Below are 57,671 nucleotides of genomic sequence, written 5' to 3'. Positions count from 1 at the left end.
TTATCCACAGCTGTGTGCACACCTCGGTTTGGTACACGCCCGCTGAGTCGCCTAGGTTCGTCGCATCGCCGTGCGCGGACCGGTCCCGACCGCGTGCACGGATGGGTGCCACGTCGGTAGCTGGAGCCCTGGTCAGCGGCTTCGGTGAACGTGTCGGTGCCCGGGAGTAGAACGAGTCAACGGGGTGAAACCCGGTCGTGGGGTAGAGAGGACGGTCGAGTCTGGTGACAACCACCGATGACCGCGGGCATACGGGATTCCCGCCCGAACCCCCCGGCGAAGACTTCGGCCGCCAGCCTCCGCACGACATGGCGGCCGAGCAGTCGGTGCTCGGCGGCATGCTGTTGAGCAAGGACGCCATCGCCGACGTCGTCGAGGTGATTCGTCCCGGCGATTTCTACCGTCCCGCCCACCAGGCTGTCTACGACACGATCCTCGATCTCTACGGGCGCGGGGAGCCCGCCGACCCGGTAACCGTCGCCGCGGGCCTGGACCGGCGTGGCGAGCTCAAGCGCATCGGCGGCGCGCCCTATCTGGTCACCCTCACACAGACTGTGCCCACCGCGGCCAACGCCAGCTACTACGCGGAAATCGTTGCGGAAAAAGCCATTCTGCGCCGCCTCGTCGAGGCAGGCACTCGCATCGTCCAGTACGGCTACGCGGGCGCCGACGGCCATGACATCGCCGAGGTGGTCGACCGCGCGCAAGCCGAGGTCTACGAAGTCACCGAACGCCGCACCAGCGAAGACTTCCTCCCCCTCGAAGAACTGCTTCAGCCCACGATGGACGAGATCGACTCCATCGCCAGCCGCGGCGGCATCTCCCTCGGCGTCCCCACCGGTTTCACCGAACTCGACGAGATCACCAACGGCCTGCACCCGGGCCAGATGATCATCGTCGCGGCCCGGCCTGGGGTTGGCAAATCGACCCTAGGAATGGATTTCATGCGTAGTTGCTCGATCAAGCATGGCTTGGCGAGTGTCATTTTCTCGTTGGAGATGAGTCGTACCGAGATCGTCATGCGGTTGTTGTCGGCGGAGGCGAAGATCAAGCTCGGGGATATGCGCTCCGGGCGGATGAGCGACGACGACTGGACCAAGCTGGCGCGGCGGATGAGTGAGATCAGCGAGGCGCCGTTGTTCGTGGACGATTCGCCGAACCTGACCATGATGGAGATCCGGGCCAAAGCGCGGCGTCTCAAGCAACGCCACGACCTCAAACTCGTTGTGGTGGACTACCTCCAGCTGATGACCTCCGGTAAGAAGGTCGAATCCCGCCAGCAGGAAGTCTCGGATTTCTCCCGCAATTTGAAGCTCCTGGCCAAGGAACTCGAAGTTCCCGTCGTCGCGATCAGCCAGCTCAACCGCGGTCCCGAACAGCGAACCGACAAGCGCCCCATGGTGTCCGATCTCCGCGAGTCCGGGAGTTTGGAACAGGATGCCGATATGGTCATCCTGTTGCATCGGCCCGATGCCTTCGAGCGCGACGACCCGCGCGGCGGTGAGGCCGACCTGATCTTGGGGAAGCACCGTAACGGCCCGACCGCGACGATCACCGTCGCACACCAGCTGCATTTGTCGCGCTTCGTGGATATGGCACGCGGCTGACGGCAGCAGCAAAGCAGCTATTGTAGGGTCCGATCCTCCTTCATATTTCCGCACAACTCATCTCAGCTGCAGGATGTACCGGTTCCGCATCAAGATGCGCGGGATTCCGGACCCTGGTTCCGGTGAGATCGAATGCGTTACCTCCATTGCGCAGTACCGGTCAAATCTGCGTGGCGCGATCACCCATCCATGGCATATCGGCCGAGGACGATTCGACTATGACGACGTATGCGCCTGTCACCATCCAGCAAGCACAGTTCCCGATCGTCGAATCGTTCACCCAGGACACTGTGACCAACCCGCACTGGCAGTTGCTGGGCAGCGCGCGGCTGAGCGGCGGCAGCCTGGAGCTCACGCCCAACGCCAATTCCCAGGCCGGGACGGCGTTTCTCGATCAGCCGTTCTCGTCCACGCTCGGCGTCACCATCGACTTCGACTACTCCTGTGAGGGAGGAGCCACGTTCGGCGACGGCTTCAGCGTCTACGTGATCGACGGCGCGCACACGACGCAGCCCGGCGGTCTCGGCGCTGCGCTCGGCTACTCCTGCACGAAGTCGTCACCGACGCACATCGTCGCCCCGGGAGTCACAGCCGGATTCGTGGGCGTCGGTTTCGACAACTTCGGGAATTTCGGCACACCGCTCGCCGGTACGGAAGGCGGCGCGCAACGACCCAACACCGTCGGGGTACGCGGAGCCGGTAGCCTGCGGGAGGGGTTCCGCTGGCTCACCGGCGTTCAGGTACCGGGCGGATTCCGCGGGTCGTGGGAGCACGGCGCTCACATCCAGATCTCCATCATCGGCGGCCGACTGACCGTTCGCCATGCCGACAAAGCCAACCCCAACGGCACCGTGTTGATCGACAACTTCGAGCTCGCAGGCGCCGCCGGTCAGCCACCCGTGCCGGAGACCTTCAAGCTGGGCTTCGCGGCCGGAACGGGCAGCGCGACCGCGTCTCACCGGATCAAGAACCTCAAGGTGACCCTGCCCGCGGAAATGCCGCTGCAGATGAGCGGCCCACAGACGGCGCAATCGGGCCACCGGATCGCCTACACCATCGGCGTACAGAATCTCGGCCCCAACGACGCCCCCGACGCCATGCTGCAGGGCGCTGTCCCGACGGAGCTGACCGACCTGGAGCTGACCTACCAGGCCGAGAACGGTGCCGTCTGCGGCCCCGGTTCGGTCCGGAACGGCTTGCACGTGCCGATCGACCTGCCCAAGGGTGGCAAGGCGATCATCAACCTGGCAGGCACCATCGACCCGCAGTACGAGGGCAGGCTCACCTGTACCAGCCTGATCACCTCCCCGTCCCGGGCCAATACCGCCAAGCAGCACTCCGGCTCGGTCACCACCGAGGTCGACCGGCCTCCCGTCACCGTCATGCCCGTGATCATGGGGCAGTGGGCCCAGACGTGGCCCGAGGACGCGCAGGGGTGGATCATCAGCTATGAACTCACGCTGGCCGCCCACGAGCAGCGGGTGGTGTGGTGGGAGATCCGCTTCGACGTACCGCCCGGAACCCGCATCAATCCTCAGCAGACTCAGTGGTACAAGGTGATCAAGGACGGAACCGACGGATCCGTCGTCATCGCTGCGCCGGACGACACCCACACGATCGAGCCCGGCACGCCGCTGCCTGTGTCCGTGCAACTGCTCTACCCGTCCCAGTACGAGGCCGGTGACGGCACCCTGCGCAACCTCCACGCCACCGAAGTAACCCGCCCATAGGAGACGCCACACAAGACCGCTGCCTCATATGAGGCAGCGGTCTTGCCATGCGCGGAATGCGTGCTCAGGAGAGTCGCCGTCCGCTGGCTCGATTCCGTCCCCAGTAACGCTCGCGGACCCGACCACGACGTCCTCGGTGACGTATGGCCCGTCGGGGGGCTTGTCCGTCCACTTTTGTCGTGTATGGAATGGGGATCAGGACATGGCTCTTCGCGAGCTCTTCGCGCGGCATCGCATAGCTTCGGCTGCTGCCGCACCGGCAGTGCTGGGGGTGGCGGCGGTGGTCGCCGCCTCGTTGGCACTGACATCTACGCCGGAAACCAGGGATACGCAGCTCACCACGTCCGTGACGGAATGCCACGACATGGTGACCATCTCGGTGGCCGGACGCAACGACACTCCTGTGGCGGGGACCACGAAAATGCTCGTGGACGCCAACGGTGATCCGTTGCCCGCCGCGCTGTCGGGTGACCACAGCAGTGAATGGGTGGATCCGGTCGTCAACGCACCGGCCGACGATGTCGAACCCGGCGCGTACGCCGCGGTGTACATCGCGTATCCGGCGAACATGGCCACCTACGAAGACGCCGTCAACGCCGGTGTCGCGAACACCGAGCAGGTGATGCGGGAGATCTCGCAGGCTTGCCCCGACACCAAGTTCTCGATCGTCGGATACAGCGAGGGCGCCGACGTCGTGCGCCGTGTCGCGATGAAGATCGGCCATCAGGAGGCCGGTCAGGACGGTGCATACGGAATCGTCGATCCGGCCGACGTCGTAGGTGTCGTCATCCTCGCCGATTCGGGCCGCTCGGCCGGAGACGGGCCGTTCCCCGGATCCAAGGACCCGTTCGGCAACCCCGATGGCTTCGACCAGCAGTATCAGAACGGCAGGAAACCGGTACCCGGACAAGGTGCGGTGCAGGGGACCAGCGGTGACTTCGGCGCACTGAACGGCAAGATCGCGTCGTTCTGCTCCGACGGAGACCTCACCTGCGCGGCCCCGGAGAACATCTCACTTCTGCAGTTGGTGGTCAACGTGGGCAGGCAGTTGAACGTCGACGCGCTGGAACGAGACGGGCTCACGCCTGCGACCGGGCAGGACGTCGCTGTGGCGCTCAGCCGGATCGCGCTGGCGGCGTTCGCCGATATCCAGTCGCAGCCGAACTGGATGCAGAGTGACGAGACGTTCTTGGAAGTGCTGCTGCGAGTGTCGGATCCGGCGTACAAGCCGGGTGAGACGAAGACCCCTGCGAAGGCGGACTCGATTTCGACCAGCGAAATGTCACCGCTGGCCTACCTGCCGCAGAAGGTGCTCAATGAGATCATCGGTCTGATCGTCACGAACCAGAACACGATTCCCGTGATTCTGAGCGACCCGTACAACCTCACGCTCGGACCCAACCACAGCGGTCACCACTTCGACTACTGGCACGACGCCGACCCTGCCGCGGGCAAGCCGCTGACGTCCGCGGAGTACGCGGCTGCCTGGCTCACCCACCTGGCGAAGCAGGCGCAGGCCGGTAAGCAGGTCGACCCGACGTCCAAGCCGCAAGAGGCGGATCTCGCGGCCGTGTACAAGGCGGTGGAGACTTCCTCGGCGGTCCCGACGACGGAACCCGTGAAGACCACGTCACCGACGACCACCAGCACCGCTCCCACGACGACCGATGCCGCTGACCGGCCGACGACGACGGTCCCGTCGTCGAGCGCCCCGAGCGCTACCTCGTCACCGCTGGTCACCACGCCGCCGGCTCCGTCTCCGGTCGCGTCGCCGGTGCAGACCACGGCGCCCACCACCACCATCGAACCGCCGACGACGACCACGCAATTCGCGGCACCGACCACCAGTACGACCGCGCGAACAACGAATTGATCGACCCGTCGGCCGCGATCGCGAAACGTGATCGCGGCCGACGGCGTTCGGTCGGACGAGCCGCAGTCGGCGCGTGTTCTGACTGCTCGACAGCGCAGCCGCGCCATCGCTTCGGCGAGTGGTGATCCGACTGGGGCCGTCGCCGTGCTTGCCGAACGGCGGACAGAGTCACACGTCAGGCGATGGCGTCGCGCAGGTGGCGGGCCAGCACTTCGACGCGGCGCTGTTGGAGATCGGCGAATTCTTCTGGGTGGTGGATCTCCACGCTCAGCCGTCCGGCGAAGGTGCTGATCACGCAGGTGCCGCCGCCCGGTTGCTGGGGGCGGCGGCCGGTCAGGTCCGGTTTCGCGAGCATGGTGGAGTGGAAGTCGTCGACGCGCAGCCCGTCGTGCTCGGGTAGCGGCGGGATGGTGCCCCAGTTGGTCGCGATGACGACGCCGGGCAGGGCGGGCCTGGGTGCGGCAGCCATGTCGGGGATGCTCAAGGGCGTGCGTTGCACGATGCCCGCGGCCAATCCGGCGTGCAGAGCTTCGCTGATGCCGCGCGCCGACTCCACCAATGTCACCTCCGATTCCGGTGACAGGTAGTTGGCGAAGCCGAGGACGTTCGTCCCTTCGGTGGCGTCGATTTCGGGGCTCACCCTGCCGCGCAGGTCGACGGAGTACAGGTAGAGCAGCCCCGTCAGCGGTAGTTCGCGAATCTCGGCTTCGGTACGCAACAGCGCCGCCGACACCAGGCCGTGCACCGTGACGTTCTCTCGATGTCCGAGTGCGACCAGCGCCGCGGTCTCTTCCTGGCTGAGTCGGCACCGGGTGGTGCGCAGGACCGGGTAGTCGTCGTCGCGCGGCTGCGGAACCGACGCGGCGGCGGGGGCTTCGCCGGGCGGCACAGAGCCGGGCAACGCCATCTTCTCGATGCCTCGCGCCGCCAGCAGGTGCTCCACCGGGTCGGGAAAGGCGTGCACCGGCAGTTCGGGGCTACCACCGCCGACCGCGTCCCGATACCCGGTCCAGAGCTCGGTGACGATGACGAACGCGTGATAGGCGTCGGCGACGCTGTGATGGATCATGAGCGTGACGCTCGCGGTATCGCCGTCGCGCACCACGCACAGCCCGCAAACGCCTCCGCGCTGGTCGAATTTGGCGCCGGTGAGCGCGAATTCGGGGTCGGCGTCGGCGACGAAGATCTCGGGCGTGGCATCCGTTACGGCGAAGACGTGACCGCCCTGTTCCGAGGACTCGATGCGGGCGCGCAGGATGGGATGCGCCCGGGAGACGGCCTCGAAGGCGGCCGTCAACGCCCGCAGGTCCAACCGGCCGCATACCCGTGCCGAATAACCGATGAAGACCTCGCCCGCGGCGAACATTTCCTCGCTCGGGGCAAGCCGGCGGATGACGTCGACCACGATGATGCATTCCCTTCGCTCCCGGCGAGACTAGCCCGAACATCTTGCCCGCGCGCACTATTCGCCGAAATCGGGCGAACGGGACAGCGACCGGACTTGTCACAAGCGGGAACCGGATCTGTCGGTCCCGTGGATAAGCTCCGAGTGGTCGAAAGGGAGGGGAGTATGTCGCGATCCGAGCGGCTTCGATCCGGCACCGAGCCGGTCGTCGGCCCGCGCCGAACGGCGGTCGCGCGATGACGCGCCGCGGGTGGGCGCTGTTCCTGGCGATGGGCGTTATCTGGGGCGTGCCGTACGCGATGATCCGCATCGCGGTGGAGGACCTCGACCCGATCGTGGTCGCGTTCGGCCGCACGCTGATCGGCGGCCTGCTGCTCGCGCCGGTCGCGCTGTATTCCGGCGTGCTGGTCCCGGTGTTGCGGCGGTGGCGGCCGCTGCTGTTCTACACCTTGGTGGAGATCAGCGGTCCGTGGTTGCTGATCGGGTACGCCGAGACCACGCTGAACAGCTCGACCGTCGGCTTGCTGATCGCCGCGGTGCCGCTGATCGCCGTGGTGATCGTGACCGTGCTCGGCCACGACCGGTTCGACGCACGCCGGATCACCGGCCTGCTCGTCGGGTTCGCGGGTGTCGCCGCGCTCGTCGGCCTGGACGTCGACCTGGGGAATCCGGCGGCGATCGCCGCGATCGGCCTGACCACGATCGGATACGCGGTGGGCCCCATCGTGATCGACCGGGCGCTGGCCGACCTGCCTCCGCTCGGTGTGGTGACCGGCTCGCTGCTGCTGGCCGCGGTGATCTACGCGCCGTTCGCGGGCCTGCGGTGGCCGTCGCACATCACCGCCGATTCGGCCTGGTCGGTACTCGGCCTCGCGGTGATCTGTACGGCCGTGGCGTTCCTGTTCTTCTTCGCGCTGATCGCCGAGGTCGGCCCGGCGCGCGCGACGGTGATCACCTACCTCAATCCCGCGGTGGCGATCCTGCTCGGCGTCACGGCGCTCGACGAGCCGCTGACCGCGGGCATGGCGATCGGCTTTCCCCTGGTCATCCTCGGTTCGGTGCTGGGCACCGCAGGGGGGCGCGGCCGGCGGGCGCTCGAGGAATCGACCGCGGCAGCCGCGCCGGAGGCAGCCGTTCCATTACCCGAGAGGTAATCGCCACGAAGCGCGTGCGCGCTGAGAATCAGTGCGTGCCGCACGATTGCGCGGCGTTGCCTCGAAAGGACCCGGCAGTGTCAGTCACCACGCCGACCACGCGAATGGTGGTCGAAGAGTTGTTGCGGCGAATCGGTTCCGGCGATCCGGAAGCCATCGCCGAGATGTACGCCGAAGAGGTGGATTGGCGGCTGGATTGGCCGGAGGCTGAGCACGGCCGCGCGGCGACGCCCTGGATCCGGCACCGTTCGACCCGGGCCGACGCCGCAGAGCATTTCCGCTCGATCGCCGAACATCATGTGCCGGAGGAGGTGGCCACCACCGTCGACGGCGTGCTCGTCGACGGCGCCGACGCCGTGGTGCTCGGGGAGATCCGGCAGACCGCGCGCCGCACCGGGCGTGCTTACCGCGCGCGGTTCGCGCTGCACCTGACGGTGCGGGATGGCCTGGTCATCCGGCACCACGTCTACGAGGACAGTCTCGCCGTCGCCCAGGCATTCGATCCGGTGGGATGAGTACGTAATACGCTGTTCGGAGTGCTGGACTCGAACGAAGACTTCGCAGACGAACTCGCCGATGTGACCGCCACCCGTACCGCGTACGACGAGGTGGCCGACCTCTATACCGACCTTGTCCGGCATCAACTCGCCGGCCAACCGCTCGACCGGGCGATGCTGGCCGTGTTCGCGGAATCGGTGGCCGACAACGGGTCCGGACCGATCGCCGATCTCGGTTGCGGGCCGGGTCGGATCACCGCACATCTGGCGTCGCTGGGGGCGGAGGTGTTCGGCATCGATCTCTCCCCGCGCATGATCGAGCTGGCCCGCGCGCAATATCCACAGCTGTCGTTCGAGCAAGGTTCCCTCGAGCAGCTACCGATGGGCAATGAAACCCTCGGCGGCATAGTGGCTTGGTATTCGTTGATCCACACCCCGCCGGAACGCGTGCCGCATGTGTTAGGCGAGTTCCATCGGGTACTCGCGATCAAAGGGCACGTGTTGCTGGCTTTCCAGGCGGCCGACTTGCCCGACACGGTGGAAGCGTTCGACCACAAGGTGACTCGCGCCTACCAGTGGGCGCCCAAACGCCTCGCGCGTCTGCTCGGCGCCGCCGGGTTCACCATGATCGCTCGCATGGTGCGCGAGCCGCGTCCCGAGGAGCGGTTCGGGCAGGCCTACCTGCTGGCTTCGAAGGATCGGTGATTCGCCGAACGCGGTTCATTCCGTCCGGGTAGGTTTGTCGTGTCGCGGCGGTTTCATGGCTGCGCGGGCCCGCCGACAACGTGGTCGATCTGAAATCCGAACTCTTCACCATGTCGTCAGGGGGCGACTCATCATGGAATTCATCGCGCCGGTCGATTCCGTCTTCTTGCTCGCCGAATCCCGCGAACAGCCGATGCACGTCGGTTCGCTGCAATTGTTCGAGCCGCCGGAGCAGGCGGGGAAGGACTTCGCCGCGCAAGTCCACGAGGAACTATTGCGCAACACCGACGTGGATCGGGTCTTTCGCAAGCATCCAGCGACGATCTTCGGATCACCGCAGATGGCTTGGACGTATGCCGAGGACGTGGAACTCGCCTATCACGTGCGGCGGCTGGCCGTGCCCGGTCCGGGCCGCATGGACCAACTCGTCGAGCTGGCGTCCGGGTTGCACAGCAGCTTGCTCGACCGGCATCGCCCGCTGTGGGAGTTCCATCTGATCGAGGGCCTCGCCGATGGCAGGTTCGCGCTGTATTCCAAAATGCATCACGCCTTGATCGACGGCATCTCCGCGCAACGCCTTCTGCGGCGCACGCTGACCAGCGATCCGTCCTCCACCGCGACACGGGTGCCGTGGCACCTGCCACGGGAAAAGCGCAGGGCCGGGTCCGGCTCGGGCGGTACGGCGCGGAATCTGATCTCCGCGGCGTCGTCCGGCGCGTCGCTGCTGCGCGCGGCGCGTACGGCCCTGGTGCGCCAGCAGCTGACCTTGCCGTTCGCCGCCCCACGCACCATGTTCAACGTGCCCATCGGCGGCGCGCGCCGCTCGGCCGTCCGATCCTGGCCGTTGGAGCGGCTGGAGCAGGTCAAGAAGGCAACCGGCTCGACGCTCAACGATGTGGTGCTCACCATGTCGGCGGGCGCACTGCGGCGGTACCTGATCGAACGGGACGCGTTGCCCGACAAACCGTTGATCGCGATGGTGCCGATGTCGCTGCGCGCCGAGGATGACGAGACCAACGGCGTGAAGGTGGGGGCGGTGCTGTGCAACCTCGGCACCGATATCGCCGATCCGCTGGAGCGCCTGCAGGTGGTCAGCGCGTCGATGCGGGACGGGAAGGACGTCTACCGCACGTTGTCGTGCAACCAGACGATGGCGCTGTCCGCGCTGATGCTCAGCCCGCTGGCCCTCAACCTCGTGCCCGCGCTGATTCCCTGGACGAATCCCACCTTCAACCTCGTCATCTCGAACGTGCCGGGACCGCGCGAACCCATGTACTGGAACGGTGCGCGCCTCGACGCGAGCTACCCGCTGTCCATCCCGTTCGACGGCCAGGCGGTGAACATCACGCTGACCTCCAACGCGGGCAATCTCGATTTCGGCCTGGTCGGCTGCCGCCGCAGTGTTCCGCAGCTGCCCCGCTTGCTCGATCACCTGGAGCAGTCCCTTGCCGAACTGGAGCGGGCCACCCCCTGACTCAGCATCGCATTCCGCAGAAAACTAGAACGTGTTACTGTCGATGCATGGTGCGAAGGCCAGTCGAGGAAGCCGCGGCCGCTTCATGGCGATATCTGCGGCTCGCGGTGGACTCGACGCGCAGCGGGCGCGCCGCGCCGAGCGTCACTTATGCAACTCGTTCTAGTACATCTGCGCCGCGCCGTTCGCGGCGGAGCAGTTAGGGAGACCAGCACGCCATGCGAACCGAAATCTGCGAACGGCTCGGGATCGAATTCCCCATCTTCGCCTTCACCCACTGCCGCGACGTGGCGGCCGCGGTCAGCAACGCGGGCGGACTCGGCGTGCTCGGCGCCGTCGGCTTTACCGCCGAACAGCTCGAGGTCGAGCTGGCCTGGCTGGACGAGCATGTGCAGGGCGTGTACGGCGTCGACCTGGTGATCCCCTCCAAGTACGAAGGCAAGGGCATCGATGGCCTGACTCCCGAGGAACTGGAAGCCAAACTCGCCGAGATGGTCCCGCAGGATCATCGCGACTTCGCGGAGAAGATCCTCGCCGACCACGGCGTGCCCAAGCTGCCGGACGGCGAGCACCACAACCAACTGCTCGGCTGGACCGCCACCACGGCGGGGCCCCAGGTGGAGGTGATTCTCCGGCATCCGAAGGCCAAGCTGGTCGCCAACGCCCTGGGCACTCCGCCCGAGGACGTCGTCAAGCAGGTGCAGGATTCCGGCAGGCTGATCGGCGCGCTGTGCGGATCGGTCAAGCACGCGCTCAACCACAAGCGCGCGGGCCTGGACTTCGTGGTGTGCCAGGGCACCGAGGGCGGCGGCCACTGCGGCGAGGTGTCCTCGCTGGTGCTGTGGCCGCAGGTCATAGATGCCGTCGGCGATCTGCCGGTGCTCGCCGCGGGTGGTATCGGCAACGGTCGTCAGGTGGCCGCCGCGATGGCGATGGGCGCCGCGGGCGCGTGGACCGGTTCGGTGTGGTTGACCGTCGAGGAGGCCAACGTCCCCCCCGCGCAGATGCAGAGCTACATCGAAGCCACCAGCCACGACACCGTTCGCTCGCGCGCCTGGACGGGTAAGCCCGCCCGCATGCTGCGCAACGATTGGACCGACGCGTGGGAGCAGGCCGACACTCCCGACCCGCTGCCGATGCCGTTGCAGATGATGGTCGCGTTGGACGGCGTGAAGCGAGGCCATCGTTATCCCGAGGCCGCCAAGGACGTCAACTTCAATCCGGTCGGCCAGATCGTCGGCATGATGAACCGGGTGGAGCGCTCCGCCGACGTGGTGAACCGGCTGATCCAAGAGTATGTCGAGGCGTGCGAGCGCCTCAACAAGCTCAACGGCGGAGCCTGAACTCGCGCTTGGCAAGTCGATGATGCCGTGCGGATCGGCCGTGCGGCATCCCACCGGCCGGAACAGGGTCACTGGAAGGCATCTGAGCGTACGCCGCATCGTCGTGCGGCGCGCGCTGTGATTGCTTGCCCCTGAGTCGGATCATCTCGACCGGCGTCGGCCTCGACAGTCCGCCTCCGCTATGCGCGCGCGCCCACCACATCACACGCTGAAGCCCAAAATGTCTGGGACAGGCTGCCGGGGCTAAAGCCGCGCACTCCCGCGTTTCGGCGCGCCCAGTAGAGATGGCGAAAAAAGCGCCCGCATCTGTCCCAGACGCATTGTGCAGTGTACGAAAACTAGGCGGTCGCGGCGTGGGATTCGTCGGCGCGCTCCCCGATCCCTGCCACCGATTCCTCGAACCGCGCGATGACCTTCTCGTGGTACATGCCGAACAGATCCTCGAACAGCGCCAGCTGAGCATCGCTGGGCCCGGCGCCGGAATCCCACACGGCGGCCAGCGCCCGCCAGATCAGAACGTGCAGGTCCGGTGCGCCCGCGAAATACGCATCGACCGCTTCCGGCACCTCGAGCACCATCTCGCCGATCGAGTTCAAGATCGCGCGCTGCATAGGGAGACCGAGCACGGTCAGCAATCTGCGCACCAGCGCGACCTCGAGCGCCAAAAGCTGCCGCAAGTCGGGAACATCTTGCCGAGCAATCGATTCGAGTTCATCGATGGCGGCCTTCAGTTCGGCCGAATCGATCCGTTGTTCGCCACCGGTGTAGGCGAGCAGCGTTTCGAGCACGAGATTGCGCTCGACGTCCACGATGTCGCGGAACATCTCTATCGCGATGTCCGGCATGGGAATCGAGAAACGGAACAGGTGGCGGTACACGTCCATCCCGCCGACCTCCCGGACGTCACGAATCGTGAATCCCTTGCCGCGCCGGGCTTCGACGAAGCCGTACGACTCCAGCCGACCGAGAGTCAGCTGCGCGGTCGCGCGGTTCATGTCGAATTCCTCGGCGACCTGACGCACCGACGGCATGAGATCCCCTGGCTGATATTCCCCCGCGGCAACCCGGCGCGCCAGCTCGTCGGCAACGTCGGCGACCACCGTCTGGGAACCCATCGAAGTCACCTTTCGACTACTTTCGAATACGTCCCAGACAGTCTAAGCCCTACTGTCCGGTACTGCATCTGTGTCACACTTGTGCGCGCGACTGTGAGGTGAGGCATGACCATCCGGCCCATCGGAGAGCGCCCCGAGGAGGGGTCCACGGGCAAGCGATCCCGGCTTTTCGCGTCGCGTTCGCATGGCAAACCTCCTGTTCACAGCGCTGTTCGCGGCGCGAAACTCGCCGCGCTGCCGATGGCGTTGGCCGGGCGACAGGCCGCGGGGGTCGGCAAGAGGGCACTCGGCAGATCGGCCGAAGAAGTCAATCGCGACATCCAGCTCCGCACCGCCCAGCACATTTTCGAGGTGCTCGGCGAGCTGAAAGGGTGTGCCGCGAAGCTGGGGCAGCTACTGGCCATCTACGAGCTGGCCCTGCCGCCGGACGTTGCGGAGCCGTACCGGATCGCGCTCAGCAGGCTGCAGGACGCCGCGCCCGCCATGCTGCCGCACATGGTGCATGCCGCCATGGCCGAAAGCATGGGCGCGGATTGGCGTTCCCGCTTCCGCGAATTCGACGATCGGCGCGCCGCCGCGGCCTCGCTCGGGCAGGTGCACCGCGCGGTCTGGCACGACGGCAGACCGGTCGCGGTCAAGGTGATGTACCCCGGCGGCAGGCAGGCGGTGGCGCGCGATCTGGATCAGCTGCGCCGGATCTCATATCTGGCAGCGGTATTCCTGCCCGGCGCGGACGTGAAGGCGGTGACCGAGGCGATCTGCGCGTCGGTGACCGGCGAGCTCGACTACGCGGCGGAGGCAACCCATCAGCGAGCTTTCGCCGCCGCCTACGCCGACGATCCGGACTTCTTCGTCCCGGATGTCGTCGCACAGCAGGGCGACGTACTGATCAGCGAATGGATCGACGGCACCCCGGTGCCGCGCATCGTCGCTACCGGCACACGGGCAGAGCGCGACCGGGTCGGCATGCTCATGGTCCGTTTCGTGACCTCCGGCTGGGGCCGTCACGGTTTGCTGTACGCCGATCCGCACCCGGGCAACTTCCGGGTGCTGCCCGACGGACGGCTCGGCGTAGTCGATTTCGGCGCGTGCTGCGCTTGGCCGCCCGCGGGCTTCGACGAGCTGACGCTCGAATGCTGCAAGGCGATCTTCCGAGGCGGGCCCGGCGAATTGGCCGCGGCCACGCGCAGGCACGGTTTCGTGGAAACCGGACGGGACCTCGACAGCGAGGCGCTCTACGCCGCGATCACACCCTGCGGTGAACCGCTCCGGCACGCCACCTACCGGCTCACCACGCGCTGGCTGCGCCGACAAGTGTTGCGCACCACGAACCCTCGCCTGACCAATGTGGTCCGTCAGATGACCATGCCCGCCTACTTCACGCCGTTCGCTCGCTCGTTCCTCACCCTGGTGGGAGTGCTCGGTCAACTGGAGACCGAAGGGCCTTTTCGCGACGAGATCGTCCGCTGGCTACCGGAATTGGGCGAGGCGTTCACCCCGGACGAAGCACCGGCGACCCTTCCGGTGACGGTAGACCTGGACACAGCGCGCAAGCGGCGGGCCGAGGCGGGCAACGGCGGCATGCCGGTCAGTTGAGCCCGATCCGCCAGGCCCGCAAGCTCATTCGATATGCTGACCATCGGACTCCTGCGAACCCAGCCGTAGGCAGCTCGCTGTCCCAGACAGAAGTCACGTTCTGGCTCGAACGAATCCGTGAGGCACCCGGAAACAGGCACGTCACCGAGACAACCACTCACGCCAGTGTGGCGCGATCAGCGCGGTGATCTCGTCGTAGCCCCTGGCCCCGGGATGCGCACCGTCGCCCGCGCGTACCTCGGCGGCCCACACCGTGTTGTCGCGCAACGCCTCGTGCACGCGCACAAAGGGCACGTCCGAAACGGCGCATGCCCGCGAGAACCGCTCCTCCAGCGCGGCGGTGCGGGCGTTGTGCTCGTCGTCCGCGATCGGCGGCGGGGCGACCATCAAGATGGGCCAGTGCCGCTCGGCCGCCTGCCCGAGCAGCGCGAGCAGGTTGGCCACCGACTCCTCGGGGCTCACCCGCGGGCCGCCGTTTTCGTACATTGCGTCGTTCACGCCGAACGAGAGCACGACCCTGCCGTCCGTGCCCTCCGGCAGCCGGGACGCGCATTCTGCGCCGAAGCGCTCCAGGATCTCGCTCGAGGTCTGCCCGCGCACCCCCAGGTTGTAGGCGGTCAGCGGCACGCCCTCCGCGTGCGCCGCGGACGCGAGCCGGCCTGCCCAGCCCAGGCAGCGCGGGTCGCCGACACCGGCGACGAACGAATCCCCGACGAAACACACACGCAGATCACGGCTCATCGCACGATCCTCGCAACGCGGAGACCGGCCCGCGCGTACCGGGTGCGGCCAATATGATCACGAGGTTCGACCGGGAGGGAGCAATGGTGACAACCGACTCGGAGCGCGCAGCGCCGGTTCCGCAGTGGTTCGCGGAGTTGTTCGCCCATCGACGTTGGATTCGCCGCAGCCGACCGTTTCCGCACGTGTACGCCCGCGACGTCTTCGTTCCCGAGTTCTATCAGCGGTTGGCCGACGAGCTGGAGCGGGTTCGCCGGGAGAGCCCGCAGCTGTTCGGTTCCGTCGCCGACGGTTACAGCGCCGACGGCATCCGATTGGCCGACCTGCGCGACGGCCCGATGGCGCTGTTCAGCTCGCGTGAATGGCACGACCTGGTCGCCCGGCTCGGCGGAGTCGACGCGACCGGCGACGTCGAGGGGTCGGTGCACCATCACGGGCCGGGCAGCCCGTTCGGCTGGTCGCACAACGACCTCAATCCGGCCTGGTTCCCCGGGCCGCCACCAGGCCGGGACGAAGTGCGCCTGCCCGACGGCACGGTCGACACCAAGACCGGAGCGCGAGCGCCCGGCGTCCGCGCGCGCGAGACCGTGCGGGCCGTCGCGGTGCTGTTCTATCTGGGCAATCCGGGATGGCAGCCGGGCGATGGCGGCGAGACCGCGCTGTACGACCACGTCGCCGAGGCGGCCGCGCTGCCGTCGGTAACCCTCGTGCCACCGCTGGACAATTCGCTCGTGCTGTTCGAAGTCACCCCGCGCAGCTGGCACACCTTCGCGGGTAACAATGTCCGAGATCGCAACAGTGTGGTGATGTGGGTGCATCGCACCAGGGCGGACGCCGAACGGCGCTGGGGAGGAGACAAGATTGTCCACTGGTGAACGCCGCGTCTGCCTGCTGACCGGGGCGAGCGGCACCCTGGGCGACGCCTTCTGCCAGGCCTACTATCGCGACTACGACATCGTCGCCGTGTGCCGCACGCGCACACCCGCGGTGCCGTCACAGCTGGAGTGGTACGTCGATCCGCTCGCGCCGGACGCGCCCGTTCCAGAGAACGATTCGCGCGTCTTCGTGGTCCGGTCGGATCTGACCCAGCCCGGCGAGGTGGAACGGGTGGTTGACCTGGCACTGGCCCGGTTCGGCCGGGTCGACTTGCTGGTGAACAACGCCGCGCACGTCCGGCTGCATCCGCGCGGCATCGTCGACGGCGACGCGGCGCTGGACGACTTCGATCCTCACTTCACCCTGAACGTCGCCGTGCCGCTGCGTTTTTCGACACGGCTGGCGCAGCGGTGCTGGTTGCACGCGGGCCAGGAGAATCGCGCGCGCAACCGCAACATCGTCAACGTATCGAGCATTTCCGGGTCGGAGGTCTATCCGGGGCAGACCTTGTACTCCGCGTCGAAAGCCGCGCTCGATCAGCTCACCCGCAACCTCGCCGCCGAGTTCGCCGAGTTCGGCGTGCGCGTGAACGCGATCGCGCCCACCACTTTTCCCGTGCTGGTCCCCACCGAGCGAGTCGCCCGCGCGATCGTCGAGCTCGACGCGGGCGACCGGTCCGGCGGCGTGTACGGGGTCGGCGTCGACCCGGACCGAGCCGACAGCATCTCCCTGCGGCTCGCCGACGCCGAAACGTAAGCCGTATGCCGTATGCCGTATGCCGTATGCCGTATGCCGTATGCCGATTATTCGCTCGACGCGAGCCCGGTGGCCTGCTCGGACAGCGTCCACAATCGCCGCGCGAGATCGGCGTCGACCGCCTGCTTGTTGCTCGGCGCCTCCAGTTCGAAGCGGTGGAAGTACCGGCCGTTGATCGCCGCGCCGTCGGCGGTGGTGGCCAGGTGCACCAGCGGCTCGGCGCCCTTGTCCGGGCGGATGAAGAACGGGCGCGCCAGGGGAGACCGGATGAACCAGCCGAGGCCGAAGGGGGCGTTGTCGTAGACGTGGGTGGCGACCACACCGGGATGGAAGGCCGCGGTGGTGAGTCCGGTGCCCTCCGTGCGGCGGGCCAATTCCCTGGTGAACAGGATGTTCGCCAGTTTGGATGCGCCGTACGCGCCGAGCTGGCTGAACGAGCCCGTCGCCGCGTTCGCCGTGTCGAGGTTCAGCTCGGCCATCCGGTAGGTCATGCTCGCGGTGTTGACCACCCTGGCCTGCGCCTGGGTCAAGCGCTCCAGCAGCAGGTTGGTCAGCAGGAACGGCGCCAGGTGGTTGACCTGGAAGGTGAGTTCGTTGCCGTCGTCGGTGACGGTGCGCTTGGGCCACGCGCCGCCGGCGTTGTTGGCCAGCACATCGATCCTGGGGTACCGGTCGAGCAGCTGATCGGCCAGCTTGCGCACGTCGTCGAGCCGGGCGAAGTCTGCTACGAACGGCTGCGCGCCCGCCTTCGCCGCCACCTCGGCCGTCCGCTCCGGCGATCGGCCGACGACCGCGACGGTGGCCCCGCGCGCCGCGAGCCGCTGCGCCGCCGCCGCGCCGATGCCCGAGCTGGCGCCGGTCACCACCACTGTCTTTCCGGTCAGGTCCTGCTGTAGCTGGTCCTGCGCTGCCATTCCTGCCTCCCGAGCATCGTTTACCTGACCCGATCGTCTTCGGCTCGCGTGTATTCGGCAAGCACCGACGCGCCCGAGCAGTGCTCGGCGATCTCGTCGCTGGTCGTCAGCCATACCCCTGGGTGATTCGCCACGTAGTCGAGCGCCTGATCGAGGTATTTGATCCGGAACGCCTGCCCGATCACGAACGGGTGCAGGGCCAACGCCATGACCCGGCCGCTGTCGGCCGACTCGGCGTAGAGCTGGTCGAGTTGATCGCGGACGATCCGCACGAAGTCCGGTCCACTGGTGGCCTTGCCCAGGAAAAGCGTGTTGTCGTTGAGTTCCACCGAGTAGGGGACGCTGAGCAGGCCGGGTACCGACAGCGGATAAGGCTGGTCGTCGTTGGTCCAGTCGAGCACGTAGCCGAGGCCGAGTTCGGCCAGCAGCGCCGGGGTCTGGAAGGACTCGGTGAGCGCGGGCCCCATCCAGCCGCGCGGCCTGCTGCTGGTCGCCTGTTCGATGGTCGCGACCACGTCGGTGAGATACGCCCGCTCCTCGTCCACCGGAAGGTCGGCCTGGAAGATCGAGTTGTTCTTCCCGTGCGCGACCCACGCCCAGTTCCGACGCACACCGGCCGCCACGATCTGCGGATTGTGTTCGACGACATCGGAATTGAGCAGCGCGCTGGCACGGACGCCGTGCCGGTCGAGGACTTCGATCACCCGCCAGATGCCGACTCGCGGTCCGTAATCCCGCCAGCCGTAGTTCAGCGGGTCGGGCGCGAGCCCGGCGGTGCCGGGAAAGATGCTCGTCGACGGACGGTCCACCTGATAGTGCTCGACGTTGAGCCCCACATAGAACGCGACACGAGCGTCGCCGGGCCACCGCAGCGGCGGGCGGTCGACGATCGGGCTGTAGTGGAAAAGTTCGTTGTCCATGCCCTCATGCTCGAACTTGACACTGGTGTGAGGATCAACCTGGAAGATAGTGATATAGGGCACATCCGCTGAGCGATACACGCCACCACCGGCGCGTCGTCGTGTCTATCGGCCGGTATCGTGCAGCGAACCTACAAACCGGTACGGCCTGAAGTGCCGGAGAGGCGGAGGAGCACCGGAACGCGGGTCCCGCGCCACCCTAACCGGTACGGCCTGAAACCCGGAGAGGCTGGGAAGCATGCGAGTGGACGGGCGGGAGATCCCGGTCACGGGGAGCTTGCTGCAGCCGCTGATCCGCCGGACGAGCGATATCGTCCGCGTCGTCCTGGCGGCGATCTGGGTGGCGGTCGTGATCGCGGCGTCGCTGATCACCCGCCCGGAGTGGCTGGATTTGGAGCGCTCGGTCTCCAACATCGTCGGCTTCCTCAATCCGGACCAGTCGAACCTGGTGTATCTGGTCTACGGCATGGCGATTCTCGCGTTGCCGTTCGCGATCTTGATCGAGCTGATCATCGGCAGGCAGTGGAAGCTGCTCGCCGGCTATGCCGCGGCCGGGGCCGTCGCCGGACTGCTGCTGTCCATCACGGGCACCGGGCTGTCCGCGCCGAAATGGCATCTGCAGGTGCCGGACCGGCTGGACACCTTCCTGTCCCAGTTCCTGGACGATCCGCGCTGGATCGCGATGATCGCCGCGATGCTCACCGTCGCCAGCCCGTGGCTGCCCATCCGGCCGCGCCGCTGGCTGTGGTTCCTGCTGCTGGCCTTCGCGCCGATCCACCTCGTGGTCAGCACCGTCGTGCCCGCGCGGGCGATGTTCGGCCTGGCGGTCGGCTGGCTGGTCGGCGCGGTGATCGTGCTGGTGGTCGGCACGCCCGCGCTGGAGGTGCCACTCGACGCCGCCGTTCGGGTGCTGGCCGGACGCGGCCACACGGTCACCGCGTTCACCGTGGTGCATCCGGCGGGGCGCGGGCCGTTGCTGCTCGCCGCCGCCACCGAGGGCCCGGAGCGTGAGCTGGTCATCGAGATGTTCGGTAAGAACCAGCGCAGCTTCGGCGCGCTGCGACAGTTGTGGCGCTGGCTGACGTTCCGCTCCAGTGAGACCGCTGCCATTCACGGCTCCATGTACCGGGTGGTCGAGCACCGCGCACTCATGGCGATCGCGGTCGGCGAACTCGGTCTGGGCAGCGGTAGCCCCGTCGCGGTAGCCGCGCTCTCCCGTGGCTGGATGTTGTACGCGCGCACCCGGCCCCGGGGCAAGCCCCTCACCGAACAGCCCGCCGAGGTGCTGCCGGGCGTGTGGCGAGCGCTCGACACCTTGCACCGGAAACAGATCTCGCACGGCGACCTGCGACCGATCGACATCCGCGTCGAGGACGGGGTCACGCTGTTCTGCGGCTTCGGCAACGCCGAGTACGGAGCCTCGGACCCGCAGCTGCAATCCGATATCGCCCAGCTGCTGGTGACGACCACCGCGACGTTCGGCAAGGAGCCCGCGGTGCGCGCGGCTATCGAAACCCTCGGCGCCGCGCGGGTGCTCGCCGCGGCGAGCCGATTGACCAAGTCGGCCATACCGACCGGGATCCGCAAGGCGGTCCCCGGATGGAAGGCCGCGCTGTCGGACGCACGCGACGAGGTACGCAAGCAGACCGGGCAGGATCGGATCGAAGCCGAGCAGATCACCCGGTTCTCCCGGAACCAGATCATCCAGCTGGTGCTGCTGATCGCGCTGGTGTATGTCGCATACCCGTTCATCAGCGCGGTGCCGACCTTCTTCACCCAGTTGCGAACGGCGAACTGGTGGTGGGCGTGGTTCGGGCTCGCGGTCTCGGCGTTGACCTATGTCGGCGCGGCGGCGGCGCTGTGGGCCTGTGCCTCCGGTGCGGTGAGCTTCCGCAATCTGGTGATCATGCAGGTCGCCAACACCTTCGCCGCGACGACCACCCCCGCGCGGGTCGGAGGGCTGGCGCTGAGCGTGCGCTTCCTGCAGAAGGCAGGCGTGGGCGCGGTGCGTGCCACGGCCGCGGTGGCGCTGCAACAGGCCGTACAGGTGATCACCCACGTCAGCCTGCTCCTCGCGTTCAGCATCCTGGCCGGTACCTCGACGGATCTCTCGCACTTCGTCCCCGACGCCACGGTGCTGTATCTGGCGGCCGGTGTCGGCGTCGGCATCGTCGGCACGTTCATGTTCGTGCCGAAACTGCGCCGCTGGCTGAACAACGCGGTGCGGCCGCAACTGCAGGAAGTGCTCGGCGAGCTCGCCGACCTCGCCCGCGACCCCAAACGGTCGGCGGTGATCGTGCTCGGCTGCGCGGCGATCACCCTCGGCATGGCCGGCGCGTTGTGGGCGAGTGTGGAGGCGTTCGGCGGCGGTACCACCTTCATCACCGTCACCATCGTCACCATGATCGGCGGCACCCTGGCCTCGGCTGCGCCGACCCCGGGCGGCGTCGGCGCGGTCGAGGCCGCGCTGATCGGTGGTCTGGCCGCCTTCGGCCTGCCGGCGAACATCGCGGTGCCCTCCGTGCTGCTGTATCGCGTGCTGACCTGCTGGCTTCCGGTGTTCTGCGGCTGGGCCACCATGCGCTGGATGGCGAAGAAGGATCTGATCTGAGCGAGCCGCCCCGCGCGTGGACGGGCTCGCCCGACCACGCCCTTACGGCTTGGTAGCCAGCAGAACACCGGTCGACGGACGCACCGCGACGAAGTCGACGTCCTCGAATCCGTTCGAGCACAGCATGTCTCGATACCGGCGAATGTCGATGCCGTCCACTGGATCACCATGGTCGGTCGTGTTGTCGTGCGTGCGGTGGGCCGCGAACCGTGCCATGACGCGCACCGTGGCGGTGAGCAACGGACCGGTCGGATGCGTGTCGGCGAGCAACAATCGACCGCCCGGCCGCAGCACCCGGAACATCTGCGCGATGGCGTCGCCACGGTGTGCCGCCGGAATGTGATGCATCGCGAAAGTCGAGGTCACCAGGTCCACGGACGAGTCGGGCAGCGGAAGCGCTTGCGCCGTACCGAGCTCGAATCGGCAGTTCTCCAGGTCACGGGTGCGCGCGGTCGCATAGTCGATCATCTGCGGCGACGGGTCGACTCCCGTGACCCGGCCCGCGCGCCGGGCAAGCACGCGAGCGAAGTCACCGGGGCCGCAGCCGACGTCGGCGACCTCGGCGCCGGGAGCCGGACAGGCCAGCTCCGCGAGCCGGGCGTCGAGGCGACCGCCGCGGCCGAGCAGGAAAGCGGCCTTGAGCGCGCGGTAGCGGCGCGGCTGGGTGAGCAGCACGCCGATGTCGTCGTGGGAGTTGGTGGCAGACTGGAGTTCGTTTCCGGACATAAGTTCAGGATCGGTCGATATCGCCGCGCCGACCAGGGCCAATGTCACCGAAAAGGTCCGGAAGCGGACGCATACGAGACATTTGTTCGGGAGGTGCCGTGCCGGGAGAGCAGGACATCGCAGAGGGCGCGGATCGCCGGGTCCGGCGCACTCGGGCGCTGCTGCACAGGGCGCTGGTCGAGCTCATGGTCGAAGGCAATTACGACCGGATCACCGTCCGCGACATCCTGGAACGGGCGGACGTCGGGCGATCGACGTTCTACGCGCATTATCGGGACAAAGACGATCTGCTGCTGCGCAGCAGCACCGACTACCTGCGCGCCGCCATGTCCGCGGCGGAAACGGGCAAGGGATCCACCGAACTGCTCGCGCCGGTACGCACGCTGTTCGGGCTGGCGGTCGACAATCCCGAGATCTACCGCGCACTACTCGGCCGCAAGAGCGGGACCGTGCTGCTGCGCACGACCAGGGTGATGGTCGCGCAGATCCTCGCCGAGCGGCTGGAGCACCGGCTGGACATGCCGGAGGACGAGTTCACGACCACCGTGACCTTCTTGTCCTGGGGTGTCGTCGGCCTGCTCGGGGCGATCGCGGAGGGAACTCCACCGCTCTCGGCAGAGGAGGCGTACCACCGAGTGGTCGGCCTGATCGGTCCCGGATTGACCGATCGCGCGCGCGACTGAATCGGATCCCGCCGCCTTGATCAGCCACGACAAGACGAATCGGCCAGGGCGAGCGGCCCTGGGGACTACGCCGTCGCGGCGAGAACTCTGGTCAGCGGCTGACCAGTTCCAGCGCCTGTGTGGCGCTCATACTGCCCGCCGTGACGAGTTCGAGGTTGCCCAGCGCGGCTTCGTGTGCTTCCGGGGTGGCGGCGGCCACGCAATCGGCCACCGGGTGCACGATGAAGCCGAGGTCGGTGCCGTGCCGGGCGGTCTGCTCGACGGTGAGGTTGGTCGCGACGCCCGTGACGAAGAGGGTCTCGATGCCTTGGTCCGCCAGCCACTCCGGCAGCTTGCTGCCCGCGAGGCCGGACAGTTTCTGGTTGTCGAAGACTTCCGTCGGCTGCGCTGCCATCTCCGGAATGATCGCGGTGCCGGGCGAATCGGGCCGGAACTCGGTCTGCGCCGCGCCGACCGAGCGCATGAATCCGGTATTGCGTACCAGCTCACCCTCGCCGACCGGAATGGTGAACCGGGTGAAGATCACCGGGATTCGCGCCGCGAGCGCGGCGGCGTGGAAGTCCGCCGCCCGCGCCACCACACCGCTCGCCGCCACGGGCGCGGCCAGCATGGGACCGAAAAAGCCCTCGGGCCGAATGACATTCACCTGCCAGTGCAACGCCAGCACGGCGGCGCGGATGCGTCGGATCGCCATGCGACGACCTTACGCATCCACGCCCGCGCGCATCGTCCGATTCACGTGAAACGAACGCACCCGACGTTCAGGACGAATAGTCCTTGCGCAATTGCACTTTCACCACCTTGCCGCTGGCGTTGCGCGGCAGCTCGGACACCAGCACCAGATCCTTGGGATGCTTGTAACGGGCCAGGTTCTCGTTGAGGAACGGTTCCAGCTCGGCGAGGGTCAGCTCGTCGTCCGGATTGTGCAGCGCGACCACCGCGACCGGCACTTCACCCCACTTCTCGTGCGCGCGGCCCAGCACCGCCGCCTCCCGGATCTTCGGGTGCGCGAACAGGACGTTCTCCACCTCAGCGCAGTAGATGTTCTCGCCACCGGAGATGATCATGTCCTTCTTGCGGTCCACTACGTAGACGAATCCCTCTTCGTCCTGACGGACCAGATCGCCGGAGTGGAACCAGCCGCCCGCGAACGCCTCGGCGGTCGCCTCCGGCTTGTTCCAGTAGCCCTGCATGAGAGTCGGCCCGCGGTAGACGATCTCACCCACCTCGCCGGGGGCGACGTCGTTCATCTCGTCGTCGACGATGCGCGCCTGGATGGTCGGGATGGGCTTGCCGACCGAGCCGAGCTTGCGGATCGCGTCCTTGCCCTCCAGCACACAGGTGATCGGCGACATCTCCGTCTGCCCGAACACCGCGACGTTGAACGCGTTCGGGAAGCAGTCGGCCATCGCGCGCAGCACCGTGTCCGAGGCGGGCGCGGCGCCCCAGCTGAGTACCTCCAGCGCGAGCTTGCGGTCCTTCACGGTCGGATGGTCGCAGACCAGCTGCCACTGCGCGGGCACGCAGAAGGCGGTGGTGGCCTGCTCCTGCTCGAGCGCGTCCAAGAACTCACCCGCGTCGAAGGCACCCAGCGGGTGCAGCACCGTCTTCGAACCGAGCAGAAAAGCCGGGGCGAGACTGCCGAGTCCGGCGATGTGGAACAGCGGCGAGGTGCACAACCCGATCGACTCCGGTTGCATCGCCAGCGCCCGGATACAGGTCAGCGCCTGGGCGTTCATATTCGCGTAGGTCAGCACCGCGCCTTTCGGGCTGCCGGTGGTGCCCGAGGTGTACATGATGAGACTGGGCGTGTCCTCGGGAATGTCCAGCGGGAGGTGCGGCTCACCCGGTTCGGCGAGCAGGTCGTCGAAACCGACCACGCCGTCGCCGGAAGCGCCGCCGATCACCACGCAGGTCTCCAGCGCGGGCGCCTGCGCCCGCACCGCGGTGGCCAGCGGCTGCAGCACGGTGTCGGTGACGACCGCCTTGGCTCCGCTGTCGCTGACGATGTAGGCGACCTCCGGCGGCGTGAGCCGGAAGTTCACCGGGACCGCGACCGCGCCCAGCGCGTTGATGCCGAACACTGCCTCGAGGTACTCCGGGTAGTTCAGCGCCAGGATCAGCACCCGGTCGCCGAACCCGACACCCCGGCGCGCCAATCCGTCGGCGAACTTCAGCGACCGCTCGTGCAACTGCCGCCAGGTGGTGTCCACGCCGCGGAACCGCACCGCGACCGCGTCCGGGCGCATCTGCGCGTGCACGGCGACCTGGTTGTTCCAGTGGTTACGCCGCGACCTGATCGGCTCGTCGAGCACTACTGCCCCGGTGGTCATTGCCACGAACTCCTCTCGGACCGCCATCGGCCCGCCGGGATGTCCGACGGCGGCGACGGGCTGAATCGCGTGCAGAATAACAACTAACATAATCGCGCGGCAAGAGATTGCCGTATGAATCCCGGTTAATCAGCCCGTCCCGGTGATCCACTTCGAATTCGAGCTTTCTAGCAGGCCATTTGATCTCGCATGGAGGGGAGGCGCAGCGGAAACCGACCCGGAGAAGATCATCGAACATGCGAACCTCGGCTCACTTATAAGTTGAATACTCGGTGATTCCCGTGTCACCATCGACCGCAACGGGCGAACCGGCACGCCCGCGCGAGATACAGGAGAAGCGCAATGCTGCGGACCAGGTTCACCGAGAAGTTCGGGGTGCGACACCCGATCGTGCAGGGCGGCATGATGTGGGTCGGGCGGGCCGAGCTCGTCGCGGCCGTCGCCAACGCGGGCGGGCTCGGCTTCATCACCGCCCTGACCCAGCCGACCCCGGACGACCTGCGCCGCGAGATCGCGCGCACCAGGGAACTGACCGACAAGCCCTTCGGCGTGAACGTCACCATTTTGCCGTCGATCAACCCGCCGCCGTACGCGGAGTACGTGCGGGCGATCATCGACAGCGGCGTCGGGATCGTCGAGACGGCGGGTAGCAACCCGGAGCCGTTCCTGCCGTACTACAAGGACGCGGGCATCAAGGTGCTGCACAAGTGCACCAGCGTGCGGCACGCGCTGAAGGCGGAGCGGATCGGCGTGGACGGAGTGAGCATCGACGGTTTCGAATGCGCGGGCCATCCCGGTGAGGACGACGTCCCCGGCCTCGTCCTCATCCCGGCCGCCGCCCGCGAGCTGAGCATTCCGATGATCGCCTCCGGCGGGATCGCCGACGCCCGCGGGCTGGTCGCCGCGCTCGCCCTAGGCGCGGACGGCGTCAACATGGGCACCCGATTCCTGTGCACCCAGGAGTCCTCGATCGATCAGAAGGTCAAGGAGAAGATCGTCGCGAATTCCGAGCGCGACACCCAGCTCATCTTCCGCACCATGCGCAACACGGCGCGTGTCGCGGACAACGAGGTCAGCCGCAAGGTCGTCGAGATCGAGAAGGCCGGCGGGACCTTCGACGACGTGCGGGATCTGGTCGCGGGAGCGCGCGGCCGTCGAGTGTTCGACGAGGGCGACTTGGACGCGGGCATCTGGTCGGTCGGCCTGTGCCAGGGCTTGATCCACGACATCCCGACCTGCGCCGAGCTGATCGGCCGGATGGTCACCGAGGCCGAGCAGCTGATCACAGCCCGCCTCGCCGAAACCGTCGTGGTGAGCTGAGACTCATTTCGCCGCGCGGGCGGTGACGGCTGCGTAGTCGTGGCTCGCGACCAGTTCGATGCCGTCGGGCAGCGCGTGTAAGCGGTGGATGGTGGTGAAGGCGGCATCCCGGTCGGCGTCGAACAGCTTGCCCGGCATCGGCGCCTTCTCCCGCAGCAGATCTACCTGCAGCTTGCTCCAGACGGCGTCGCCCGCGAACAGCACGCGGGTGCCGTCGTCCACCGCCAGCAACACGCCGATGCTGCCGGGCGTATGGCCCGCGAGATCGACCAGCAGCACCGAACCGTCGCCGAAGAGGTCTTTGCTGCGCGGGAACGTCAGCACCGGCGGTCCGTCCAGCTCGAAGCGGTCGAAGGCGCGGCCCCGCAGGGGGCCGCGCGCCACACCGGCCGGTGCGTGCGGGCCGCCCATCGCCCAGTCGTACTCGGCCGCGGGTAACCGCACCTCGACCGAGGCGGGCAATTCCAGCAGGCCCGAGACGTGATCCCAGTGCAGGTGAGTCGGCACCACGAAATCTATGTCGGCACCCGCGATGCCGTGCGCGGCGAGCGCGTCGGACAGACCGAGCACCGGCTTGTCCGGCGCCACGAGCAGCGGAATCGGGAACGGCAGTTCGGGCAGCACGCGCTCGTGCACGCCCGCGCACAAGGCGGGATCGACCAGGAAACGCGCCTTCGGATGCTCGACCAGGAACGCCGCCATCGACAGCCGCATCTCCCGCAGGCTGCGCACGCCCTCGGCCACGATGGTGGTTGGCGCGGACATGGTGGCCTGGGTCAGCACGGTGAGCCGGACCGTGGCGCTCGCTGCGGGCAGCGGCCGTACCTCGAGGCCTGCCAGCAGCGCGGTGTCGGGGCGGCGGGGCCGTAGCAACCGGCCCGGCGTGGCCGCCAGCGCGGCGCAGCAGCGCAGCAGGATGGGCAGAGTCGGAGTGCGCTCGGCACGGGTGGCGGCACCGCTGTCCGGTTCGGTCACGATGCCACGGTATGTGATCGCCGCCGGTTCGCGAAAGAGGCGGGCTGGCAGCGCAAACGCGACCTTGCCCCGGACGATTTCTCCGGCATAATCGCGTGGGTACCGTTCTTACGTTGGTAACAGCAGCCGGGAGACGGGGAGGGAGAACGCGATGCGGCCCAGTCTTCCCGACGGGCACAGGCGTGCGCAGGAGAACGACGGTCCGCTCGGCTACCACCGACGCACCGCGCTCACTTCCGCCGCCGTCCTTGCTGTCGCGGATCTACTAGGCGTCGACGCCGCCACGGTGTCGACCAGCTCGCCCTTCACCGATCTCGGCCTCGGTTCCACCCAGCTTGCGAGGCTGACCGCCCATCTCGAAGACGCTATGGGAGTCGAGGTTCCGCTGACCGCGATCTACGACCATCCGGACATCGAACAGCTTGTCGAGTATCTCGCGATGCGATGAGCAGCGCGCCTACTGATTCCGCAGGCTCGCATCCTCCCGTCTCCATCATCGGCATCGGCTGCCGATTGCCCGGAGCGGCGAGCGTAGCCGAGTTCTGGCAGCTGTTGGTAGAGGGCCGCGACGCCACGTCCACCCCGCCCGCAGGACGGCTGGGCTCCCGGCGCGGCGGGTACCTCGACGACGTCGAGTCCTTCGACAACGACTGGTTCGCCATCTCCGAGCGCGAGGCCGCGGTCATGGATCCGCAGCAGCGGCTCGCGCTGGAAGTCGCCGTCGAGGCGCTCGACGACGCCGGGATCGGTTATCGCGCCCGCGGTTCCGGCGCCGCCGTCGTGTTCGGCGCGTCAGGATACGACCACGGCATCGCGGTGCTCGGCCGGGCCGGCCACGACGCCCCCTACGCGGTGACCGGTTCCGCGCTCAGCATCATCGCCAACCGGCTGTCCTACGTGCTCGATCTGCGCGGTCCGAGCCTGGTGCTCGACAGCGCCTGCTCGTCCTCGCTCGCCGCGGTGGACCTCGCGGTGCGTCTGCTCGCCGACGGCACGGTGCCGTTCGCCATCGTGGGCGGGGTCAATCTCGTATTGCTGGAACATACGACGAACTACCTGGCCGAGGGGGGTTTCCTGTCGCCAGGCGGACGCACGACGCCGTTCGACGCCACGGCGGACGGCTACACCCGCGGCGACGGCTGCGCCGTGGTGGTCCTGCAGCGCAGCGCGGACGCGATGCGCGAAGGCAACCGGGTGTACGCAGAGATCATCGGCGCCGCCGTCGGGTCGGACGGGCGCTCGAACGGCCTGTACGCCCCGAACGGCCGCGCCCAGCAGGAGACGGTGCGCGCGGCGTGGTCGAGGGCCGGACGCCCGCCCAGCAGTGCTGGCTACATCGAATGCCACGGCACCGGCACGCCGTTGGGCGACGCGGTGGAAGTCGGCGCGCTCGCGGCCGCGCTCGGCGGTGGCGCGGACGATCCGATCTGGATCGGTTCGGTGAAGTCCAATATCGGACATCTGGAGGCCGCCGCGGGCGTCACCGGGATGGTGAAGACCGCGCTGTCCATCCACCACGGCGTGATCGCGCCGACGATCAACGTCCACGTCGAGCATCCCCTGCTGCATTTGGCCGAACGCGGGCTGCGCGTGCCGACCGAGCCGGTCGACTGGAGCCGCGTGACCGCGCCGCAGCGCGTGGCGGGTGTCAGTTCCTTCGGGTTCGGCGGCACGATCGCACACATCGTCCTGCGGGGCGTTACGCCCGCCGTGCCCGAGCGCGACGAACACTTCCCGCTGCTGCTGCCGCTCACGGGCCGCGACGACGAGGAATTGCGCGAGCGCGCACTGCGGCTGGCCGATGAACTGGACACGGTGCGGCCACCGCTGCGTGCCCCGGCATCCGCCACGGCGCGGCTGCTTCCCGAGTCGGCCCGGGCCGCGGTCCTCGCGCACGATCACGGTGACGTGGTGCACCGGCTGCGCGCCTTCGCCCACGGCGACACCGACGCGGCGCTCGGCCCCGTGGCGAACCGCCGCCGCGGCGGCCTGCTGTTCCTGTTCTCCGGACAGGGCGGTCAACATCCGCAAATGGGCCGCGCGCTGGCGGCTCGGTACCCGGTCTTCGCCGCCGCGCTCGCCGAGACGACCGAAGCGATCGTGGTGGCGGGCGGTCCACGGATCTGGACGCCGCGCCACGGTTTCACCTCCGCGGGGGACGCGCAAGCCACCGATCTGGTGCAACCGGCGTTGTTCGCGTTCCAGGTGGCGCTGGTGAAGCTGTTGGCGGCATGGGGGATTCGTCCCGACGCCGTGGCCGGACACAGTTTGGGGGAGATCGCGGCGGCGGCGGTGAGCGGCGCGCTCTCGCTCACGGACGCGGCCCGCGTGGTGGTGCTGCGCAGCGCGACCCTCGCGCATCTGGACGGACGCGGCGCGATGGCGGTGCTGGAGGCGGACCCGGACGAAGCGGCGAAACTCGTGGAACCGATGCGCGCGGAGGTGGCGATCGCCGCCGTCAACGGCCCACGGTCGGTGGTCGTATCCGGCACCCCCCGGTATGTCGACACGCTGGTGCGCCGGGCCACGCGCCGGAACATGTTCGCGCGCAAGCTCGCCGTCGACTTCGCCGCGCACAGCCCTCAGGTCGCCACCGTGCTCGCGCCCTTCGTCACGGCGTTGACCGAAATCACCCCGCTGGCGCCGCGCGTGCCGGTGTACTCCACCGCCCGGCGCGGCGCGAAGCTCACCACCGCGGCCATGGACCGCGATTATTGGGCCGAGAATGCGGCGGGCACAGTGGAATTGGCGGCCGCCATGGAGCGCGCGGCCGAAGACGGGATCTCGACCGTGGTCGAAATCGGCCCGCACCCCGTGTTGCTCTCGGCGGTGCGGGAGTATCCGGACTTCCGCGACGGCGCGCATTCGGTAGCCCTGCGCGATGACGAGGCGAGCGGCTTTCTCACGGGTTTGGCGTGGTTGTACCTGGAGGGGCGGCCGGTCGACTGGTCGGCGCTGGGCCCGTTCGCCGCGCCCGCACCGCGGCAGTGGCGCAAGCGTGAGTTCCCGCTGCTGGTGGCTGGGCCCGCGAGCGCGCACGTACCGGAATCCGCTTTCGCCGCCGAAGATCTCGCCCATCACGTGATACACGGCGACAGCGCCGTCCCCGCCGTCTTCTGGCTGCGGAGGCTGCTGCACCTGGCTCGGGACACCTCCGCGACGGCCACCTTGGCCGATTTCGCCGTGCACGAGCGGACCGATCCGAGCGCACTGCCCGAGGTGGTCTATCGCGGCCCGGGTGTGGAGCAAAGCGTGCGGGCGGAGGTCACGGGCACCGGGACGCTGGCTTCGGCCCGGCCCGCCGGTGACCCCACACCCGCGGATATCGTCGCATGGATGCGGGTGGTCGACGCAAACCGAGCCGCCCGGCACCAGATGCGGGTCATCACCACCGGCGCCTTCTACCAGGAATTGCGCCGCAGGCGGCTGGAGTACGGTCCCCGGTTCCGTGCGCTGCGCGGCATCGCCGTGGGCACCGGACGGGCACTGGGCCTGTTCGACGCCGCGGAATTGCATCGCACCGCAACGCTGGACGGCTGCCTGCAAGTGCTCGCCGCGGCGGTATTCGACGACTTGCCCACGCCTTCGATTCCGCTGCCGATCGGCATGGACTCGGCCTGGTTGTCGCACGAGCCGAACCGCCACGTGCTCGAGGTGCACGCGCTGATCCGGGAGCGCAGCGACACCGGGCTGGTCGGTGATGTCATCGCGACCGATCAGCACGGCGTGCCCTGTCTCGCCTTCTCCGGTGTGCACATCCGCTACGCCGAACCCGGCGCCGAGGAGGAGCGCGGCGCACTTCGCTCGGCACGTGCCGAGTACGACAACCAGACCGCGCCATTCCGACAGGAGGCTTGGGAGCCGCGGGATCCCGAATCGCTCGGGCTCGGCGACGCGCCCGGGGCCGGAACCCTCGTACGCCGTGCGGTGGTGGTCGGCGCCTCCGACCTCGCGGTGCGGCTCGCCCGCGCACTGGACGCCGAGGTGCCGACCGAACGGATCGCACGGGAACCGGACGACGCGAGCCCCATCGTCACCGCAGTGCTGACCGGTCGCGGCGGCGGCCACGCCGTAGCGGTGGTCTGGCCCGCCGACTCCGGCGCACGCGACGGCGACAGCGCCGCCGCGACCAGTCGGGTCCTGGAACTGCTGCAACTGCTCTCGGCCCATGACGCCACCGCGTCCGTGACGGTCTTCCTGCCCCTGGAGACGGCCCGATCACACTCGCGGCCCGACGAGCCCGGTACGCAGACCTCGGTCGAGGCTGGGGCGATCGCGGGGCTGGTGCGCTCGCTCCAGCTCGAGACGGGCCGTACGGTGCGGCTGGTCTGGACCGATCCCGGCGTCGGGAACTTGCCGCTACTCACCCGGCTGGTGGCGGATACCGACAGGAGGATCCCCGGCGAGCTGCGCCTGTGGTCGGGCGACATAGCCGTCCGGCGCTTCATACCCGCGCGAGCGCGAGCCTTGCCGGTCGCGGGCATCGACGCGGGCGGGACCTACGTCGTCACCGGCGGGCTCGGCGTCCTCGGCTCGGTCGCCGTGCGCTGGTTGCTCGACGCGGGCGCACGAGACGTGGTGGTGCTGACCCGTGCCCCCCGCCCGGTGCCCGCGCTGCTCGACGGCTTGGAGGACCGCATCGTCGTGGTGCGCTGCGACGCCGCCGACCGGGACGATCTGGCCAACGCGCTCAGCGATATCCGAGCGTCCGACTCGGCGATCCGCGGGGTCGTGCACGCGGCGGGCGTGCTCGAGGACGCCGCGTTCGACGCCGTCACCGCGGGTCAGCTGGCCAGGATGTTCCTGCCCAAGCCCACCGCCGCGGGCAACCTGATCGAGCTCACCGCGACCGACGCCACCGACTTCGTCCTGTTGTTCTCCTCCGCCACCGGCGCGCTGGGAGCGCCGGGGCAGGCGGCCTACGCCGCCGCCAACGCGGCGATGGACGCTCTGGCACACCGTCACCCGGGCAGACGGATTCTCAGCATCGGCTGGGGACTGTGGGATTCCGGCCTCGCCGCGGCGGCAGGCGGGGCGAGCCACCTGCGGCGAGCGGGCGTCGGGGCGATCGACCTGCGGCGCGGAAGCGCCGTGCTGGCCCAGGTCTTGCGCTATGACGGACCCTATCTGCTCGCGCTGAATCACACCCCGACCACCGACACCTCACCAGTAGCTCTGCGCTTGACGGATCTGCTCGACTCGAGTCCCGCTTCACCCCGGGACAACGCGTCCGCCCGCACGCCCGCGCCACCGGAGCCCGCCGAACCGCTGACCACGACCATCCGCCGCGTCCTGGCGAGCACGCTCGATCTGCCCGCCGAGCACATCGACCCGGCGGCCGACTTCAACGACCTGGGGCTGACCTCACTGCTCGCGATCGAGATGCGACGGAACCTGGAAACCCGGTTGCGCGTCCGGATCGCCACCGCCGAGTTGTTCAAGCACCCGACCATCACCGCCCTCGGCGCCGCCCTGCTGGAGCGGGTCACCGCGAACACCGGCGACACATCGTGACCGGCGACCGGAGCACCGGGAATGGTCTCGCGACTTCGGTAGCCAGATGGGCGGCCACCAGGCCGGATGAACCCGCCTTCACCGAACTGCGCTTCCAGGCGCGGGAACGCGTGCCGGTCACGCTGACCTATTCCGGACTGCATGCCGCGGCCGGCGCGCTGGCCGCTCGGCTGCGGCAGGAGAGCGCGCCAGGTGATCGCGTGGCCATCCTCTGCGCCCACGGAATCGACTACGCGGTGGCATTTCTCGCCTGTCTGTACAGCAACAGGGTCGCGGTGCCGCTGTTCCCGGCCGCGGGCGCGCGCAACCGAGACCGCCTGCAGGCCGTCCTGGCCGATGCCCGTCCCACGATCGGCCTGCTCTCGGCCCACGACGAGATCACCGCACCGATCCTCGGACCGGCATTGGGTCGCGTGGTCGCTCTGCCGCCGGAACTGTCCGGACCCGAACGGGAACCGACGGAGCAAGTCGCCTCGACCGTGGATCCTGTGCCGATGGCGGCGAGTACCGCTGACGCGATTGCGCGGCACGCGGGGTCGCTGCGAACACGTTCGGCCGCACCGGACACCCGGGCGGTCGGGTGGGTGACGGATCCGGCGGCGGTCGCACCCATCATTGATCCGGTTTGCGACGAGCTGGCGTACCTGCAGTACACCTCCGGATCGACCAAGTCGCCCGCCGGCGTCCAGGTCACACACGAGAACCTCGCCACGGCCTTGACGCAGCTCGGGCACGCCGTGTCGACCGCGGCCGATCGGCCCGTCGTAACCTGGCTGCCGTTCTTTCACGACATGGGTTTGATCCTCGGCCTGGCACTGCCGCTGTCGTTGGGCGTGCACGGCATCACACTGGCGCCCGTGGAGTTCGTCAAGCGCCCCGTCCGCTGGCTGCGCGCGATCGCCGACTACCGCGCCGGCACCACGGGATGCCCCAATTTCGGTCTGCAGCTGGCGATTTCGGGCACCACGCCCGCGGAACGGGCCGGGCTGGATCTGTCCGGCCTGGACCTCCTGCTCAACGGCTCCGAGCCCGTCCGCGCCGACGCGCTCGACGAATTCACCGAGACCTTCGGCCCCTACGGCTTCCGCCATCACGCGCACACCCCGGGCTTCGGCTTGGCCGAGGCCACCCTCACGGTCACGGTCTGCGGCCAGAACGAGGTCCCGGTGTGGCACCGCTTCGACCGTGCCGCACTGGCCGAAGGTCGCGCGGTCGTGCTGGCCGATGCCGCGCCGGGAACCCAGGAGGGTGTGCCGTTGGTCGGATGCGGCGCACCGGTGGGTCAGGAACTGCGGATCGTCGACCCGGTGGCGGGGACAGTGCTGCCCGCGGGCCGGGTCGGTGAGATCTGGGTGTCCGGAAGCAATGTGTGCGCCGGGTATTTCGGCAGGCCGGATGCCACCGACGAAGTCTTCGGCGCCACGCTGCCGGGAAGCGTTGCGCGCTGGCTGCGCACCGGCGATCTGGGGTTCCAGCACGAGGGACAGCTCTACATCGCCGGCCGCCGCAAGGACGTCATCGTGGTCGACGGACGCAATCACTATCCCGCCGACATCGAGGCGACGGTGCAGGCGTGTGCGGCGGAGATCAGGCCGGGTCATGTGACGGCGTTCGGTCACGACGACGGGCTGCGCGAAGACCTGGTCGTGGTCGCCGAACTGGTCACGGCGAGCGGCGGCGAGCCCATCGAACTGTTCACATTGGCCCGGCGCATCCGCACCGCGATCGCGTCCACCCATGAGGTGATGCCCGGTGCGGTACTGCTCGTCGAGCCGGGACGGATTCCCAAGACCAGCAGCGGGAAGCTCCGCCGCGGCGAGTGCAGAGCCCGTTATCTGGCGGGTCACCTGAGTCCGGTGGCGATGATCTGAAGAACGCGCTCTCGCGGGCTTTCGTTCAGTGCTCGGGTCGGCCCATGAGGCGATCGGTCTCGCGACGCTCCCGCTTGGTGGGGCGCCCCGCGCCGCGGTCGCGTCGGGGCATGCTCGCCACTATTTCCCGCGGCGGAGGCGGTGGACTTCGATCGATCAGGCATTGGGCGGCGATGGGTGCGCCGACGCGCTTGGTGACGATCCGCTCCACGACCACAATGCGCTCGATACCGCTGATCCGGATGCGTACCTCGTCACCAGGGCGCACGGGCTGCGCGGGCTTGGCCGTCGCGCCGTTTACCCGGACGTGCCCGCCGCGACAAGCCTCCGCGGCGGCGGATCTGGTTTTGAACAGACGCACCGCCCAGGTCCACGAATCGACGCGGGCCTGGGTCGCGCTGCTCTGGATGCCGGATTCGGCGCGGGCCACTCGTCAGACGATACGGCGTGCGGTGACCACCATGTCAGGGCGCAGCGGCGTGTAGGACACCGGCGTACCCGACTGCACCGCATTCAGCAGTTTGTTGTCGCCGGCGTAGATGCCTGCGTGACCGCCGCCGTTGGTGATGACGATGTCGCCCGGCTGCAGTTCGTGGTAAGCGACCGGAGCGCCCACGTGCGACTGCTCGAAGCTGGTGCGGGGCAGTTCGACGCCCGCCTGGCGGAACGCCCACTGGACGAGGCCGGAGCAGTCGAAGGCGCGGGGCCCAGCTGCGCCCCAGGAGTACTGGGCGCCGACCTTGGTCTTCGCGGCATCGAGGGCGATCTCACCCGCGGTGTTGCTCTGCTGCTGGCCGAACAGGCCCGGGAGCATCGGTGCGAAGTTGGGAGCCTGGGGAGCGACTTCCTGCGGCGTCTGGGGGGCGGCGGGAACAGCCGCGAGTGCCTGCTGGATCTGCTGATTGAGCTGCTGAACCGGCTGTTCCCATTCCTGCGGAACGTCGAAGTTGCCGACACCGGGAACGTTGATGGTTGCGGCCATGGCCGGAATCGCAGGCATGGCGCCGGTCGCGGCCACCGCACCCATGACAATCGCACCCTTGACGGAATTCGGTACCCGAGAATCCCGCTGCAAGCTGTGTTTACCCACCGAGCTACGTCTCCGATCTTGCTGCTCTTCCGCCGACCGGGTTAGCTGACGGGTTCGGACCGGGAGAACGGCCCTACCTGGCGGCCGAAAGTGGCCGCAAGGATTCACCCCAGACGAACCTGTGGGTCCCCGGCACGACAGCCGAGACCGGTTGGCCCCGACAGCCGTTAAGGCGGTAACTAGTGGCGCCGTTTCTCTTACGAAGCGACTGGTTCCACTAAGTCACGAGAAGATTACGGTGCAGACGCGTTGTTGTCCAGCGCACAGAGCTGCATCTTTTCCATAGCTGCCGCGCCCGCGGCGCACGGGACGAAAGCAGTGGTCTGTGGTCCGGTCACGATTCGATCTCACTCGGGCGTCGACAGGTCACCGACGGACAACGCATCCGCTATGCCAGCACCGCGCTCAAGCCTGCGTTCCGTGCACCGCGCGCTCGAGCTCATCGATCCTGCGGCGCGCCTCGGCCAGTTCGACCTCGAGTCCGCCGAGCGCCATGACCAGCGGGCCGACCGCGAGATCGGCGACCAGTTGGGGATCGTCGTAGCCGCGTTCGATCGCGATGAGGATGTTGGACCGGATGCGCTGGGCCACCGTGGCGCCCACGGGGACATTCCAGGATCTCACCACTTCAGCGAGGCCGACGGGAGCCGGTTCGTCGGACATGCCCCTCCGTTCCCGCGCGCCGTGCGCGCGACCATTCTGGCGAACCGCCACCAGCCTAGAGAACCCACGGCGAGAGCAATAGTGCGATACCGGCCGCTAGGGCTCTCTAGGACACACCGTAGATGTGCCCAGACTATCCGGACGAAACGCGCTACGGTGTCGGGGCATGGACCCCGTGCGGAATCCGTATGCCCCTGGAGCGGGACAGCGCCCACCCGAATTGGCCGGGCGCGACAAGCAACTCACGGCTTTCGACATCGTGCTCGAACGCGTCGCGCGCGGTCGCCCGGAACGCAGCGTCGTGCTCACCGGTCTGCGCGGAGTCGGAAAGACTGTGCTGCTCAACCAACTTCGCTCCGCCGCGATATCGCGCGGCTGGGGCACCGGCAAAATCGAAGCGCGGCCGGACCAGGAACTGCGCCGCCCGCTGTCCTCGGCGCTGCACATGGCCGCACGGGCGATCGCCACCTCGCACCGCAATCCGGAGCGGGTGGACGATTTCCTCGGCATTCTCAAGGCTTTCGCGTTGCGGGCAACCGCGGAGAAGGGCATGCGGGAACGCTGGCAACCCGGTATCGACGTGCCCGCGGTGAGCGGCCGGGCCGATTCCGGCGACATCGAGATCGATCTGGTGGAACTGCTGGTCGAGGCGGCGGCGCTGGCCGGTGACATCGGCGTCGGCATCGCGATCTTCATCGATGAGATGCAGGATCTCGGACCCGCCGACATCTCCGCCATCTGCGGCGCCTGCCACGAACTGAGCCAGGACGCCGCCCCGCTGATCGTGGTCGGGGCGGGGCTGCCGCATCTGCCCGCCGTGCTGTCCGCCTCGAAGAGCTACTCGGAGCGGCTGTTCAGCTATCACCGCATCGACCGTTTGGACCGGGAATCCGCCGACCAAGCGCTGATCGCGCCCGCCCAGCGCGAAGACGTGAAGTTCACCGACGCCGCGCTGGACGCGCTGTATCGCAAAGCCGATGGTTACCCATATTTCGTGCAGGCGTACGGCAAAGCCACATGGGATCAAGCGCCGGAGAGCCCGATAACCGCCGAGGACGTCGAGGTGGCCTCGCCTGCCGCCGAGGAGGAGTTGGCGGTCGGGTTCTTCGGTTCCCGCTACGAGCGGGCAACGCCCGCGGAACGCGAATACATGCGCGCCATGGCCGATCTGTCCGGCGACGACGGCCCGGTCGCGACCGCGGCGGTGGCCAACGAACTCGGCCGCAAACCGGCTTCCCTCTCGCCCGCGCGCGACGGCTTGATCAAGAAGGGCCTCATCTACTCCGCCGAGCGCGGAACCATCGGCTTCACCGTGCCGCACTTCGGCCGCTATCTACGCTCGGTGTGAGCCTGCCCGACCCTCGTCCGGGGCTGGTCGCTGTCCATTTGCTCATCTAACAAGATCAATAGATATTCGTAGATTTATGTCGACCAGCAGGCCTACCGATGGGTAACAAACACTCCTACACTCGGATGTGATCCTGATCACGTCCGAGGGAGGACATCATGGCGAAAGCCGCGAAAGTCGACGCCACCGAAGAACAGGCCCGCGCACTGGTCGAGGAGTCCCGGGAAACGAGCTGGGTCAAGCCGTCATTCGCCAAGGAGATGTTCCTGGGACGGTTCCGTCTGGACCTCATCCACCCGTATCCGCAACCCAGCCCCGAGGATGCCGAACGAACCGATGCGTTCCTGGCCCGGCTGCGGACGTTGTGCGAGTCCATGGACGGAGCGGTCATCGAGGCGGAGGGACGGATTCCGGACGAGTACGTCAAAGGCTTGGCCGAACTCGGCTGCTTCGGCCTGAAGATCCCGCAATCGTATGGCGGTCAAGGCCTTTCCCAGTTGGGCTACAACCGAGCTCTGATGCTGGTCGGTTCGACGCACCCGAGCCTCGGCGTCCTGCTCTCGGCGCACCAGTCCATCGGGGTGCCCGAACCGCTCAAGCTGGCCGGCACCCCGGAGCAGAAAGCCGAGTTCCTGCCCCGCTGCGCGGCCGGAGCGGTCAGCGCGTTCCTGCTCACCGAGCCCGATGTCGGCTCCGACCCGGCCAGAATGGCCAGTACCGCGACGCCCACCGAGGACGGCGAGGCCTACGTGCTCAACGGCGTGAAGCTGTGGACCACCAACGGCGTGGTCGCCGAACTGCTGGTGGTGATGGCGCGCGTACCCAAGAGCGAGGGGCACCGCGGCGGCATCTCGGCGTTCGTGGTCGAGGCCGACTCGCCGGGCATCACGGTGGAGCGGCGCAACTCCTTCATGGGCTTGCGCGGCATCGAGAACGGCCTGACCCGGATGCACGACGTCCGGGTGCCCAAGCGCAATCTGATCGGGCGTGAGGGCGACGGTCTCAAGATCGCGCTGACCACACTGAACGCGGGCAGACTCGCCATACCCGCGCTGTGCACCGCCGCCGCCAAGTGGTCGCTGAAGATCGCGCGGGAGTGGAGCACCCAGCGCGTGCAGTGGGGCAGGCCCGTCGGGGAGCACGCCGCCGTCGGCCAGAAGATCGCGTTCATCGCGGCCACCACGTTCGCGCTGGAAGCCGCGCTCGACCTTTCGGCCACCATGGCCGACGAGGGACGCAACGACATCCGGATCGAGGCGGCGCTGGCGAAGTTGTGGGCCAGCGAGATGAGCTGTCAGATCGCCGACGAACTCGTGCAGATTCGCGGCGGCCGCGGTTACGAGACGGCGGCCTCGCTCGCCGCACGGGGAGAGCGGGCCGTCCCCGCCGAGCAGTTGGTGCGCGATCTGCGCATCAACCGCATCTTCGAAGGCTCCAGCGAGATCATGCGGCTGCTGATCGCGCGGGAGATGGCCGACGCCCACATGGCGGCCGCGGGTGCGCTGGTCGACCGCAAGGCCGAGTTCAAAGACAAGGCGAAGGCGGCGGTCGGCGCGACGGGTTTCTACGCCAAGTGGTTTCCGCAGCTGGCGGTCGGGGCGGGTACGGTGCCCGCGGCGTACACCGAGTTCGGTGTGCTGGCACGGCACCTGCGGTTCGTCGAGCGTAGTGCGCGCAAACAGGCGAGGTCGCTGATGTACGCGATGGGCCGCTGGCAGGCCGGCCTGGAGTACCGGCAGAACTTCCTCGGCCGGATCGTCGACATCGGAGCCGAACTGTTCGCCATGTCGGCGGCCTGCGGTCGCGCCCAGGCATTACTCGCGGCGGGCGCGCCGGAGGGCAAGGCGGCCGAGGAACTGGCGGACACCTTCTGCAGGCAGTCGCGACTGCGCGTGCGCAAACTCTTCGACGCGCTGTGGGACAACACCGACGACGACGACCGCACCCTCACCCGCGGCGTGCTCGACGGCCGTTACGACTGGCTGGAGGACGGCGTGCTCGACCCGAGCGAGGGGACCGGGCCGTGGATCGCGGAGTGGCAGATGGGTCCGTCGACCGAGGAGAACCTCTTGCGTCCGTTCCTGCCCTCTACGCGAACCCGCGCACAGGCCTGATCGAGGAGCGAGCCCGTCGTCGCACCCGGATGTTCGGCCCGGGTGCGGGACGGGCTGCTCGCTCACAAAAATATTCGCCATTCTTTAATTTTTCCTAGAGAGGCAAATATTGCCATCGCGGCACCTCATATATCCCGAAGCGGACAGAGCAATATCAGTGAATCTAGTTCTAGAGCTATCTGTGTCTAGATTTTCATACGCACACGGCGGCGAGCGCCCGATGGACTGGCAGCCTCGATTGGACAACGTGTGCATAACGGCAGGTGTGGGGCGCTAACGGCGCGGAAATCCAGTTCGACAACTGGGCAGGAAGTGCTTGACCAGGTACCTCGTCGAGGAGGGTGCCATGTCCACGACCATCGCCCGCCGCGCCGCCGATTACGACGGCCACCGAGTGACGGTGTCGGCCCAGGACGGTGTCCCCCTCGCGGTCCACGTCTTCGGCGCCGAGGCCGCCACCGCGACCGTCGTCTTCGTCCATGGTCACTGCTTGCGCGCGGAATCCTGGTCCTACCTGCGCGACCGGCTGCTCGGACAGTGGGGAGACGACACCAGGATGGTGTTCTACGACCACCGCGGCCACGGCGAATCCGGGGTGGCGCATCCCTCGACCTACACCATCGAGCAGCTGGGCCACGACCTGGACACCGTGTTGCGGACGGTCGCGCCGACCGGGCCGGTGATCCTGGTCGGCCACTCGATGGGCGCGATGGTCTTGCTCGCTTACGCCCGGCTCCACCCGGAGGCGATCGGCACGCGCATAGTCGGCGTGGGCCTGCTCGCGGCCGCGGCCAACGGGATCACCGAGGTGGGGCTGGCGCGCCTGCTGAACCGGCGAGCGGTGAACTCGCTGCTAGCGGCCGTCACCCGCGCACCGAGGGTCCTGCAGGCATCGAAGCTCCTGACCCGCCGCCTGTTCGCGCCGCTCATGCGCGAGGCCGACTTCGGCGCCAGAAAGGTGAACCCCCGGATCGCCGCACTTGCCACCGCGATGATGAACGACACGCCGCTGCTGACCATGGCGGGCTTCCTGCACTCGCTGATCACCTTCGACGAGACGGCTACCCTGCACCGGCTCGGCGCGATCCCCGCGCTGGTGCTGGCGGGCTCGACGGACATCATCTTCCCGTTCGCGCACTCGGTGGCACTGGCTTCCCAGCTGGCCGGTTCCGAGCTGGTGCGCCTGGAAGGCGCCGGGCACAGCGTGATGCTCGAGCGGGCCGAAGAGGTCGCGCTGTCCATCGCGGGACTCGTAGAACGCGCCTTCGCCGCGGCTCGCTCCTGCACCGAGTACGCCGCCACCGGCTGACCTTCGCCAACCCAGCGGCTATCAGCGAGTTCCGACCTTGCACGAGCCAGGAACGAATTCTTTCGGTACTGTGTTGTAGATCACGTTGTGTGGTGGGTCACACGACTCGGTGACGTGCGGTTCAAGGCAGACGGAAACCGCGCATCACAGCCCCGAGTTCGTATGTCCGCCAGTCAATACAGGAGGTATCGATGACACGCAGCGAATTCGCGGAACTACGCTACGCGGTCGGCCAGCTCCGGCAATCCGTCACCGCGCTGCGTACGCAGTACGGTGACGCCAGCACGGTGCGCCGGTTGGAGAACGACCTCGAGCGCCTCGTCATCGACGCCGACGAACTCGAGCAGTCACCGCCCCCGGAGGTGCACCGCCGCCCTCAGGACGTCATCTACGTGCCGGACAGCAAGTCCGACGAGGCCGCCTGGATGGGGGCGCAGGACGAAGGCCTCGGCTTCCACTCCCGGCCGCGGACGAAGTAACCGGGATGGGCGGCGGGGCCGCCCATCCGCGATGTGTTCGGGCCGGTGTCTGCCGTGACGGCGCACCGGCCGCTCCCTGAGGAACCCAGCGGCCGGACCGCCGGTATTCGCAGGCGCGCCGCCTGCGGTGATGCCTGGAAGCAGCCACGGTCTCCACAGGAGTCTGTACGCACCCGGCGACGTCGTCACGGTGGGCCGGACCGGCCGCACCCGATCGGATGTCCGAACTCGACCATCGCACCGTTCGCATCGAGCACGGCTCGAGTTTCATGGCGCCTGTGCCGCCGCCTCCGCTGAGCAGTTTTCTCCTGAGTTCGATCGAATACCGGTAAGCGAATCTCCTGCTATCGGCTATTTCGCACGCCGGCGCAGACCTGAGCCGCGCCACCGGAACCAAATCCGGCTGCGGCCCAGCCGTCAGGAAGCCCACCGGGACGAGCCCGAGTTCCGCTACCCCTTCACGCCGACCCCGAACCGAGCTTGCACCGTCGTCCCTGGTATCGGGCCGCGATCGCGCCCACTTCTCGTTCCTGGCGACTCGGCAAGCAGCTTCCGCGGGGCTGTTGGAATGGCAATCTACGGACCCCGCTTTCGTCCGATCAGACCTACTTCGAACTCGTTCCGCTCGGGCCGAGTTCGAAAAGTCCGGTTAGCTCCCTACCGGGCGCAAGCAATCAGGAGCCACCCCGAATGTGGCGCAAATCATACGGTTGACAGCGGGGCGGGTTTGTGGAGACCCCGCTCGATCAATAGCGGACGTGTCGTATGGTGCTCAGCATCACATTCGATTGCGGAGGTAACGATGACCACCCGCACACAAGATCAGCGAGGCATCCACCAGTGAGTGCCGCACCGACCGCCGCCCCGGAAGCGGGCACCGGCGTATTCAGCAGAACAAGGGCCCGAATCTCGGAACGCACGTTGCGCACCGACCGATGGTGGATCCCCCCACTGGTCACGGTGCTCGGACTAGGTGCGTTCCTTGTCTACGGTTTGATCAGATCGTATGTGCGCACGGCATATTGGGTTCCGGAATACCACTACCTGACGCCCTTCTACTCGCCGTGCCTGAGCACCTCCTGCGTGGAGGGTTCGAGTCATTTCGGGACGCCGTTCGGTGAGCTGCCCGCGATTCTGCCGCTCGGCTTCGTGGTGCTGCCCTTCCTGCTCGGCTTCCGCCTGACCTGCTACTACTACCGCAAGGCCTACTACCGGTCGGTGTGGTTCTCCCCGCCCGCCTGCGCGGTGGCCGAGCCGCACGCGAAGTACACCGGCGAGACCAGGCTGCCGCTGATCGTCCAGAACGCGCACCGCTACTTCTTCTATGTGGCCGTGCTGGTTTCGGTGATCAACACCTACGACGCCATCGCCGCTTTCCACGGCAAGTCCGGCGGTTTCGGTTTCGGTCTCGGCAATATCGTGCTGCTCGGCAACGTCATCCTGTTGTGGGGGTACACGCTGTCGTGCCACTCGTGCAGGCACATCGCGGGTGGACGGCTCAAGCACTTCTCCGCGCACCCGGTGCGCTACTGGTTCTGGACTCAGGTCTCCAAGCTGAACACCCGGCACATGACGCTGGCCTGGACCACCCTCGGCACGCTCGTGCTGACCGACTTCTACGTCATGTTGGTTGCCAGCAAGACGATTTCGGACCTGCGGTTCATCGACTGACCGCCTCACTGAGGAGTTTCTCTGCATGGCAGAAGTGGAACGGCACAAATACGACGTCGTCGTGATCGGAGCGGGCGGCGCCGGATTGCGAGCGGTCATCGAAGCCAGGGAGCACGGGCTGTCCGTCGCGGTGGTGTGCAAGTCACTGTTCGGCAAGGCCCACACCGTGATGGCCGAAGGCGGCTGTGCGGCGGCGATGGGCAACGTCAACGAGAAAGACAATTGGCAGGTCCATTTCCGGGACACGATGCGCGGCGGCAAGTTCCTGAACAACTGGCGCATGGCCGAATTGCATGCCCAGGAAGCGCCCGATCGGGTGTGGGAGCTGGAAACCTATGGGGCCCTGTTCGATCGGACTCCGGACGGTCGCATCAGCCAGCGCAATTTCGGTGGCCACACCTACCCGCGCCTCGCGCACGTCGGCGACCGGACCGGTCTCGAGATCATCCGCACCATGCAGCAGAAGATCGTCTCGCTGCAGCAGGAGGATTTCGCCGAGACGGGTGACTACGAAAAGCGCATCAAGGTGTTCGCCGAATGCACCATCACCGAACTGCTCAAGGACGGCGACCGCATCGCCGGCGCCTTCGGCTATTGGCGGGAATCCGGCCGCTTCATCTTGTTCGAGTCTCCCGCGGTGGTGCTGGCGACCGGCGGCATCGGCAAGTCGTACAAGGTGACCTCGAACTCCTGGGAGTACACCGGCGACGGGCACGCGCTGGCGCTGCGCGCGGGCGCGACCCTGATCAACATGGAGTTCCTCCAGTTCCACCCGACCGGCATGGTCTGGCCGCCCAGCGTGAAGGGAATCCTCGTCACCGAGGGCGTGCGCGGCGACGGCGGGGTGCTGAAGAACACCGAGGGCAAGCGGTTCATGTTCGACTACATTCCGCCGGTCTTCAAGGGCCAGTACGCCGAGACCGAGGAAGAGGCCGACCAGTGGCTGCGCGACAACGACTCCGCGCGCCGCACGCCGGATCTGCTGCCGCGTGACGAGGTCGCGCGCGCCATCAACGAAGAGGTCAAGGCCGGGCGCGGCACCGAGCACGGCGGCGTGTTCCTCGACATCGCCTCCCGCATGCCCGCCGAGGAGATCGTGCGGCGGCTTCCCTCGATGCACCATCAGTTCAAAGAGCTCGCGGACGTGGACATCACCAAAGAGCCGATGGAGGTCGGTCCGACCTGCCACTACGTGATGGGCGGGATCGAAGTCGAGCCGGACACCGGTGCGGCCACGGTGCCAGGACTGTTCGCCGCGGGGGAGTGTTCCGGCGGCATGCACGGCTCCAATCGTCTGGGTGGCAACTCGCTGTCCGACCTGCTGGTGTTCGGCCGCAGGGCCGGACTCGGCGCCGCCGCCTATGTGGAACAGCTCGGCGAGCGGCCGTCGGTCTCGGATGACGACGTCGCCGAAGCCGCGAAGGCCGCCGTAGCGCCGTTCGATCCCCCCGCCGACGGCAACGGTGAGAACCCCTACACATTGCACACCGATTTGCAGCAGACGATGAACGACCTGGTCGGCATCATCCGCAAGGAGCATGAGGTGCGGGAGGCCATCGACAAGCTCGCCGAGCTGCGCGCCCGGTTCCGTCACGTGACCGTGGAGGGCCATCGCCAGTTCAATCCAGGCTGGCACCTGGCGCTCGACCTGCAGAACATGCTGCTGGTCAGCGAATGCGTGGCACACGCGGCGCTGCTGCGGACGGAGAGCCGTGGCGGGCACACCCGGGACGACCACCCGTCGATGGATCCGACCTGGCGCAACCAGTTGCTGGTCTGCGCGGTGGAACCGAACACGGCCGGTGAACCGATCCCCGAGGTCACCGTCACGCGCAAGGAACAGCCCCCGATGCGATCGGACCTGCTCGCCCTTTTCGATCTCGGCGAGCTCGAAAAGTACTACACACCGGATGAACTCGCCGGGCACCCGGCCGCGGCCGGGCATTCGACGGAGCGAGAGGCGTAACAATGGGTTACGACGCCAAATTCCGCGTATGGCGCGGCGATCTCGACGGCGGAGAACTGCACGATTTCACCGTTCTGGTGAACGAGGGCGAGGTGGTGCTCGACATCATCCACCGGCTACAGGCCACGCAAGCGCCCGACCTGGCCGTGCGCTGGAACTGTAAGGCGGGCAAGTGCGGTTCGTGTTCGGCCGAGGTGAACGGCCGGCCGCGTCTGCTGTGCATGACGCGGATGTCCACCTTCACCCAGGACGAAGTGATCACGGTGACGCCGATGCGTACCTTCCCCGTGATCAAGGACCTCGTGACGGATGTGTCGTTCAATTACGAAAAGGCGCGGGAGATACCGGCTTTCACGCCGCCCGCCGATCTGAAACCGGGTGACTACCGGATGAAGCAGATCGATGTGGAGCGTTCCCAGGAATTCCGCAAATGCATCGAATGCTTCCTGTGCCAGGACACCTGTCACGTGGTGCGGGACCACGAGGAGAACAAGCAAGCCTTCGCGGGACCGCGCTATCTGATGCGGATCACCGAATTGGAGATGCATCCGCTGGACGTCGGCGACCGCACCGACCTTGCGCAGGATGAGCACGGTCTCGGCCTGTGCAATATCACCAAGTGCTGTACCGAGGTCTGCCCGGAACACATCAAGATCACCGACAACGCGTTGATCCCGATGAAGGAGCGGGTGGCCGATCGGAAATACGACCCGCTGGTGTGGCTGGGCAACAAGCTGTTCCGCCGCTAGACCGCCGAGGACGACCGGCCGGGAGATTCCCGGCCGGTCGGCGCACCCTTACAGAGTTGCCACTACACCGAGGGCGACGATCCACACCAGCAAGCCGACGAACAGAGCCGACAGCAACGAGTTGGTGAGGACGAAGACTCCGACCGCCGACACCGCGAACAACAGTGCGACGATCAGCCATTCCACCCAATCGCCAGGCCGCAATTTCTTGTACCGGGAATGGGAGCTTTTGAGCCCTCGGTCCACGCATAAAGAAATACCCGTGCTCGGCCTCGGCAAACGCCTTTTCGTTGCCGAAAAAGTGTCGTTTCGTGATCCTCGGACGCCTTCGTGCCCTACTGCGGCCGGTCGAACTCACCGTCGTGCACACCAGCCGTGAACGCGGCCCACTCCCCGGGCGTGAAGATCAGCACCGGCCCGTCGGGGTCCTTCCCGTTGCGTAGACCCACGTGTCCGTCGGCGAGCAGCGCCACCTCCACGCTGTCGTTCCCCTCGCCTTCCCCCGCCCTCCGCCACGTGGCGCCGGTCAGGTCTATGTTCGCGTTCCCCTGAATGCTCACGAATTGCACTCCTTCGCTGTCTGCCGTGGCAGACGTGTACGGACCGAGAACCCAGCACTCCTGCTGGACGCACTCACGCGCGCCCGATAGTACCGCCGCTGACCGGCACTGTCGGGCGAAAATCCGGCCGCATGAATCGGCCGGTACGTCGAGCGGCAACGATGATTCCGTTCGATGATTTCAGCGGCACCGCCGGCTCAGCGGCGGCGCGACGGCGGCCCTGCCCAAGCGCGAATGGCCGCGACCACAACTCGGCCGGAGGGACGAAACCTGTTTCGCGGCGGGATGATCCAGCAGCGGATCGCGCCGACCGACGCGGTCGGCGACGGCAACGCGATCGTCGATCCGGTGCGGGATACCGACACGTTCAGCCGGAACAGCTCCGCGAACAGCCGCGTATCGCTCTCGGGCAAGTCCGGGGCGATCAGGAAAGTCCATCGATTCGAGCGAGGGTGCGCCAGGATCGGGCCCAGCCGGACGCGTGTGCTCTGCATGTGCGCCTTGACCGCCTGTCCGAGGCTGCTCGGCATGGTCAACGCCCATACCGATCCGGCACGCATCACGATCCGCCCTAGTTCGGGCGGGTCGACCACGGCGGGCAGATCACATTCGCGCCGATAGAACTGACATCTGGACCGTGGTGTATCCCTGAGCGAGCTCTGTTCCACTGACAACCCCCTGCAGTTGTGTGGTTCGCCATTTAGGTGCGCGCCATACCGGAGCCCCTACGTTCCGACAGTGGCTCCCGCTCGCGTACCGATGAGAATGCGGCGATGACCGAGTGTGGCGCGACTACCTCTAGTTTCGCGTCGCGCCGACCGGGATCGACTGATAAAGAATGGGCAAAAATGGGAAAAATAGCGGTGGCACGGTGCGCATGTGAATGATGGGGACTCAGTGCCTGCTGTGATCCGTCAGCGCGGTGCGCGGACCGAACTTGGGTTTGTGAAAGTGGCCGCTGATTTCCAGCAGGCGGATCGCCCGATAACGGTGCGGACGAAGTGGTTCCAGATACTCGACCATCGCGTCGTCATCGAGCGGTCGGCCGAGCAGGGTCCAACCGACGGCGGCGGCCAGGTGGTAATCGCCGACCGACAACGCGTCCGCGTCGCCGAAAGCCCGCTGTGCGATCTCCGCGGCAGTCCACACCCCGATACCGGGGACAGTGCGCAGCATGCGGGCCGCCTCCGCGGGATCGACCCGCGCCGCGCGCTCCAACGACTCGGCGATCCGAGCCGCACGCACGATGGTCTGTGCGCGCTGCGGTCCGACATTGGCCCGGTGGTAGACCCAGGAAGGAATCCGCCGCCAAGTATCGGCGTCCGGCGGCAGCCGCATTCCTTCCGGAGCGGGACCCGGCGCGGGTTCGCCGTACTGCCGCACCAGCTTGCGCCACGACGCCCGCGCTGAGATGGTGTGCACCTTTTGTTCCAGCACGGCGGGCACCAAGGCTTCGAACACCAGTCCCGTGCGCAACATGCGCAGGCCGGGGAAGCGGTGACAAGCATCGACGAGCTTCGGATGATCCGGGAGGAACGCCGAGACGTCCTCGTCCAGACAGAGCATGTGCTCGAGACCATCGAGGAATTCCGCCGCGCCCGGCCCCCAGGCGCGGGCCTGCACCGTGCACGGACCGGACTGGGTCAATCGGTAGGTTACCGGCCCGGTCGGCAGGCGGGAGGCGTGCCAGTGCGCGCCGTCGCCGGTCACCCGGTGGCACGGATCGCCGGTGCCGCGGCCGAGTGGAGCGACGGTGGACGCCAGATCGATCGGCCGATCCGTGATCACGGTCCGGCTCGCTCCCGGCTCGACCGTCAGGTTGCGCACCGCATCATTCTGCCCGGTGCGGCGCGCGGTGCCGCGTCCCCCTCCACCCGGGCGACACGGATTATTATCCGAGACACACCATAAGCCTTTTCATACCGCTTGCGCATAATCACAGTTGCCTGAATCGGATGTAACGGTATGGGATTCACCGCGATATTGATCTCGATCGGCAAATAGCTGGCTGTAGCCATGACGGAGGTTCTCTGATGATCACCAATGTGCTCAACTGGTTGCTCAACGCCTGGGGTGGGCTTTTCGCGGGCAGCTCGGGTTACCAGATTCCGCCGGGCACCCTGCCGTTCGGCAGCTGAACCATGCGGCGCGCCCGCTCGAGTTCTCGGCGGGCGCGCGAAATGGTCACTTACCCCAGAGGAACTGCGCGATATGGCGTGCGTTTCGCCCTGCTAGGGCAGCGGCTTGGGTACGACAGGAGAAGCCGTCGGCGAGGAAGATCGCGTCCTCGCCCGCGGCGCGCAGGGCGGGCAGCATGCCGTTCTCCGCTATCGCCATTGAAATGTCGTAATGGCCGGCCTGCATTCCGAAGTTTCCCGCCAGACCGCAGCATCCAGTGATTTCCGTCACTCGAAGGCCCATACCGGCTAAAAGTCGGCGATCGGCATCGAATCCGAAAATCGCGTGCTGGTGACAATGCGGCTGAATCACCACCGACTGTCCGGTTCGCGTCGGCGGCCGCCAAGTCGGCTGTTCGGTGAGGAACTCCGCGAGGGTGCGCACGGCGGCGGCGGTCCGGGCCGATCTCGGGTCTTCCGGCAACAGTTCCGTCAGGTCCGCGCGCAGGACCGCGGTGCAGGACGGTTCCAGTCCCACGACCAGACCACCCGCCTCGACATGCTCCTCCAGCGCGGTCAACGTGGACCGTAACCGGGCACGTGCGCCCTCGAGCTGCCCCGTGCTGATCCAGGTGAGTCCGCAGCAGACACGGCGCTCGGGAATCCGGACGCGGTATCCGAGGGTGGTCAGCAACCGTGCCGCGGCCAGCGCGATCTCCGGATCGAACGCGTCGGTGAAGGAGTCGATCCAGAGCATCACCTCGCCCAAGCCGCTTCCGGCCCGCTCCTGGGGGGCATACGACGACTCGGCCAGCAAGGCGCCCTCGTCGAGATCGCGCCAGATCCGGCGGAACGTGCGCTGGGCCAGGCGTGGCACGTCACGGCGCGGGTCGATGCCCGCCACTCGCAAACCGGCTCGACGCAGCACGGCCCGGGCTGCCAGCGCGTTGACGACGCGCGGCATGCGACTCGCCGCGGACAACCAGCGCGGCAGCCAGCCCAGTGCGTAGTGATCGATGGGGCGCGGCCGACGGCGGTAGCGGCGATGCAGCGTCTCCGACTTGTAGGTGGCCATGTCCACGCCCGCCGGACAGTCCGATCGGCACGCCCGGCACGACAGGCAGAGATCGAGCGACTCGGCGACCGCCTCCGAAGACCAGGGCAGCGCGCCGCGCACCACCTCCTGCAGGACGCGGGCCCGCCCGCGCGTGCTGTCCTTCTCGTCCCGGGTGGCCAGGTAGGACGGGCACATGAAACCGCCGTCGGCGCGGCATTTTCCGACACCGACACAGCGATGGACCGCGACGCCCACATCGCCGTCGTCATCTCCGAACGCGTAACCGCTCGACGGCCGGACGCGCGGAAGTCCGGCCAGCCGCAGGTCGGCATCGTTCGGACGCGGCGCGACCAGCACACCTGGATTCAGGATGTCCTCGGGGTCGAACAGCCCCTTGTAGCCGGAGAAGACGTCGAGCACCGCCGGGGAGTACATCACCGAGAGCAACTCCGAGCGAGCCCGGCCGTCGCCGTGCTCGCCGGAGAGCGAACCGCCGTACCGGACCACCAGCTCCGCCGCGTCGAAGAGGAACGCACGGAATCGATTCGGCGCGTCGGCGATCGGAAGATCGAGGCGGACGTGGATGCAGCCGTCGCCGATGTGCCCGTACAGCAGCCCATCGACGCCGTGGTCGCGGGTCAGCGCGGCGAAATCACGCAGGTAGGCGCCCAGCCGCGCGGGTGGGACGGCCGCGTCTTCCCACCCCGGCCACGCCGGTCGCCCGTCGGGTGTGCGACCCGCGAGCCCCGCGCCGTCGGCTCGGATCCGCCAGAGCGCGGCCGCGGCCCCGGGGTCGGTGACGATCCGGGTGTCCACCGCCCCCGCCGTCCGGCACAGGCGCTGCGCGACGGCCAGCGCGTCGGCCGGTGACCGGCCCACGGTCTCCACGAAGAGCCAACCGCCGCCGCGCGGCAGGTCGGGAACCCGTCCGCCGTGCGCGCGGACCACGTCGACCAGCCGCGCATCGATGCCTTCGACCGCGATCGGCGCGCAGGCCAGCACGGCGGCGACGTCGTCGGCGGCGGTGGCGATGTCCGGGTAGCCGAGCACCGTGAGCACGGTGGCCGTGGGCAGCTCGACCAGCTCGACCGTCGCCTCCAGCAGCAGACCGCAGGTGCCCTCGCTCCCGACGAACGCCTTCGCCGCCGACGCGCCCCGTTCAGGCAGCAGGTGTTCCAAGCCGTATCCGGATGCCTGCCGGTCGAAGCGTCCGAGATCGGTGCGCAGCACGGCGAGATGCGCCCTGCTGAATTCCGCGAGACCCGGCACGGCGGACAGGTCGGCGGCCAGCCTGCGTTCGGCGCCGGTGCCGTCCAGGATGCGCAGCTCGCGCACGGTGTCGGAGGTGCGCCCCCACGCGACGGCGCGCGGGCCACAGGCATTGTTGCCGATCATGCCGCCCAAGGTGCAGCGATCCTGCGTCGAGGGATCCGGTCCGAAGCGCAGGCCGTGCGGCCGGGCCGCACGCTGCAATCGCGAAAGCACCACGCCCGGCTGCACGGTGGCGACATGCTCGACGGGATCGATCGCCACGATCCTGTTCATGTGCTTGCTGAAGTCGAGCACCAACCCGGAGCCGATCGCGTTGCCCGCCACCGAGGTTCCCGCGCCACGCGCGGTCACCGGTAAACCGTGGCCACGGGCGAATTCCAGCGTGAGCGCGATGTCCTCATCGGTCCGAGGGAAGACGATCGCGGCGGGGAGAACCCGGTAGTTCGACGCGTCCGAGGAGTACTCCGCCCGCCGGCGCTCGGACGTGTCGACCTCACCCGCGATCCTGCCGCGTAGTGCCGCCATCCGGTTCTCGGTCACTCCGCCAGCCTAGGTGGTGTCGGTTTTCCAGCGCCGCCCCAGCTCAGCTCGGCGTGGCTGGTCCCGTGGCGTTTCCACCGCCATATGGTCTCGTTCGGCATCCGCACCTCTGGTTCGGGCGGGCCGCTACTCGCGGTTTCATTGCCTCTCTGCCGCGGTGTGGCGTCGTCCGTATCGGGGCGTCGGCACGGCCGTTCGCGCGGCCCTCGCCCATGTGCCGGTCCTTCGAACGATCTCGGTTTCGCCCTCGGCGGAAACGCCCTGCGGGCGGAATCGACTTGAACTAAACCATTGTTGAGGTCTTAGTGTCGGTGGCCAGGTCTTTGATGGGGCGGGGAGCGAGAGGAAGAAGAACGTGAGCATCGAATCCGTGGCGTGGAGCCAGATGTACCGACGGGCGAACGCGCCGCAGGAACAGCGGCCGTTCCGCCTGGCCACCGCCAAGCGCATCATCCGGTTCGCCGCGCGGCACCAACGGAGGATCGGCGCGTTCCTCCTGCTCAGCGTCGTGTCCGCGGTGCTCGCCGTGGCGACGCCGGTGCTGGCGGGCCGGGTGGTCGACGCGATCGTCGGCGGCGACGCGCCACGGGTGGTCGTCCTGCTCGCCGCGATGATCGGCGTGCTCGCGGTGTTCGACGCCGGGCTCGGGCTGGCGATTCGATGGATGTCGGCGCGGATCGGTGAAGGGCTCATTCTCGATCTGCGCACCGCCGTGTTCGACCACGTGCAGAAGATGCCGGTCGCGTTCTTCACCCGGACCAGGACCGGTGCGCTGGTCAGCCGCCTGAACAACGACGTCATCGGCGCCCAGCGCGCGTTCAGCGACACCCTGTCCGGCGTGGTGGCCAACTTGGTGACCCTCGCGCTGACGCTCGCCGTGATGGTCAGCATCTCCTGGCAGATCACCGTGCTCGCGCTGGTGCTGCTCCCGGTGTTCGTGCTCCCCGCGCGCCGGATGGGCAACCGCCTGGCGGACATGCAGCGGGAAGCGGCCCGGTTGAACGCCTCGATGAGCACCCAGATGACCGAGCGTTTCTCCGCGCCGGGTGCGACGCTGGTCAAACTCTTCGGCCGTCCGGAGCAGGAGTCCTCGGAATTCGCACTACGGGCGCGCCGGGTGCGCGACATCGGCGTGCGCACCGCGATGTTGCAGACCGTCTTCGTCACCTCGCTCACGCTGGTTTCCGCGCTGGCGATCGCGTTGGTGTACGGGCTCGGCGGCTGGTACGCGTTGCGCGGACAGTTGGACGCGGGCGCGGTCGTGTCGCTGTCGCTGCTGTTGACCAGGCTCTACTCGCCGCTGACCGCGCTGGCCAGCGCCCGCATGGAGATCATGTCCGCGCTGGTGAGCTTCGAGCGCGTCTTCGAAGTGCTCGACCTGAAACCGCTGATCGAGGACGCGCCGGGCGCGAAATCAGTTCCGGAGGGCCCGGTCGCGGTGGAATTGGACGCGGTGAGCTTCGGCTACCCGTCGGCCGACAAGGTGTCGCTGGCCTCGCTGGAGGACGTGGCGAACCTGGACACTCGCGGCGGGGTGGAGGTGCTGCACCAGGTATCGCTGCGGGCCGAACCCGGTCAGCTGATCGCACTGGTCGGCTCGTCCGGCGCGGGCAAATCCACCATCGCCCAGCTGGTCTCGCGGCTCTACGACGTCGAGGGCGGCGCGGTGCGGTTGAACGGCGCCGACGTGCGCGAGCTGACCAGCCGGTCGATCCGCGAAACGGTCGGGCTCGTCACTCAGGACGGGCACCTGTTCCACGACACCATCCGGGCCAACCTGCTGCTCGCGCGGCCCGAGGCCACCGAGGACGAACTCTGGGACGCGCTGGAACGCGCCCGCCTGCGAGAGCTGGTCGCTTCCTTGCCGGACGGGCTGGAGACCGTGGTCGGCGAGCGCGGCTACCGGCTCTCCGGCGGTGAGCGCCAGCGTCTGACCATCGCGCGCCTTCTGCTCAAGCAGCCGCGCGTGGTGATCCTGGACGAGGCGACCGCGTCGTTGGACTCGACCTCGGAAGCCGCCGTGCAGGAAGCGCTGTCCGAAGCGCTCGAGGGCAGGACCGCGCTGGTGATCGCACACCGGCTGTCGACGATCCGCGCCGCCGACCAGATCTTGGTGCTCGAGCAGGGACGGATCGTGGAGCGTGGCACGCACACCCAACTGCTGGCCGCCGACGGCCGCTACGCGGAGCTGTACCGCACCCAGTTCGCCGAGGAGCCCGTCACGGCCGCGGCCTGACCGCGGCTACCGGCTAGCTCGCAGTCTGGTCCGCGGTGCAGGTGGTGTCGGTGTCCGGCAGCACCCCCGCGCCGAAGTAGGTGTTGATCGCGTCGTTCACGCAACTGCTCAATTCGGGCCGGAACGTCATATGGATACGGACATCGCGCAGAGTGACCATGCGCGACTCGGACAGATGCTGATGCAGTCGAACCCCGTGGGCGTAAGGGGTGCGTGGATCTCCCGTCGCCTGCACGATGAGCGCGGGCACCGCGTTCCGGACCACCGTCGGAGGTTCGACCGGGCGAGGCCAGAAGGCGCACGGCTGGATGTTGCCCGCCAGCGCGCCGAACACCGGTTGCGTGGCCCGGTTCTCTTCGATGGTGCGCCAGTACCAGGTGGGATCGATCGGTGCGCCGACATCGCCGCAGGCGATCTGCGCCAGCACGGAGTTCTCGTTGTCCCGCAGCGCCTGCACAATGGCGCGCAACCGGGGCGTACGCGAGGTCGTCGGCGGGCCGCCCGCGGCATCGGCGATCTCACGCACCGTCGCGGCCAACGGCTCGTTCAACCGGAAGTTCGTCAGCAAGGCGTGCAGGATGAACGGAAGCCAGTGGTCATCGATCGCGAACCCATCGATGACGATCGGTTGCCGTGCGGCGATGCGCACCAGTTCCTCGACCTTCGCCCGCACCTGCTGCGCAGTCGCGCCGAGCCGGAACTCGTCGTCCCGGGCGGCGGCCCACACGGCCCAGTCGTCCAGCGCGATCTCGTCGGCGGGACCCCAATCCTGCACCAAGCCGGTCCAGTACCGGTCCGGGTCGATCGCGCTGTCGAGCACGATTCGATCCGTGCGCTCGGGAAACATCTGCGTGAACACCGCGCCGAGGTAGGTGCCGTAGGACAAGCCGTAGAAGTTGACCTTCTGCTCGCCCAAGACGGCCCGGACGATGTCCATGTCGCGCGCCGTGTTGCGAGTGGTGAACTGCCGCACCAAATCCGGATCGCGGATGACGCAGCTCGCGGCCATGCCCGCGGACTGCACGGTGTCGTGCACAAAACCCAGCGGTTCCAAGCCGGCCGAGCGCACCATCTCGCCGACCGGCCACCCGCACCGGGGACTGCGGCTGGATTCGCCGACCCCGCGCGGGTCCATCCCGATCAGGTCATAACTCGCCAGCACATCCGGCGACAGCACGTCACCGAGCAGATCCACGCTGTCCAGGCCCGGCCCGCCGGGACCGCCGGGATTCGACAGCAGGACTCCCCGGCGCCGTGCCGGATCGCCCGCCTTCACCCGGGATATCGCCACGGTGATCGTGCGATCGCCAGGCCGCCCGTAGTCCAGCGGCACCAGAACTTCGGCGCACTCGCCACCAGCTTTGTCCAGATTCTCGACACCGCAAGGCTTCCACTCGGGCAGCTGACGATAGAACCGGTCCAGGCCGGCCGGGTACGGGTCGGCCACCGGCTCGGCCTGGGTGTAGGCGGGCACGGCCAGCAGCACGGACACCGCCGCTATCGAAATCGAACGCCAGAACGGCTTCGCGGGCAACAGACTTCGCCTCTCGACCGGAGCGAGCACGTGGGTGGATGCGGAAGAACCGTATCGGATCGGAGCCTTCGATGGTGGCACCCTTCCCACGCGCGGCGTCGCGCGAGGTGCGCGTCAGGTGGCCCGGCGTGCGTCGAGCCCGTCCAGCACCCGGTCCAGTCCGTAGCGGAACTTCCGCTCGCGCAACCGTTCTGGATCCTGGTTCCAGTTCTCCTGCGCGACTCGCGGAAACTCGCGCGCCGCCGCTTCGACTGCCGGTCGCAGCTCGGCCAGCCACTCCTTCTCCGTCTTCCCGCTGCGAGTCAGCATGCTCAGATACGCCGCCTCGGTGATGCCGATACCGACCACGTAGCTGATGACGGCGCCGATGCCGTCGCCCGCCTCCTCGGCGGGGAAGCCACCGGCTTCGAACAGCCCGACCATCCGGTCGTTGAGCCGCATAACGTTCGGGCCCAGATAGGACAGCCCGACCTGGCCCAGGGTCGAGGCCATCCACGGATGCCGCAGGATCATCGCGCGCAGGCTCGTTGCGCACTCCTGCGCCGCGGCGCGCCATCGCGCCGGGTCATCGATCCGTGGGACGTCGATCTCACCGTAGACCTCGTCGACCACCAGTTCGATCAGCTCGTCCCGATTGGCCACGTGGCGGTAGAGGGAGGTGGCGCCTGCGTTCAGGCGAGCGCCGAGCTGACGCATGCTCAGCGCCTCCATGCCCTCCGCGTCCAATAGCGCGACCGCTTCGGCCACGATCTGTTTCCTGGTCAGCGCCGGTTGCTCCCGGCCGCGCCGCGGGCGCGTCCACACCGATCCCACCGGCTGCTTCTCCGCGGGCATGACACTCCTTTCGTCCATCTCCAGCGTAGCGCACGGTGTTCGCGAATGCGTACAACGCTCGCCGGTGCCGATGCGGGACCGAACCCCGGCCCGTCAACCACCGAAATCCGGCTCGAACGGATCGAGCCGGGCCTCGTCACGGCGCGCGCCGCATGCGTCCGGTCCGGGTTCCGCGAGCGCTACCCGAGCCCGCCGAGCGCAGGCACACAGGTGACGATCAGAATTCGCCCGAGACGCCGAGAACGGTTCGGCCCCGGTGGCTGCCTTTCTGAATGGAGCGCAGCACCTTCTCCACCTCGGTGATCGGGGCGTGGTTCGCCAGGGTCGAAAGATGCTGAGGGCGCAAGTCCTTGCCGAGCTGGGACCATACTTCGCGACGGCGCTCGATCGGGAGGTTGACCGAATCGATGCCCTCCAGGGCGACGCCGCGCAGGATGAACGGCATCACCGTGGTGGGCAGCTCGGATCCGCCGGTGAGGCCGCTGGCCGCGACCACGCCGCCGTAGCCGATGGCGCTGAGAACGTAGGCGAGCGAGGCGCCGCCGACACTGTCCACGGCCGCGGCCCACCGCGCCTTCGTCAGGGGCCGCGGCTTGGCGCTCGGCTCCTCGGGCAGCCTTCCGATCACCTCGTTCGCGCCGATCTCACTGAGCAGGTCGCCCGCATCGGTCTTGCCGGTGGAAGCGATAACTTCGAAGCCGAGCCCGGAGAGGATGTCGATACTCACGCTGCCGACTCCACCCGTCGCGCCCGTGACCAGCACCGGGCCCGCGTCCGGGGTGAGACCGCGATCGAGCAGTGCCTGCACGCTGAGGGCCGCGGTGAAACCGGCGGTGCCGAGCGCGGCGGCGTCACGAAGGCTCAGATCCTCCAGCTTGACCACCCATTCGGCGGGCACCCTGGCGTATTCGGCGAAGCCGCCGTTGTGTGCAACGCCGATGTCGTATCCGTGCGCGATCACCGGGTCACCCGGGGCGAAATCGTCGTCGGCGGACTCGACCACTTCGCCCACGAGATCGATTCCGGGCACGATCGGGTAGTTGCGGACCACTCCGCCGCCCTTGGTGATCGCCAGAGCGTCCTTGTAGTTCGCGCTCGAGTAGTGCACTTTGATCGTCACGTCGCCCGGCCCGAGGAAATCCTCGCCGACCTGCTGCCGGGTCAGGACGATCCCGCTATCCGATTCGTGTGCCACCATCGCCCAGAACTCCATGCGGACGAGCATACGAGTGTCCGGACGGGTTCCGGGAGCTACTGCGGCACGAGTTCCAGCCGGACGCCGAGCAGACGAACCGGCCGGTCGAGGTCGAACCGGTCGACGATCCGCAGCGCGGTCTCGGCGATCCGCGCGACGTCGATGGTCGGTTCGGGGAGTTTCTCCTGTTTACTGCGG

Annotated in this window: 46 protein-coding genes and 1 riboswitch (1 of these 47 running past the window's edge); of the genes, 25 read left to right on the top strand and 21 right to left on the bottom strand. The window is 67.8% G+C overall.

Going from position 1 to position 57,671, the window contains the following annotated elements:
• The first annotated feature begins 224 nt into the window (after positions 1–224).
• The 3 genes from dnaB to GVY39_RS11480 all read left to right on the top strand — a co-directional run bounded on the left by dnaB (position 225) and on the right by GVY39_RS11480 (position 5,210).
• On the top strand, positions 225–1,607 hold the full coding sequence (dnaB, locus tag GVY39_RS11490; RefSeq protein WP_159923420.1) for a replicative DNA helicase: 1,383 nt from the start codon (positions 225–227) through the stop codon (positions 1,605–1,607).
• Between the two features lie 218 nt (positions 1,608–1,825).
• The gene (locus tag GVY39_RS11485; protein ID WP_159923422.1) at positions 1,826–3,337 is read left to right on the top strand and encodes a DUF11 domain-containing protein; all 1,512 of its coding nucleotides are present in this window, start codon (positions 1,826–1,828) and stop codon (positions 3,335–3,337) included.
• 202 nt (positions 3,338–3,539) lie between these two features.
• Positions 3,540–5,210 (top strand): cutinase family protein, encoded by a 1,671-nt coding sequence (locus GVY39_RS11480; protein WP_159923424.1) that lies wholly within the window; start codon positions 3,540–3,542, stop codon positions 5,208–5,210.
• 175 nt (positions 5,211–5,385) lie between these two features.
• On the opposite strand, the gene GVY39_RS11475 is transcribed toward GVY39_RS11480, so the two are convergent.
• Complete coding sequence (locus GVY39_RS11475) at positions 5,386–6,615, bottom strand: acyltransferase (RefSeq protein ID WP_159923426.1); 1,230 nt, start codon at positions 6,613–6,615, stop codon at positions 5,386–5,388.
• Between the two features lie 236 nt (positions 6,616–6,851).
• On the opposite strand from GVY39_RS11475, the gene GVY39_RS11470 reads away from it, so the two are divergent.
• The 5 genes from GVY39_RS11470 to GVY39_RS11450 all read left to right on the top strand — a co-directional run bounded on the left by GVY39_RS11470 (position 6,852) and on the right by GVY39_RS11450 (position 11,788).
• Positions 6,852–7,769: a DMT family transporter gene (locus GVY39_RS11470; protein WP_159923428.1), complete on the top strand. Its 918-nt coding sequence runs from the start codon at positions 6,852–6,854 to the stop codon at positions 7,767–7,769.
• A gap of 77 nt (positions 7,770–7,846) precedes the next feature.
• A complete protein-coding gene (locus GVY39_RS11465) occupies positions 7,847–8,284 on the top strand; it encodes a nuclear transport factor 2 family protein (protein ID WP_236565409.1) in 438 nt (145 codons plus the stop codon).
• A gap of 21 nt (positions 8,285–8,305) precedes the next feature.
• Complete coding sequence (locus tag GVY39_RS11460; RefSeq protein WP_201295205.1) at positions 8,306–8,971, top strand: class I SAM-dependent methyltransferase; 666 nt, start codon at positions 8,306–8,308, stop codon at positions 8,969–8,971.
• Between the two features lie 133 nt (positions 8,972–9,104).
• Positions 9,105–10,445 (top strand): wax ester/triacylglycerol synthase family O-acyltransferase, encoded by a 1,341-nt coding sequence (locus GVY39_RS11455; protein ID WP_159923430.1) that lies wholly within the window; start codon positions 9,105–9,107, stop codon positions 10,443–10,445.
• Positions 10,446–10,663: 218 nt separating this feature from the next.
• Entirely contained in the window at positions 10,664–11,788 is a 1,125-nt protein-coding gene (locus GVY39_RS11450) for a nitronate monooxygenase family protein (protein ID WP_159923432.1), read from the top strand.
• 338 nt (positions 11,789–12,126) lie between these two features.
• Here GVY39_RS11450 and GVY39_RS11445 read toward each other — a convergent pair whose 3' ends face one another.
• The gene (locus GVY39_RS11445) at positions 12,127–12,903 is read right to left on the bottom strand and encodes a GntR family transcriptional regulator (protein ID WP_159923434.1); all 777 of its coding nucleotides are present in this window, start codon (positions 12,901–12,903) and stop codon (positions 12,127–12,129) included.
• Positions 12,904–13,008: 105 nt separating this feature from the next.
• On the opposite strand from GVY39_RS11445, the gene GVY39_RS11440 reads away from it, so the two are divergent.
• Positions 13,009–14,499, top strand: a complete 1,491-nt coding sequence (locus tag GVY39_RS11440; RefSeq protein WP_236565410.1) for an AarF/ABC1/UbiB kinase family protein — start codon at positions 13,009–13,011, stop codon at positions 14,497–14,499.
• 141 nt (positions 14,500–14,640) lie between these two features.
• Here GVY39_RS11440 and GVY39_RS11435 read toward each other — a convergent pair whose 3' ends face one another.
• Positions 14,641–15,240: a GDSL-type esterase/lipase family protein gene (locus GVY39_RS11435; RefSeq protein WP_159923436.1), complete on the bottom strand. Its 600-nt coding sequence runs from the start codon at positions 15,238–15,240 to the stop codon at positions 14,641–14,643.
• 83 nt (positions 15,241–15,323) lie between these two features.
• Here GVY39_RS11435 and GVY39_RS11430 point away from each other — a divergent pair, with 83 nt between their 5' ends.
• The gene (locus tag GVY39_RS11430) at positions 15,324–16,115 is read left to right on the top strand and encodes a 2OG-Fe(II) oxygenase (protein WP_159923438.1); all 792 of its coding nucleotides are present in this window, start codon (positions 15,324–15,326) and stop codon (positions 16,113–16,115) included.
• Positions 16,102–16,872 (top strand): SDR family NAD(P)-dependent oxidoreductase, encoded by a 771-nt coding sequence (locus GVY39_RS11425; protein ID WP_236565411.1) that lies wholly within the window; start codon positions 16,102–16,104, stop codon positions 16,870–16,872. The genes GVY39_RS11430 and GVY39_RS11425 overlap by 14 nt, the downstream gene beginning before the upstream one ends.
• Before the next feature lie 47 nt (positions 16,873–16,919).
• Here the strand turns inward: GVY39_RS11425 and GVY39_RS11420 are convergent, their stop codons facing one another.
• Positions 16,920–17,786 carry an SDR family NAD(P)-dependent oxidoreductase gene (locus tag GVY39_RS11420; protein ID WP_223519588.1) on the bottom strand — a complete coding sequence of 289 codons (867 nt, stop codon included), beginning with the start codon at positions 17,784–17,786 and terminating at the stop codon, positions 16,920–16,922.
• A 20-nt stretch (positions 17,787–17,806) separates the two neighbouring features.
• Positions 17,807–18,706: a polysaccharide deacetylase family protein gene (locus GVY39_RS11415; protein WP_159923440.1), complete on the bottom strand. Its 900-nt coding sequence runs from the start codon at positions 18,704–18,706 to the stop codon at positions 17,807–17,809.
• 238 nt (positions 18,707–18,944) lie between these two features.
• On the opposite strand from GVY39_RS11415, the gene GVY39_RS11410 reads away from it, so the two are divergent.
• Positions 18,945–21,317, top strand: coding sequence for a lysylphosphatidylglycerol synthase transmembrane domain-containing protein (locus GVY39_RS11410; RefSeq protein ID WP_159923442.1), 2,373 nt, complete (start codon positions 18,945–18,947; stop codon positions 21,315–21,317).
• A gap of 42 nt (positions 21,318–21,359) precedes the next feature.
• Here GVY39_RS11410 and GVY39_RS11405 read toward each other — a convergent pair whose 3' ends face one another.
• Positions 21,360–22,043 (bottom strand): class I SAM-dependent methyltransferase, encoded by a 684-nt coding sequence (locus GVY39_RS11405; RefSeq protein WP_159923444.1) that lies wholly within the window; start codon positions 22,041–22,043, stop codon positions 21,360–21,362.
• Between the two features lie 98 nt (positions 22,044–22,141).
• Between GVY39_RS11405 and GVY39_RS11400 the strand changes: the two genes are divergently transcribed.
• On the top strand, positions 22,142–22,726 hold the full coding sequence (locus GVY39_RS11400; RefSeq protein ID WP_236565412.1) for a TetR/AcrR family transcriptional regulator: 585 nt from the start codon (positions 22,142–22,144) through the stop codon (positions 22,724–22,726).
• A 91-nt stretch (positions 22,727–22,817) separates the two neighbouring features.
• Here GVY39_RS11400 and GVY39_RS11395 read toward each other — a convergent pair whose 3' ends face one another.
• Entirely contained in the window at positions 22,818–23,420 is a 603-nt protein-coding gene (locus tag GVY39_RS11395) for a cysteine hydrolase (protein ID WP_159923448.1), read from the bottom strand.
• Between the two features lie 67 nt (positions 23,421–23,487).
• Positions 23,488–25,059 (bottom strand): fatty-acid--CoA ligase FadD5, encoded by a 1,572-nt coding sequence (gene fadD5, locus GVY39_RS11390; protein ID WP_159923450.1) that lies wholly within the window; start codon positions 25,057–25,059, stop codon positions 23,488–23,490.
• A 342-nt stretch (positions 25,060–25,401) separates the two neighbouring features.
• Between fadD5 and GVY39_RS11385 the strand changes: the two genes are divergently transcribed.
• Positions 25,402–26,379 (top strand): nitronate monooxygenase family protein, encoded by a 978-nt coding sequence (locus tag GVY39_RS11385; protein ID WP_195069906.1) that lies wholly within the window; start codon positions 25,402–25,404, stop codon positions 26,377–26,379.
• A gap of 3 nt (positions 26,380–26,382) precedes the next feature.
• Here GVY39_RS11385 and GVY39_RS11380 read toward each other — a convergent pair whose 3' ends face one another.
• A complete protein-coding gene (locus GVY39_RS11380) occupies positions 26,383–27,354 on the bottom strand; it encodes an MBL fold metallo-hydrolase (protein WP_236565413.1) in 972 nt (323 codons plus the stop codon).
• A gap of 151 nt (positions 27,355–27,505) precedes the next feature.
• Here GVY39_RS11380 and GVY39_RS11375 point away from each other — a divergent pair, with 151 nt between their 5' ends.
• Genes GVY39_RS11375 through GVY39_RS11365 form a run of 3 tightly spaced genes read left to right on the top strand, consistent with a single transcriptional unit; the run spans position 27,506 to position 34,739 of the window.
• Positions 27,506–27,802, top strand: coding sequence for an acyl carrier protein (locus tag GVY39_RS11375; RefSeq protein ID WP_159923452.1), 297 nt, complete (start codon positions 27,506–27,508; stop codon positions 27,800–27,802).
• Complete coding sequence (locus tag GVY39_RS11370; protein WP_159923454.1) at positions 27,799–32,868, top strand: type I polyketide synthase; 5,070 nt, start codon at positions 27,799–27,801, stop codon at positions 32,866–32,868. The genes GVY39_RS11375 and GVY39_RS11370 overlap by 4 nt, the downstream gene beginning before the upstream one ends.
• On the top strand, positions 32,865–34,739 hold the full coding sequence (locus tag GVY39_RS11365) for a fatty acyl-AMP ligase (RefSeq protein WP_159923456.1): 1,875 nt from the start codon (positions 32,865–32,867) through the stop codon (positions 34,737–34,739). The genes GVY39_RS11370 and GVY39_RS11365 overlap by 4 nt, the downstream gene beginning before the upstream one ends.
• Before the next feature lie 25 nt (positions 34,740–34,764).
• On the opposite strand, the gene GVY39_RS11360 is transcribed toward GVY39_RS11365, so the two are convergent.
• From GVY39_RS11360 to GVY39_RS11350, 3 genes are all read right to left on the bottom strand, one after another.
• On the bottom strand, positions 34,765–35,169 hold the full coding sequence (locus GVY39_RS11360; protein WP_223519610.1) for an RNA-binding S4 domain-containing protein: 405 nt from the start codon (positions 35,167–35,169) through the stop codon (positions 34,765–34,767).
• A 3-nt stretch (positions 35,170–35,172) separates the two neighbouring features.
• Positions 35,173–35,766 carry a C40 family peptidase gene (locus GVY39_RS11355; protein WP_159923458.1) on the bottom strand — a complete coding sequence of 198 codons (594 nt, stop codon included), beginning with the start codon at positions 35,764–35,766 and terminating at the stop codon, positions 35,173–35,175.
• A 78-nt stretch (positions 35,767–35,844) separates the two neighbouring features.
• A riboswitch (cyclic di-AMP (ydaO/yuaA leader) is annotated at positions 35,845–36,014 on the bottom strand.
• 220 nt (positions 36,015–36,234) lie between these two features.
• Positions 36,235–36,492 carry a hypothetical protein gene (locus GVY39_RS11350; protein WP_159923460.1) on the bottom strand — a complete coding sequence of 86 codons (258 nt, stop codon included), beginning with the start codon at positions 36,490–36,492 and terminating at the stop codon, positions 36,235–36,237.
• A gap of 166 nt (positions 36,493–36,658) precedes the next feature.
• On the opposite strand from GVY39_RS11350, the gene GVY39_RS11345 reads away from it, so the two are divergent.
• From GVY39_RS11345 to GVY39_RS11315, 7 genes are all read left to right on the top strand, one after another.
• The gene (locus tag GVY39_RS11345; protein WP_159923462.1) at positions 36,659–37,840 is read left to right on the top strand and encodes an ATP-binding protein; all 1,182 of its coding nucleotides are present in this window, start codon (positions 36,659–36,661) and stop codon (positions 37,838–37,840) included.
• A gap of 158 nt (positions 37,841–37,998) precedes the next feature.
• Positions 37,999–39,954 (top strand): acyl-CoA dehydrogenase family protein, encoded by a 1,956-nt coding sequence (locus GVY39_RS11340; protein WP_159923464.1) that lies wholly within the window; start codon positions 37,999–38,001, stop codon positions 39,952–39,954.
• 346 nt (positions 39,955–40,300) lie between these two features.
• Positions 40,301–41,263, top strand: a complete 963-nt coding sequence (locus GVY39_RS11335) for an alpha/beta fold hydrolase (RefSeq protein ID WP_159923466.1) — start codon at positions 40,301–40,303, stop codon at positions 41,261–41,263.
• Between the two features lie 191 nt (positions 41,264–41,454).
• Positions 41,455–41,742 carry a hypothetical protein gene (locus tag GVY39_RS11330; RefSeq protein ID WP_159923468.1) on the top strand — a complete coding sequence of 96 codons (288 nt, stop codon included), beginning with the start codon at positions 41,455–41,457 and terminating at the stop codon, positions 41,740–41,742.
• 840 nt (positions 41,743–42,582) lie between these two features.
• Positions 42,583–43,413, top strand: coding sequence for a hypothetical protein (locus GVY39_RS11325; RefSeq protein WP_159923470.1), 831 nt, complete (start codon positions 42,583–42,585; stop codon positions 43,411–43,413).
• Between the two features lie 25 nt (positions 43,414–43,438).
• The gene (locus tag GVY39_RS11320; protein WP_159923472.1) at positions 43,439–45,379 is read left to right on the top strand and encodes a fumarate reductase/succinate dehydrogenase flavoprotein subunit; all 1,941 of its coding nucleotides are present in this window, start codon (positions 43,439–43,441) and stop codon (positions 45,377–45,379) included.
• Positions 45,380–45,381: 2 nt separating this feature from the next.
• Entirely contained in the window at positions 45,382–46,128 is a 747-nt protein-coding gene (locus tag GVY39_RS11315) for a succinate dehydrogenase/fumarate reductase iron-sulfur subunit (protein WP_159923474.1), read from the top strand.
• Between the two features lie 48 nt (positions 46,129–46,176).
• Here the strand turns inward: GVY39_RS11315 and GVY39_RS11310 are convergent, their stop codons facing one another.
• The 5 genes from GVY39_RS11310 to GVY39_RS11290 all read right to left on the bottom strand — a co-directional run bounded on the left by GVY39_RS11310 (position 46,177) and on the right by GVY39_RS11290 (position 51,659).
• Positions 46,177–46,374, bottom strand: a complete 198-nt coding sequence (locus tag GVY39_RS11310) for a hypothetical protein (RefSeq protein ID WP_159923476.1) — start codon at positions 46,372–46,374, stop codon at positions 46,177–46,179.
• Between the two features lie 89 nt (positions 46,375–46,463).
• Complete coding sequence (locus GVY39_RS11305) at positions 46,464–46,688, bottom strand: DUF397 domain-containing protein (RefSeq protein ID WP_159923478.1); 225 nt, start codon at positions 46,686–46,688, stop codon at positions 46,464–46,466.
• Positions 46,689–46,885: 197 nt separating this feature from the next.
• A complete protein-coding gene (locus tag GVY39_RS11300; protein ID WP_236565414.1) occupies positions 46,886–47,281 on the bottom strand; it encodes a DNA-directed RNA polymerase subunit beta in 396 nt (131 codons plus the stop codon).
• Between the two features lie 301 nt (positions 47,282–47,582).
• The gene (locus GVY39_RS11295) at positions 47,583–48,515 is read right to left on the bottom strand and encodes a DNA-3-methyladenine glycosylase (RefSeq protein ID WP_159923482.1); all 933 of its coding nucleotides are present in this window, start codon (positions 48,513–48,515) and stop codon (positions 47,583–47,585) included.
• A gap of 357 nt (positions 48,516–48,872) precedes the next feature.
• Entirely contained in the window at positions 48,873–51,659 is a 2,787-nt protein-coding gene (locus GVY39_RS11290; protein ID WP_159923638.1) for an FAD-binding and (Fe-S)-binding domain-containing protein, read from the bottom strand.
• Positions 51,660–52,029: 370 nt separating this feature from the next.
• Here GVY39_RS11290 and GVY39_RS11285 point away from each other — a divergent pair, with 370 nt between their 5' ends.
• On the top strand, positions 52,030–53,910 hold the full coding sequence (locus GVY39_RS11285) for an ABC transporter ATP-binding protein (RefSeq protein WP_159923484.1): 1,881 nt from the start codon (positions 52,030–52,032) through the stop codon (positions 53,908–53,910).
• 13 nt (positions 53,911–53,923) lie between these two features.
• Here the strand turns inward: GVY39_RS11285 and GVY39_RS11280 are convergent, their stop codons facing one another.
• From GVY39_RS11280 to GVY39_RS11265, 4 genes are all read right to left on the bottom strand, one after another.
• Complete coding sequence (locus GVY39_RS11280) at positions 53,924–55,402, bottom strand: alpha/beta fold hydrolase (RefSeq protein WP_159923486.1); 1,479 nt, start codon at positions 55,400–55,402, stop codon at positions 53,924–53,926.
• 156 nt (positions 55,403–55,558) lie between these two features.
• Positions 55,559–56,278 (bottom strand): TetR/AcrR family transcriptional regulator, encoded by a 720-nt coding sequence (locus GVY39_RS11275; protein WP_159923488.1) that lies wholly within the window; start codon positions 56,276–56,278, stop codon positions 55,559–55,561.
• A 217-nt stretch (positions 56,279–56,495) separates the two neighbouring features.
• Positions 56,496–57,491, bottom strand: a complete 996-nt coding sequence (locus tag GVY39_RS11270) for an oxidoreductase (protein WP_159923490.1) — start codon at positions 57,489–57,491, stop codon at positions 56,496–56,498.
• 38 nt (positions 57,492–57,529) lie between these two features.
• Positions 57,530–57,671: the 3' portion of a DNA polymerase IV gene (locus GVY39_RS11265; protein ID WP_159923492.1), read on the bottom strand. 929 nt of this gene lie beyond the right edge of the window; the window shows 142 of its 1,071 coding nt (coding positions 930–1,071); its start codon lies beyond the right edge, outside the window — the gene reads right to left on this strand; it ends in the stop codon at positions 57,530–57,532.

This window comes from Nocardia sp. CY15 (assembly GCF_009829295.1).
Taxonomy (GTDB): domain Bacteria; phylum Actinomycetota; class Actinomycetes; order Mycobacteriales; family Mycobacteriaceae; genus Nocardia; species Nocardia sputi.
This window is presented reverse-complemented; position numbering and strand designations above follow the sequence as displayed.

Coding starts and splice junctions, on each gene's coding strand:
- GVY39_RS11485 (WP_159923422.1), top strand. CDS start 1,826: ATGACGACGTATGCGCCTGTCACCATCCAGCAAGCACAGTTCCCGATC.
- GVY39_RS11345 (WP_159923462.1), top strand. CDS start 36,659: ATGGACCCCGTGCGGAATCCGTATGCCCCTGGAGCGGGACAGCGCCCA.
- GVY39_RS11370 (WP_159923454.1), top strand. CDS start 27,799: ATGAGCAGCGCGCCTACTGATTCCGCAGGCTCGCATCCTCCCGTCTCC.
- GVY39_RS11410 (WP_159923442.1), top strand. CDS start 18,945: ATGCGAGTGGACGGGCGGGAGATCCCGGTCACGGGGAGCTTGCTGCAG.
- fadD5 (WP_159923450.1), bottom strand. CDS start 25,059: ATGACCACCGGGGCAGTAGTGCTCGACGAGCCGATCAGGTCGCGGCGT.
- GVY39_RS11445 (WP_159923434.1), bottom strand. CDS start 12,903: ATGGGTTCCCAGACGGTGGTCGCCGACGTTGCCGACGAGCTGGCGCGC.
- GVY39_RS11350 (WP_159923460.1), bottom strand. CDS start 36,492: ATGTCCGACGAACCGGCTCCCGTCGGCCTCGCTGAAGTGGTGAGATCC.
- GVY39_RS11355 (WP_159923458.1), bottom strand. CDS start 35,766: ATGGGTGCGGTGGCCGCGACCGGCGCCATGCCTGCGATTCCGGCCATG.
- GVY39_RS11335 (WP_159923466.1), top strand. CDS start 40,301: ATGTCCACGACCATCGCCCGCCGCGCCGCCGATTACGACGGCCACCGA.
- GVY39_RS11430 (WP_159923438.1), top strand. CDS start 15,324: ATGGTGACAACCGACTCGGAGCGCGCAGCGCCGGTTCCGCAGTGGTTC.
- GVY39_RS11290 (WP_159923638.1), bottom strand. CDS start 51,659: ATGGCGGCACTACGCGGCAGGATCGCGGGTGAGGTCGACACGTCCGAG.
- GVY39_RS11440 (WP_236565410.1), top strand. CDS start 13,009: ATGACCATCCGGCCCATCGGAGAGCGCCCCGAGGAGGGGTCCACGGGC.
- GVY39_RS11270 (WP_159923490.1), bottom strand. CDS start 57,491: ATGGAGTTCTGGGCGATGGTGGCACACGAATCGGATAGCGGGATCGTC.
- GVY39_RS11470 (WP_159923428.1), top strand. CDS start 6,852: ATGACGCGCCGCGGGTGGGCGCTGTTCCTGGCGATGGGCGTTATCTGG.
- GVY39_RS11405 (WP_159923444.1), bottom strand. CDS start 22,043: ATGTCCGGAAACGAACTCCAGTCTGCCACCAACTCCCACGACGACATC.
- GVY39_RS11340 (WP_159923464.1), top strand. CDS start 37,999: ATGGCGAAAGCCGCGAAAGTCGACGCCACCGAAGAACAGGCCCGCGCA.
- GVY39_RS11385 (WP_195069906.1), top strand. CDS start 25,402: ATGCTGCGGACCAGGTTCACCGAGAAGTTCGGGGTGCGACACCCGATC.
- GVY39_RS11315 (WP_159923474.1), top strand. CDS start 45,382: ATGGGTTACGACGCCAAATTCCGCGTATGGCGCGGCGATCTCGACGGC.
- GVY39_RS11415 (WP_159923440.1), bottom strand. CDS start 18,706: ATGGACAACGAACTTTTCCACTACAGCCCGATCGTCGACCGCCCGCCG.
- GVY39_RS11455 (WP_159923430.1), top strand. CDS start 9,105: ATGGAATTCATCGCGCCGGTCGATTCCGTCTTCTTGCTCGCCGAATCC.
- GVY39_RS11375 (WP_159923452.1), top strand. CDS start 27,506: ATGCGGCCCAGTCTTCCCGACGGGCACAGGCGTGCGCAGGAGAACGAC.
- GVY39_RS11480 (WP_159923424.1), top strand. CDS start 3,540: ATGGCTCTTCGCGAGCTCTTCGCGCGGCATCGCATAGCTTCGGCTGCT.
- GVY39_RS11330 (WP_159923468.1), top strand. CDS start 41,455: ATGACACGCAGCGAATTCGCGGAACTACGCTACGCGGTCGGCCAGCTC.
- GVY39_RS11435 (WP_159923436.1), bottom strand. CDS start 15,240: ATGAGCCGTGATCTGCGTGTGTGTTTCGTCGGGGATTCGTTCGTCGCC.
- GVY39_RS11320 (WP_159923472.1), top strand. CDS start 43,439: ATGGCAGAAGTGGAACGGCACAAATACGACGTCGTCGTGATCGGAGCG.
- GVY39_RS11395 (WP_159923448.1), bottom strand. CDS start 23,420: ATGGCGATCCGACGCATCCGCGCCGCCGTGCTGGCGTTGCACTGGCAG.
- GVY39_RS11450 (WP_159923432.1), top strand. CDS start 10,664: ATGCGAACCGAAATCTGCGAACGGCTCGGGATCGAATTCCCCATCTTC.
- GVY39_RS11275 (WP_159923488.1), bottom strand. CDS start 56,278: ATGCCCGCGGAGAAGCAGCCGGTGGGATCGGTGTGGACGCGCCCGCGG.
- GVY39_RS11420 (WP_223519588.1), bottom strand. CDS start 17,786: ATGGCAGCGCAGGACCAGCTACAGCAGGACCTGACCGGAAAGACAGTG.